This window comes from Methylobacterium sp. Leaf106, from assembly GCF_001422895.1.
Lineage (GTDB): Bacteria > Pseudomonadota > Alphaproteobacteria > Rhizobiales > Beijerinckiaceae > Methylobacterium > Methylobacterium bullatum.
Map to the genome: position 1 here is coordinate 778,651 of NZ_LMNB01000001.1, position 43,106 is coordinate 821,756.

General features: G+C 66.3%; 41 protein-coding genes and 1 tRNA gene (1 of these 42 running past the window's edge). 18 read left to right on the plus strand and 24 right to left on the minus strand.

Annotation, left to right across the window (positions count from 1 at the left end; all coding sequences use genetic code 11):
- The 8 genes from ilvA to ASF34_RS03870 all read left to right on the plus strand — a co-directional run.
- A protein-coding gene (gene ilvA / locus ASF34_RS03835) for a threonine ammonia-lyase, biosynthetic (protein WP_056158735.1) crosses the window boundary here: on the plus strand, positions 1-513 show its 3' portion. 1,053 nt of this gene lie to the left of the window's left edge; the window shows 513 of its 1,566 coding nt (coding positions 1,054-1,566); its start codon lies beyond the left edge, outside the window; it ends in the stop codon at positions 511-513.
- 163 nt (positions 514-676) lie between these two features.
- On the plus strand, positions 677-2,827 hold the full coding sequence (locus ASF34_RS03840) for a methyl-accepting chemotaxis protein (protein ID WP_026175677.1): 2,151 nt from the start codon (positions 677-679) through the stop codon (positions 2,825-2,827).
- Positions 2,828-2,913: 86 nt separating this feature from the next.
- Complete coding sequence (lgt, locus tag ASF34_RS03845) at positions 2,914-3,798, plus strand: prolipoprotein diacylglyceryl transferase (RefSeq protein ID WP_056158737.1); 885 nt, start codon at positions 2,914-2,916, stop codon at positions 3,796-3,798.
- The gene (locus ASF34_RS03850; RefSeq protein WP_056158739.1) at positions 3,795-4,871 is read left to right on the plus strand and encodes a class I SAM-dependent methyltransferase; all 1,077 of its coding nucleotides are present in this window, start codon (positions 3,795-3,797) and stop codon (positions 4,869-4,871) included. The genes lgt and ASF34_RS03850 overlap by 4 nt, the downstream gene beginning before the upstream one ends.
- A 304-nt stretch (positions 4,872-5,175) precedes the next feature.
- The gene (locus ASF34_RS03855; protein WP_056158741.1) at positions 5,176-5,499 is read left to right on the plus strand and encodes a rhodanese-like domain-containing protein; all 324 of its coding nucleotides are present in this window, start codon (positions 5,176-5,178) and stop codon (positions 5,497-5,499) included.
- A gap of 101 nt (positions 5,500-5,600) precedes the next feature.
- Entirely contained in the window at positions 5,601-6,749 is a 1,149-nt protein-coding gene (locus ASF34_RS03860) for an efflux RND transporter periplasmic adaptor subunit (protein WP_056158744.1), read from the plus strand.
- Between the two features lie 141 nt (positions 6,750-6,890).
- On the plus strand, positions 6,891-10,100 hold the full coding sequence (locus ASF34_RS03865; protein ID WP_056158747.1) for an efflux RND transporter permease subunit: 3,210 nt from the start codon (positions 6,891-6,893) through the stop codon (positions 10,098-10,100).
- Positions 10,101-10,295: 195 nt separating this feature from the next.
- Positions 10,296-10,372 (plus strand) — tRNA-Pro (locus tag ASF34_RS03870).
- 139 nt (positions 10,373-10,511) lie between these two features.
- Here ASF34_RS03870 and ASF34_RS03875 read toward each other — a convergent pair.
- From ASF34_RS03875 to ASF34_RS03925, 11 genes are all read right to left on the minus strand, one after another.
- Entirely contained in the window at positions 10,512-10,766 is a 255-nt protein-coding gene (locus tag ASF34_RS03875) for a PilZ domain-containing protein (RefSeq protein WP_018042332.1), read from the minus strand.
- Between the two features lie 112 nt (positions 10,767-10,878).
- Positions 10,879-12,453, minus strand: coding sequence for a SpoVR family protein (locus tag ASF34_RS03880; RefSeq protein ID WP_056158751.1), 1,575 nt, complete (start codon positions 12,451-12,453; stop codon positions 10,879-10,881).
- A 126-nt stretch (positions 12,454-12,579) separates the two neighbouring features.
- Entirely contained in the window at positions 12,580-13,881 is a 1,302-nt protein-coding gene (locus tag ASF34_RS03885) for a YeaH/YhbH family protein (protein ID WP_056158756.1), read from the minus strand.
- A 224-nt stretch (positions 13,882-14,105) separates the two neighbouring features.
- Positions 14,106-16,058: a PrkA family serine protein kinase gene (locus tag ASF34_RS03890; RefSeq protein ID WP_026175676.1), complete on the minus strand. Its 1,953-nt coding sequence runs from the start codon at positions 16,056-16,058 to the stop codon at positions 14,106-14,108.
- Positions 16,059-16,240: 182 nt separating this feature from the next.
- The gene (locus ASF34_RS03895) at positions 16,241-16,690 is read right to left on the minus strand and encodes a hypothetical protein (RefSeq protein WP_018042328.1); all 450 of its coding nucleotides are present in this window, start codon (positions 16,688-16,690) and stop codon (positions 16,241-16,243) included.
- Between the two features lie 143 nt (positions 16,691-16,833).
- Entirely contained in the window at positions 16,834-17,310 is a 477-nt protein-coding gene (locus ASF34_RS03900; RefSeq protein WP_056158992.1) for a MerR family transcriptional regulator, read from the minus strand.
- A gap of 104 nt (positions 17,311-17,414) precedes the next feature.
- Positions 17,415-17,735 (minus strand): integration host factor subunit alpha, encoded by a 321-nt coding sequence (locus tag ASF34_RS03905; protein WP_018042326.1) that lies wholly within the window; start codon positions 17,733-17,735, stop codon positions 17,415-17,417.
- 130 nt (positions 17,736-17,865) lie between these two features.
- Positions 17,866-18,843 carry a beta-ketoacyl-ACP synthase III gene (locus ASF34_RS03910; RefSeq protein ID WP_056158758.1) on the minus strand — a complete coding sequence of 326 codons (978 nt, stop codon included), beginning with the start codon at positions 18,841-18,843 and terminating at the stop codon, positions 17,866-17,868.
- 27 nt (positions 18,844-18,870) lie between these two features.
- Positions 18,871-19,905, minus strand: a complete 1,035-nt coding sequence (plsX, locus tag ASF34_RS03915) for a phosphate acyltransferase PlsX (RefSeq protein WP_056158761.1) — start codon at positions 19,903-19,905, stop codon at positions 18,871-18,873.
- 239 nt (positions 19,906-20,144) lie between these two features.
- Positions 20,145-20,651 carry a YceD family protein gene (locus ASF34_RS03920; RefSeq protein ID WP_056158764.1) on the minus strand — a complete coding sequence of 169 codons (507 nt, stop codon included), beginning with the start codon at positions 20,649-20,651 and terminating at the stop codon, positions 20,145-20,147.
- 1 nt (position 20,652) lies between these two features.
- A complete protein-coding gene (locus ASF34_RS03925) occupies positions 20,653-21,207 on the minus strand; it encodes a ubiquinol-cytochrome C chaperone family protein (protein WP_056158996.1) in 555 nt (184 codons plus the stop codon).
- A gap of 173 nt (positions 21,208-21,380) precedes the next feature.
- Here ASF34_RS03925 and ASF34_RS03930 point away from each other — a divergent pair, with 173 nt between their 5' ends.
- Positions 21,381-21,878: an outer membrane protein assembly factor BamE gene (locus tag ASF34_RS03930; protein ID WP_018042321.1), complete on the plus strand. Its 498-nt coding sequence runs from the start codon at positions 21,381-21,383 to the stop codon at positions 21,876-21,878.
- Between the two features lie 105 nt (positions 21,879-21,983).
- On the opposite strand, the gene hisA is transcribed toward ASF34_RS03930, so the two are convergent.
- From hisA to ASF34_RS03980, 10 genes are all read right to left on the minus strand, one after another.
- Entirely contained in the window at positions 21,984-22,721 is a 738-nt protein-coding gene (gene hisA / locus ASF34_RS03935) for a 1-(5-phosphoribosyl)-5-[(5-phosphoribosylamino)methylideneamino]imidazole-4-carboxamide isomerase (protein WP_018042320.1), read from the minus strand.
- A 41-nt stretch (positions 22,722-22,762) separates the two neighbouring features.
- Positions 22,763-23,425, minus strand: a complete 663-nt coding sequence (gene hisH, locus ASF34_RS03940; protein WP_056158769.1) for an imidazole glycerol phosphate synthase subunit HisH — start codon at positions 23,423-23,425, stop codon at positions 22,763-22,765.
- Positions 23,422-23,910 carry a DUF2628 domain-containing protein gene (locus ASF34_RS03945; protein ID WP_056158771.1) on the minus strand — a complete coding sequence of 163 codons (489 nt, stop codon included), beginning with the start codon at positions 23,908-23,910 and terminating at the stop codon, positions 23,422-23,424. Before ASF34_RS03945 ends, hisH begins: the two co-directional genes overlap by 4 nt.
- Before the next feature lie 33 nt (positions 23,911-23,943).
- Entirely contained in the window at positions 23,944-24,531 is a 588-nt protein-coding gene (hisB, locus tag ASF34_RS03950; RefSeq protein ID WP_056158778.1) for an imidazoleglycerol-phosphate dehydratase HisB, read from the minus strand.
- A gap of 197 nt (positions 24,532-24,728) precedes the next feature.
- A complete protein-coding gene (locus tag ASF34_RS03955) occupies positions 24,729-25,604 on the minus strand; it encodes an S-methyl-5'-thioadenosine phosphorylase (protein ID WP_056158780.1) in 876 nt (291 codons plus the stop codon).
- A gap of 110 nt (positions 25,605-25,714) precedes the next feature.
- A complete protein-coding gene (locus tag ASF34_RS03960; protein ID WP_056158999.1) occupies positions 25,715-26,614 on the minus strand; it encodes a cytochrome c1 in 900 nt (299 codons plus the stop codon).
- A 19-nt stretch (positions 26,615-26,633) separates the two neighbouring features.
- Positions 26,634-27,917 carry a cytochrome b gene (locus ASF34_RS03965; protein WP_018042314.1) on the minus strand — a complete coding sequence of 428 codons (1,284 nt, stop codon included), beginning with the start codon at positions 27,915-27,917 and terminating at the stop codon, positions 26,634-26,636.
- 97 nt (positions 27,918-28,014) lie between these two features.
- On the minus strand, positions 28,015-28,575 hold the full coding sequence (gene petA / locus ASF34_RS03970) for a ubiquinol-cytochrome c reductase iron-sulfur subunit (protein WP_056159001.1): 561 nt from the start codon (positions 28,573-28,575) through the stop codon (positions 28,015-28,017).
- Between the two features lie 241 nt (positions 28,576-28,816).
- The gene (locus ASF34_RS03975; RefSeq protein WP_056158783.1) at positions 28,817-30,229 is read right to left on the minus strand and encodes an MATE family efflux transporter; all 1,413 of its coding nucleotides are present in this window, start codon (positions 30,227-30,229) and stop codon (positions 28,817-28,819) included.
- Positions 30,226-32,094, minus strand: coding sequence for an ABC transporter ATP-binding protein (locus ASF34_RS03980; RefSeq protein ID WP_018042311.1), 1,869 nt, complete (start codon positions 32,092-32,094; stop codon positions 30,226-30,228). Before ASF34_RS03980 ends, ASF34_RS03975 begins: the two co-directional genes overlap by 4 nt.
- A gap of 98 nt (positions 32,095-32,192) precedes the next feature.
- Here ASF34_RS03980 and ASF34_RS03985 point away from each other — a divergent pair, with 98 nt between their 5' ends.
- The 8 genes from ASF34_RS03985 to hslU all read left to right on the plus strand — a co-directional run bounded on the left by ASF34_RS03985 (position 32,193) and on the right by hslU (position 40,027).
- On the plus strand, positions 32,193-32,651 hold the full coding sequence (locus ASF34_RS03985) for a tRNA (cytidine(34)-2'-O)-methyltransferase (protein ID WP_056159004.1): 459 nt from the start codon (positions 32,193-32,195) through the stop codon (positions 32,649-32,651).
- Between the two features lie 96 nt (positions 32,652-32,747).
- Positions 32,748-33,428, plus strand: coding sequence for a PspA/IM30 family protein (locus ASF34_RS03990; RefSeq protein ID WP_056158786.1), 681 nt, complete (start codon positions 32,748-32,750; stop codon positions 33,426-33,428).
- Between the two features lie 312 nt (positions 33,429-33,740).
- Positions 33,741-34,013, plus strand: coding sequence for a YiaA/YiaB family inner membrane protein (locus ASF34_RS03995; protein ID WP_018042308.1), 273 nt, complete (start codon positions 33,741-33,743; stop codon positions 34,011-34,013).
- Positions 34,014-34,067: 54 nt separating this feature from the next.
- On the plus strand, positions 34,068-34,988 hold the full coding sequence (hemF, locus tag ASF34_RS04000; protein ID WP_156465621.1) for an oxygen-dependent coproporphyrinogen oxidase: 921 nt from the start codon (positions 34,068-34,070) through the stop codon (positions 34,986-34,988).
- Positions 34,985-36,103, plus strand: a complete 1,119-nt coding sequence (locus ASF34_RS04005; RefSeq protein WP_018042306.1) for an ATP-dependent DNA helicase — start codon at positions 34,985-34,987, stop codon at positions 36,101-36,103. The genes hemF and ASF34_RS04005 overlap by 4 nt, the downstream gene beginning before the upstream one ends.
- A 111-nt stretch (positions 36,104-36,214) precedes the next feature.
- Positions 36,215-36,751, plus strand: coding sequence for an ATP-dependent protease subunit HslV (gene hslV / locus ASF34_RS04010; protein ID WP_056158791.1), 537 nt, complete (start codon positions 36,215-36,217; stop codon positions 36,749-36,751).
- Positions 36,752-36,882: 131 nt separating this feature from the next.
- Complete coding sequence (locus ASF34_RS04015; RefSeq protein WP_244478875.1) at positions 36,883-38,508, plus strand: methyl-accepting chemotaxis protein; 1,626 nt, start codon at positions 36,883-36,885, stop codon at positions 38,506-38,508.
- A 205-nt stretch (positions 38,509-38,713) separates the two neighbouring features.
- Positions 38,714-40,027 carry an ATP-dependent protease ATPase subunit HslU gene (hslU, locus tag ASF34_RS04020; RefSeq protein ID WP_056158796.1) on the plus strand — a complete coding sequence of 438 codons (1,314 nt, stop codon included), beginning with the start codon at positions 38,714-38,716 and terminating at the stop codon, positions 40,025-40,027.
- A 20-nt stretch (positions 40,028-40,047) separates the two neighbouring features.
- Here the strand turns inward: hslU and ASF34_RS04025 are convergent, their stop codons facing one another.
- The 3 genes from ASF34_RS04025 to ASF34_RS04030 form a co-directional block, all read right to left on the minus strand.
- Positions 40,048-41,112 (minus strand): MBL fold metallo-hydrolase, encoded by a 1,065-nt coding sequence (locus ASF34_RS04025; RefSeq protein ID WP_056159007.1) that lies wholly within the window; start codon positions 41,110-41,112, stop codon positions 40,048-40,050.
- 45 nt (positions 41,113-41,157) lie between these two features.
- On the minus strand, positions 41,158-41,358 hold the full coding sequence (locus ASF34_RS22650) for a hypothetical protein (protein ID WP_147833033.1): 201 nt from the start codon (positions 41,356-41,358) through the stop codon (positions 41,158-41,160).
- A 67-nt stretch (positions 41,359-41,425) separates the two neighbouring features.
- Positions 41,426-42,535 (minus strand): aromatic ring-hydroxylating oxygenase subunit alpha, encoded by a 1,110-nt coding sequence (locus ASF34_RS04030; RefSeq protein WP_056145804.1) that lies wholly within the window; start codon positions 42,533-42,535, stop codon positions 41,426-41,428.
- 307 nt (positions 42,536-42,842) lie between these two features.
- Between ASF34_RS04030 and ASF34_RS22020 the strand changes: the two genes are divergently transcribed.
- A partial coding sequence (locus ASF34_RS22020) for a transposase (RefSeq protein WP_443136517.1) occupies positions 42,843-43,106 on the plus strand: 264 nt, incomplete at its 3' end.

Below are 43,106 nucleotides of genomic sequence, written 5' to 3' on the forward strand. Positions count from 1 at the left end.
GCGATCACCGAGTTCAACTACCGCTACGCGCCCTCCGCCGAGGCGCAGATCTTCGTGGGCATCAACCTGCCCGGCGGGATCCCGGAAAAGCGCGACCTCATCGCCGGCCTTCGGGCCGACGGCTACAGCGTGGTCGATCTCAGCGACAACGAGATGGCCAAGGTTCACATCCGCTACATGGTCGGCGGCCGTTCGGCCGAACTCGCCGACGAGCGCATCTACCGGTTCCAGTTTCCGGAGCGGCCGGGCGCCCTCCTGCGATTCCTCGACGGCCTTGCGGACGGGTTCAACATCACCCTGTTCCACTACCGTAACCACGGCGCCGATTACGGCCGCGTGCTCGCCGGGATCAGCGTGCCCGCCGAAGAGCGCCAGCGTTTCGACGCCGCCCTGGACGCTTTGGGATACCCATGCGTCGATGAGACGGACAATCTCGCGTACCGCCTGTTTCTGGCGACAGGAGAGGTCGCCCGGCCGGAAATCGCTGCCTCCGAGGCCGCTTCCGCCCATTGAGCATTGTCGGTGATGCTCGTCCCGGCCTTCCCTCATGGAGGCCGGGCAATGCCGAAACAGCATTTTTCGAGCATGAAAAGTACGCAGCCCCGCCCCCGAGGAACGTTTTCTAAATTTGTCATAGGATAATTTGCACCCCAGTTTCTCGGGGGCTTCCGTTCGTATGTCTATCGTCAGCAGTCTCAATGTCCGCCTGCCCGTCATCATCGTAGGGTTGGCGATGGTCAGCACCGCCGTCATGGGCAGCCTGAGCTGGTACTCAGCCAAGTCCGGCTTGATCTCCGCCGTGCAGGAACGACTGGAATTCGCCGCCACGGCCCGCAAGACCGGCCTGGAACTGATCGCCGATCGGGCTCGCGGCGATCTGGCGGCCACCGCCGGCAACAATCAGGTTTCGAGCAATGTCGGCGATCTGGTCGAGTCCCTCGATCCGGCGAAGGCCGATTATGCCGGCCTCGTGCAGGCCTTCACCAGCCCGACGACCGCGCAGGAACGCATGGCGGTCGAGGGCACCGGCACCATGTATGGCCGTCGCCACGCCAAGGTGCAGGAAGTGGCCCGCAAGCTCGTGGAGCGTCCCGGCTATGCCGACCTTCTCTTCGTCGATGAGGAAGGGCGCATCGTCTACACCACCACGAAGGGCGCGGATTTCACCCACAACCTGTCGGAGCCGGAGCTTCAGAAGACCGGTCTCGCCACACTCATCGAGCGCCTGAAGGCCGCCGAGCCCGATACGGTCCTGACCCAGGATTTCGCCGCCTATCCCGCCGATTCCGGTCCCTCCGCCTTCCTGGGCCGTGGCATCTACCGTCGCGCCAACGTCGCCATGGGAACCGGCCAGGCCGCCTCGCGGATCGGATTCCTCGTGCTGCGCGTGACGCCCGCCCTCTTCGACGCCTCGCTGTCCGAACGGAACGGCCTGGGCGATACGGGACAGGTCATGGCAGTCGGTTCCGATGGGCTACTGCGCGGTAATCCGCCCCTGAACTCCGCCGTGAAAGCGGGCATGCCCGTCTCGACGACGGGCCTTGATGCCGAGAACCTGAAATCCGGCAAGCCCTTCGTCTACGGCAGCGGCGACAAAGCTCGCCTGGCCGCCACCGCCTCGATCTCGATGCTGGGTTCGCCCTGGACGATCGTCGCCGAGCAGGCCCAGAGCGAGGCGCTGCATTCCGTGAGCAGCCTGACGAAATCGCTGCTCATGTCGGCTATCGCGGTTCTCGCAGCCACCGCCCTTATCGGCCTGCTCTTCGCCCGCAGCATCGTCCGGCCCCTCGGTGCCCTGGCTCGTGCCCTCCAGGCCTTGGCCCGCCGCGAGATCCTCGAAGAGGTTCCCGGCAGCCGTCGTGCCGACGAGATCGGCGACATCGCCCGCGCCGTCGTCACCATCCGCGACATTTCGCTGGAAGATGCGGCTCAGCAGCTTCGCACCACCGAGGCCTCCCGCATGCGCGCGGAGATCGAGCGCCGCGCCCTGCTCAACGAACTCGCCGACAATTTCGAGCGCTCCGTCGGCCGCATCGTCGATGGCGTGTCGTCCGCCTCGGCGAGCCTGCACGATGCGTCGAACAGCATGACCACAACGGTGGACGGCACGGTCAGCCGTTCGACGTCTGTCGCCGCCACCGCCCACCAGACCGCCGGCAACGTCAACGCGGTGGCCGCCGCCGCCGAGGAGCTCGGCGCGACGGTGCAGGAGATCGGACGTCAGGTCGAGCAGGCCGCCGACATGTCCCGCTCCGCCGTCGAGGAAGCGAGCCGTACCGCGGACACCATGCGCACGCTGTCGGTCGCCGCGACGCGCATCGGTGACGTGGTCGGCATGGTCCAGCAGATCGCATCGCAGACCAACCTGCTGGCCCTCAACGCGACCATCGAAGCCGCGCGTGCGGGCGAAGCCGGACGCGGGTTCGCCGTCGTAGCGGCCGAGGTGAAGAGCCTCGCCGAGCAGACCTCCCGCGCCACGGCCGAAATCCACCAGCAGGTGGAGGCGATCCAGGGCGCGACCAACGGCGCGTCGGGCGCGATCCAGGGCATCGTTTCGCGGATCGAGAGCATGAGCATGGTCACCAGCAGCATCGCCGCGGCCGTGGAGGAGCAGAGCCTGACGACGCAGGAGATCGTCCGCAACATGGGGCAGGCTTCGGCCGGTACCGGCGCCATGACCACGGATATCGAGGAGGTCGCCCGCTCGGCGGCCGAGGCCGGCACCTCCGCCGGCCGGGTCCTGACGGCCTCGGAAGATCTGTCGACCCAGTCCGACAGCCTGCGTTCGGAAGTCGGTCAATTCCTCGCGACGGTGCGGGCCGCCTGACCCGTCATGGGCCTCCCGCGTCGCCCGAGGGTTGACGCGGGAGGCCCGGCACGTCCAAAGCCGGCGCCATTCCTGGAGGCCAGCCGATGCCGCCGTTGCTCGCCCTGCCCTTTCCCGCCATCGATCCGGTGGCGGTGGCGATCGGCCCGATCACGATCAAGTGGTACGCCCTGTCCTACATCGCCGGCCTCGTCGGCGGTTGGTTCTATGCCCGCCGGCTGGTGGCGGCGGACCGGTTCTGGGGTGTCGTGCGGCGGCCGAGCCTCAACGACGTCGACGACCTCATCGTCTGGGTCGCCCTCGGCGTCGTCCTCGGCGGCCGCATCGGCTACGTCCTGTTCTACAATTTGCCGCTCTATCTCGACGATCCCCTCGAGATCCTGGCGATCCGCAACGGCGGCATGTCCTTCCACGGCGGCTTTCTCGGTGCCGTCCTGGCCATGGTGCTGTTCGCCCGCTCGCGAAAACTGTCTCCCTATACCCTTCTCGATCTCGCCGCCGTCGTCGTTCCCATCGGCCTGTTCTTCGGTCGCATCGCCAATTTCGTGAACGGCGAGCTGTGGGGGCGGATCGCCCCGGATTTCGCCTACGCGGTGGTGTTTCCCTCGGGTGGCCCGCTGGCGCGGCACCCGAGCCAGCTCTACGAGGCGGCCACGGAGGGGGCTCTCCTGTTCGTGGTGATGGCCATCGCCGTCCGCGCCTTCGGCTTCCGCAAGCCGGGCCTCCTCGGCGGACTCTTCGTCCTCGGCTACGCGCTCGCTCGCACGTTCTGCGAGTTTTTTCGTGAACCCGACCGGCAGCTTGGATACCTCTTCGGTACCGGGGACTGGCGCTATGGCGGCATCACCATGGGGATGCTGCTCTGCGTGCCGATGGCCCTGATCGGCATCGCCTATATCGTCCTCGCCGCCCGCGGCGTGACGCAGCCGCGCCCTGAACAGGCGGAGACCGTACGGGCCGACGCAGCGTGACCACGCCGCTCTTCGCCGAGATCCGCGACGAGATCGTCGAGACCGGCCCCATCGGCATCGCCCGTTACATGGCGCTCTGCCTCGGACATCCGGTCCACGGCTATTACCGCAGCCGCGATCCCCTCGGCGCCCGTGGCGATTTCGTCACCGCGCCCGAGATCAGCCAGATGTTCGGCGAGCTGATCGGTATCTGGATCGCCCTGACATGGGCTGCCATGGGCGGACCGAGCCACCTCGTCCTGGCGGAACTCGGCCCCGGTCGCGGCACGCTGATGGCCGACGCCCTGCGGGCCCTGAACCGCGCGGCGCCTGATTGGAAGCCCGCCATCCACCTCGTCGAGACCAGCCCCGTTCTTCGGGCGGCGCAGGCGTCCCGCCTCGGAGCCGTTTCACCCACGTGGCACGATGGCATCGAGACCCTGCCCGATGGGCCGATGATCGTCATCGCCAACGAGTTCTTCGACGCCCTCCCCGTTCGCCAGTTCCTGAGGACGGAGCGCGGCTGGTGCGAACGCCTCGTCGGCCTCTCTCCGGATGGCGGCCGTCTCGCCTTCGGTCTCGCAGCGGAGCCCGACCGGGAAATCGCGGTCCAGGCGCCGGTCGGGGCGCTGATGACCGTTCCGGGAGCGGCCCTCGACATCGTGCGGAGCTTGAGCCGCCGGATCGTCGCTCAGGGCGGCGCGCTCCTGGCCATCGATTACGGCCATGTGCGGCCTGGATTCGGCGATACCCTCCAGGCGGTATCGGCCCATCGCTTCACCGATCCCCTGCTGGCTCCCGGCGAGGCGGATCTGACGACCCATGTCGATTTCGCCGCCCTCGGGAGGGCTGCGATCGGCGAGGGAGCCCGAGTCGATGGACCCCTGGACCAGCGGGGGTTCCTTCTGAACCTCGGCCTGCGTGAGCGCGCGGATCGCCTGAAGGGCATGGCGAGCCAAGCGCAGGCCGAAGCGGTCGACGCCGCCTTCCATCGCCTGACCGCGTCTGAGAAAAGAGGAATGGGCAGCCTGTTCCAGGCCATCGGGATCGCCGATCCAAGACTGGCCGCTCTCAGCGGTTTCGCCTCGGCCTAAGACCGCGGTCATCATGGCGTAGCCGCCGGGATCGAGGCGCCGAACAGGGCGCCCGGGTAGATCGCGCGCCCTGTCCCACAAGGCTGTTCAAGGTACGCAGTCGATCGGCGGGAGGTCGAGGTGGTCATCGTGCCTAACCGTCCCGCTCGAACGGCTTCGCTCTATCGCGCCGAACCTCCTCCGGCCCGTATTGCCGAACGCTCGCGATGGCATTTGTCCGACAGGGAATTTGCCGTGATGACGCCTGACGCATAAGAACATTCGCCACGAGTCTCCGTGTGGCGACGAAGCGAGGGCCAAGCGCATGAAGGTTGTCGATCTCGACCGGGAGACGATCAAGCGGGGACTCGACGATCGCTCGATCCTGCTCATCGACGTGCGGGAGCCTCACGAATACGCGGCCGGGCACATTCCGGGTTCCGTCACCCACCCTCTGTCCACCTTCGACACGCGCGCCCTGTCGGCGCTGATCGCCGAGGACGGTCGTCGCCCGGTCTTCTCCTGCGCGGCCGGTGTCCGTTCGGTCCACGCCCTGGCCGCCGCTCAATCCGCCGGGATCCCGGTGGAGGAGCATTATGTCGGTGGGTTCAAGGACTGGTATCTGGCCGGGGAAACGGTCGAATCCTGAACATTCCACGTCTCAATCCCATAGCTCCACGGGCTATGTGCGGCAGCGCACGACATCACGGGAACGGTGCCTTTAGCTCGCAGGGCGCAGGGAAAAGCAACATGATCAAGCGTCCGCTCTCCGGATGGTCGTCCGCGATCCTCCTGTCCGCCGTATTTCTGGCCTTCGCCTCTCCGGTTTCCGCCCAGGCCCCCGGTGGTCCGCCTCCGAAGGTGACCACGGCCAAGCCGGTTGTGCGCGAGATCGTCGAGACCGATATCTATACGGGCCGGTTCGATCCCGTTGAGATCGTCGATGTCCGGGCGCGGGTCACGGGCTATCTCGAGAAGGTTAATTTCGTGGACGGCGCCACGGTGAAGAAGGGCGACCTGCTCTTCGTGATCGACCGTCGCCCCTACAAGGCGGCCCTCGATCAGGCCAAGGCCGCCCTCACCTCCGCTCAGGCCGGACTGACCTTTTCCCAGACCGACCTCGAACGCGCTCAGACCCTGAGCCGTTCCGGCAACATCTCCGAGCAGGTGACGGACCAGCGCCGGCAGGCATCGCAGACGGCGCAGGCCAATGTCGACAGCGCTGATGCGCAGTTGCGCCAGGCACAGCTCAATTACGACTTCACCGAAGTCCGCGCGCCGATCTCGGGCCGTATCAGCCAGCGCCTCGTCACCGAGGGCAACATCGTCATCACCGATCAGACCCAGCTGACCACGATCGTCTCCCTCGACCCGATCTACTTCGGCTTCACCGTGGATGAGCGCTCCTTTCTGAAATATCAGGGCAGCCTCGGCATCGGCATGGGGCAGACCCAGAAGGGCAAGGGCGTTCCGATCCTGATCGCCCTGACCAACGAGACCAAGCCGACCCGCAAGGGCACCCTCGACTTCGTGGACAACCGCGTTGACAACGCCACCGGTACGGTGCTGCTGCGCGCCACCGTCGAGAACCCGGACGGCTTCATCAAGCCGGGCCTGTTCGGCATCGTCTCGCTGCCGGCGACGAAGCCCTTCCAGGGTATCCTCCTGCCCGACGAGGCCATCTCCGCGAACCAGGACAAGCGCATCGTCTACATCGTCGCCGACGATGGCTCGGTGAGCACCCGCGACGTGAAGCTCGGGCCGAAGGTCGATGGTTACCGCGTGATCCGCGAAGGACTGAAGGGTGACGAGAACGTCGTCGTCAACGGCCTGTCCCGCGTCCGCCCGGGCGCCAAGGTGACGGCAGAGGCGAGCACGCTGCCGCCGAGCCGCAGCTGACGCGCAACCCATTCTAGACCGGACCCGCCGGTTTCCGCCTTCCGTTTCAGGGGCGTGACATCCGGTGGGTTCGTGACGGCGAACGAAGAAACATTCCCGCAAAGGTGGCCCAGGGCGCCTTTGTGGCGAGAGGTTTGACCGATGCGCTTTGCCCACTTCTTCGTCGATCGGCCGATCTTCGCGTCGGTGACGTCGATCATCTTCCTGATCCTCGGCTACGTCTCCTACGAGTCGCTGCCCGTCGCGCAATATCCGGAGATCGTTCCGCCGACCGTCGTCGTGCGCGCCTCCTATCCGGGCGCCAATGCCGAGACGGTGGCGGCAACGATCGCGACGCCGATCGAGCAGGAGGTGAACGGCGTCGACAACATGCTCTACATGACGTCGTTGTCGACCAACGACGGCAACATGCAGCTGACCGTCACCTTCAAGGTCGGCACCAACCTCGATATCGCCAACGTGCTGGTGCAGAATCGTCTTTCGGTGGCGCAGCCGCGCCTGCCGCCCGACGTGCGCAACCTCGGCGTCACCGTCCGCAAGTCGTCGCCCGATCTGATGATGGTCGTGCACCTGCTGTCCCCGGACAACACCTACGACCAGAACTATCTCTCGAACTATATCTACCTGCGTATCCGCGACGAGCTGCTGCGCCTCGATGGCGTCGGCGACATCACGGTGTTCGGCGGCAGCGAATACGCGCTCCGCATCTGGCTCGATCCGAACAAGCTGTCCGCCTACGGACTCTCGACCACCGACGTGATCTCGGCCCTCCAGGAGCAGAACGTCCAGGTCGCCTCGGGCGCCCTCGGCGCCCCGCCTGCGCCGAAGGACAATGCCTTCCAGCTCGTCGTCCAGTCGCAGGGTCGCTTCCAGACCCCGGAAGAGTTCACCGAGGTCATCGTCAAGGCCAGCGACGGCCGCCTCGTGCGCGTGAAGGACATTGCCCGCACCGAAATGGGCCAGAAGGACTACACCACGCAGTCCTTCCTGAACGGGACCCCCGCCGTCGGCGTCGGCGTGTTCCAGCGTCCGGGCACCAACGCCCTCGAAGCCGCCACGCAGGTGCGGGCGACGATGGAGACGATCAAGAAAAGCTTCCCGCCGGGGGTCCAGTACAGGATCGCCTACAACCCCACCGAGTTCATCGAGGAATCGGTCCACGAGGTCTATAAGACCCTGTTCGAAGCCGTGGCCCTCGTGGTCATCGTGGTCATCGTCTTCCTGCAGAGCTGGCGCACGGCGCTGATCCCGGTGATCGCGATCCCGGTCTCGCTGATCGGCACCTTCGCGGCCATGCAGGCCTTCGGCTTCTCCATCAACAATCTCACCCTGTTCGGGCTCGTCCTCGCCATCGGCATCGTCGTCGACGACGCGATCGTGGTGGTGGAGAATGTCGAGCGGAACATGGCCGAGGGGCTGTCGCCCGGAGACGCGGCGCACAAGACCATGGACGAGGTGGGCGGCGCGGTGCTCGCCATCGCCCTCGTCCTGTCGGCGGTGTTCATCCCCACCGCCTTCATCCCCGGCATTTCGGGGCAGTTCTACAAGCAGTTCGCGCTCACCATCGCGGCCTCGACCATCATCTCGATGTTCAACTCGCTGACGCTGTCACCGGCGCTCTGCAAGCTGCTGCTCAAGCCCCACCACGAACACGCCAAGCCGAAGTTCTTCCTGACGCGGTTCGTCGCCTGGCTCGCCGACTTGTTCAATCGGGGCTTCGACAAGCTGTCGCATGGCTACGCCGCCACGATCCAATTCCTGACCGGCCGCACGATCGGCCTGCTCGGTATGATGGTGGTCTATGCCGCGATCATCGCCGGCACGCTGCATGTGGCCACGACGACGCCCACGGGCTTCATCCCGCAGCAGGACCAGGGTTACCTCATCGGCGTCGTCCAGCTGCCGGCGGGCTCGGCCCTGGAGCGCACCACCGCCGTGGTGAGGCGGGCCGCCGACATGGCCTTGAAGGTCGACGGCGTCAGCGATGCCGTCATCATCTCGGGCTTCGACGGGGCGACCTTCACCAACACCACCAACGGCGCCGTGATGTTCCTGGTCCTGAAGGGGGCAAAGGAGCGCGCGACGACGGGCAGAACGGCGGCTGCGATCACCGGCGACGTGTTCAAGGCCACCGCCTCGATCCAAGAGGCCCGCGTCCTGTTCATCCCACCACCACCGGTCCGCGGCCTCGGCACCGGCGGTGGCTTCAAGATGCAGATCGAGAACCGCCAGAGCTCCGCCATCGCTCCGCTGCTGGCCGCCACGAACGAGATCCTCGGTCAGGCGAACCAGAGCAGCGACGTCCAGCGGGTGTTCACGACCTTCGGCAACGACACGCCTCAGCTCTTCATCGACATCGATCGCACGATGGCGCGGATGCTGAACGTGCCGCTGGCTTCGGTCTTCGCCACCCTGCAGACCAATCTCGGCGGCGCCTACATCAACGACTTCAACACGTTCGGCCGCATCTACCAGGTGCGCGCGCAGGCCGATGCCGCCTTCCGCCTGGAGAAGCGCGATATCGAGCAGCTCAAGGTCCGTTCCTCCACCGGCGCTCTGGTGCCCATGGGGACACTGGCCTCGATCCGCGAGATCAGCGGGCCGCAGATCGTGCAGCGGTTCAACCTGTTCTATTCGGTGCCGATCCAGGGCGATGCCAAGCCCGGCGTGTCGACCGGCCAGGCGCTCGCGGCGATGGAGAAGATCGCCCAGTCCCTGCCGGAGGGCTACGCCTACGATTGGACCGAGATCGCCTTCCAGCAGAAGGCGACGGGCAACACTGCGATCTACGTCTTCGGTCTCGGCGTGCTCCTCGTCTTCCTGGTGCTGGCGGCGCAGTACGAATCCTGGGCGCTGCCGCTGGCGATCATCCTCGTCGTCCCGACGGGCGTGCTCTCGGCCCTGGGCGCGGTCCAGTTCAGGGGGCAGGACAACAACATCCTGACCCAGATCGGACTGATCGTGCTCATCGGTCTGGCGGCGAAGAACGCGATCCTGATCGTGGAGTTCGCTCACCAGCTGGAAGAGACGGAGAGGAAGGGTCCGGTCGCCGCCGCTGTGGAAGCCTGTCGCCTGCGCCTGCGCCCCATCCTGATGACGGCCTTCGCCTTCATCCTCGGTACGGTGCCCCTCGTCATCGCCACGGGCCCGGGCGCCGAGATGCGTCAGGCTCTGGGCACCGCGGTCTGTTTCGGCATGATCGGCGCGACCTTCTTCGGCCTGTTCCTGACCCCGGTCTTCTACGTGGCGATCCGAAACGTCCTGATCTGGTTCGCCAAGAAGCGCGGCAAGGATCCGCATGGCGGCACACCCGACAAGCACGATCCCCACGCGACGCCGACGCATGCGTGACGACGACAGGCTCCGGCGCGAGATGTCCGCGCCGGAGCCACGGAAAAGGGGTTGCACATGGGGGACCGTGAAGCTAAGACCCCTCAGCCCTTCATGGGGCGTCGAAGCGTAGCGCGGCCCGGTCAGCGCATCGGTCTCAGGACCGGTAACCGGAGCGGCATCCTACGTGATCGACGAGTTCAGAGCGGTTCTTGACGGAGTATAGCGCAGCCCGGTAGCGCACCTGTCTGGGGGACAGGGGGTCGCAGGTTCAAGTCCTGCTACTCCGACCATTAAAACGCGGTGACATCGGCATATCAGCAGATGTCCTCCGCTCTGACGTTCAAGGCCGGGGCGCGCTGTCCCCGGCCTTTTTCGTTTTTCCGGGCTGACCTCGGTGCAGTCGGCGACCGTCCCGCTCTGAGGCGTGCGTCAGGCCGCCGTCCTGCTGAAGGTCGCGCCGATGGTCTCGTCGCTCCGCCAGACGACGCGGCAGACCTCGATGCCTTCGATACACGCTGAATGCAGGATGAAGGTGTCGGGGACCAGGGCTGTTTCCGGAAGGATGAGCCGAACGCCGGAGGCGGAGATGTCGTAGACGATGCAGGGAAGCGTCGTGTGTTCGTCTATGGCGATGAGGCCGGCCTCGTCCTTACGCCGCCGCTCATCGATCCGACGTTCATTCATGACCACCTCGCATCTTCCGTTATCCCGAGAATGGTCAGGGGTCTGCGAAAGAACCGGGAGTGAGATCCGTCAAATGCAACGGATCGGGCTTCGAATCGGCATATCCGCGGTTTCAGAAGAAGATCGGCCGCGCTGCCGCGTGATGTTCCGCCAGGATCGAATCCGTGGCCGGATCGATCTCCATGAGCACCGCGTCGTAGCCCCAGAGATCGGCCAGATGCTGCAGGACGTGGCGGGCATCCTCCGCCTGAAGCGTGATCCGGTTCAGCGCCTTGTGGTGGACGATAAGGCGGCGATCGCCTTCCAGATCGACGTCGACCACCTCGATATCGGGATCGAGCCAGGCGACGTCGTACTGCCTCGCGAATGAGCGGCGCAGCTTCCGATAGCCGCGCTCGTCATGGATCGCCTCTACGCGCAATTCCGCCTCGTCGGGATTGTCCACCACGTGGAAGAGCCGCATGTCGCGCATGAGCTTGGGGCTGAGGAACTGGGCGATGAAGCTCTCGTCGCGGTAGTTCGCCCAGATGTCGCGCAGGGTCGCCATGGCGTCGCCCGTGCCGGCGATCTCCGGGAACCACGCGCGATCCTCCTGCGTCGGCTGCTCCACGATGCGGGCGATGTCCTGCATCATGGCGAAGCCGATGGCATAGGGATTGTGCCCGCCATAGCCGCGCTCGTTGTAGTTCGGCTGGCGAACGACATTGGTGTGCGACTGCAGGAATTCGAGATAGGCCGCCTCGCCGATCAGCCCCTTCTCCGAGAGCGAGTTCATGATCCGGTAGTGGCAATAGGTGGCGCAGCCCTCGTTCATCACCTTGGTCTGGCGCTGGGGATAGAAATACTGCGCCACGAGGCGGACGATCCGCAGGATCTCGCGCTGCCACGGACGCAGGCGCGGGGCTGCCTTTTCGAGGAAGTAGAGCAGGTTCTCCTGGGGCAGTTCGAGCAGGGCTTTGCGCCGCTCCAGGGCGGCGTCCGGCCGGAGACCCGCGCTCTTCTGCGGCAGGGTGCGCCACAGGTCGTTGTAGATCTGCTCGCCATGCTCGGCCCGCTCGCGTTCGCGCCGCTGCTCCGAGGCGAGGTCCGGCCGCTTCTTGCGCGGATAGCGGTGGACGCCCTGACTCATCAGGGCGTGGGCGGCGTCGAGCACCTGCTCCACCGCCTGATGACCGTAGCGTTCCTCGCAGCGGGTGATGAACCCCTTGGCGAAATCGAGGTAATCGAGGATGCCCTCGGCATCGGTCCATTGCTTGAACAGGTAGTTGTTCTTGAAGAAATGGTTGTGACCGAAGGCGGCGTGCGCGATCACCAGGGTCTGCATCGTCGCCGTGTTCTCCTCCATGATGTAGGAGATGCACGGGTCCGAGTTGATGACGATCTCGTAGGCGAGGCCCATCATGCCGCGGCGATAGCCGGCCTCGTGCTGCGCGAAGTGCTTGCCGAACGACCAGTGCTTGTAGAACAGCGGCATGCCGATGGAGGCATAGGCGTCGAGCATCTGCTCCGCCGTGATGATCTCGATCTGGTTCGGATACCAGGACAGGCCGAGTTCCTCGCCGGCGATCTTTTCGCAGGCATCGTGGATGCGGCGGATCGTGTCGAAATCCCAGTCGTTGCCGGAAAACAGAGGTGTCTGGCCGCCCGATATCGTCGGCGATGCGGGGAAATGGAGGTTCGTGACCATCGTCGTCCTTCTCTCCGAGCGTTGCGGCTCTCCTCCCCTCCCCCTCGCGCGTGGGAGGAAGGGTTCACCTCATCGTGCCAACTCGTCCCAAAACCGGCTCCCCGGCTTCGGGCCTATGCCCGAGCGTCACGCCCCCGCTTCGGCGCGCGCGTCCTTGCGCCCGAACAATTCGCGGAAGACCGGGTAGATGTCGCGCCGATGGTTGACCTTGCGCATGGCGATGGCGCCGCCGGATTTGGCCAGAGCCTCGTAGGTGCGCCACAGGGTGGTGCGGTGCTCGACGAAGCCGGCGCGGGGGCCGTTCTCGTCGCCGACTTCGAGATAGGCGAAGTGCTGGCAGGCGGGCAGGATATGGGCGCGCAGGAGCTCGGTGGAGGTCGGGCCGTCGCTCGATACGTTGTCCCCGTCCGAGGCCTGGGCCGCGTAGATGTTCCAGTCGTTGGGGTCGTAGCGCTCGGTGATGACGCGCTTCATCTCCACCAGCGCTGACGAGACCAGGGTGCCGCCGGTCTCGCGCGAGCCGAAGAACGTCTCCTCGTCCACCTCCGTCGCCTTGTCGGTGTGGCGGATGAAGACGATCTCTACGTGCCGGTAGCGCCGCGTCAGGAAGATGTGGAGCAGGATGTAGAAGCGCTTGGCGAGATCCTTCATGTGCTCGGTCATCGAGCCCGACACATCCATGAGGCAGAACATCACGGCCTGGGCGATGGGGCGCGGATAGGGCTCGAAGCGGCGATAGCGCAGGTCGATCGGATCGACATAGGGGATACGCTTGGTGCGTTCCCGCAAGGCCTCCAGGGCGAGCCTCATGTCGGGGAGCCGGGGGTCGCTGCCGTCGGCCTCGGCGATGCGGCCTTCGAGCTCCGCGATCTCCTCCGGCTTCGGGCGCTTGAGCGCGATGCGCCGCGACATGGAATTGCGCAGGGTGCGGGTGAGCGCGAGGTTGGCGGGCGAGCCGGACACTGTGTAGCCGGCGCGCCGCAGGCCTTCGGTCTCCACGATCGAGAGGCGGCGCTTGGCCAGATCCGGCAGTTCGAGGTCTTCGAGGAACAGTTCGAGGAACTCGTCCCGCGTCAGCACGAAGTGGAACGCATCCTCGCTGTTCTCGGAGCCCTCCCCGCCCTGGCCGGAGCCCTTGGCCCCGCCGCCGCCCTGCGGGCGCTCGATGCGGTCCCCTTCCACATAGGTCTTGTTGCCGGGCAGGATGTAGTCCTGCAGGCCGGTGCCAGATTGGCGGCTGAAGCGGGGCTCGCGCACGCCGTCTCCGGGAACCGTGACGCGCCCGTCCTTGCCGAGGTCCTTGATGTCCTTCTCGCGAGCGGATTCGCGCACGGCGCGCTGGGCCATGTCCTTGACCCGGCGCAGGAAGCGCTGGCGATTTGGAAGGCTCTTGCCTCCGGGATTCAACCGACGGTCAACGATGTGCATCCGGTGCTTTCGTCCTCGCCCTCAAGACCCTGGCCCCTGAGACCCTGGCAGGTTCGACGGTCGTGTCCGGCAGGCACCGCGATGCCCGCCGGCCCTAAGCAGGTTTCGCAGAAGTGGCCCCGGTTCTGCGATCAAAACCTGCGACACATCAAAGAGCTGAGCAGTGCGAAGCGTTGGCTTGCCAACGCGAACCTGCTTAGCCCGCGACAGGACGTGTCGCCGTCCTAACCCGCCTGCTTCACCCTCATGTACCATTCCACCAGACGGCGAACCTGCCGCTCGGTATAGCCTCGCGCGATCATGCGATCGACGAACTCACCGTGCTTCTTCTCCGTCTCGCCGTCCTTCTTGGAACCAAAGGAGATGACCGGAAGCAGTTCCTCCACTTGGCTGAACATCCGCCGCTCGATCACCTCGCGTAGCTTCTCGTAGGAGGTCCAGGACGGGTTGCGCCCGCCATGCTGAGCCCGCGAGCGAAGGGCGAACTTGACGACCTCGTTGCGGAAATCCTTCGGGTTGGCGATGCCGGCCGGCTTCTCGATCTTGGTGAGCTCTTGGTTCAGGAGTTCACGGTTGAGGAGCTGCCCGGTCTCGGAATCCTTGAAGTCCTGATCCTCGATCCAGGCATCGGCGTAGTCGATGTAACGGTCGAACAGGTTCTGGCCGTAATCGTGATAGGATTCGAGATAGGCTTTCTGGATTTCATGGCCGATGAACTCGGCATAGCGCGGCGCGAGTTCGGTCTTGATGAACTCGAGATAGCGCTTCTCGGTCTCCGGCGGCAGCTGCTCGCGGCGCAGGGACTGTTCCAACGTGTACATGAGATGGACGGGGTCGGCCGAGACTTCCGTCGTGTCGTGGTTGAACGTGGCCGCCATCACCTTGAAGGCAAAGCGGGTGGAGATGCCGTCCATCCCCTCGTCGACGCCGGCCGCATCCTTGTACTCCTGCATGGAACGAGCGCGGGGATCGACCTCGCGTAGGGATTCGCCGTCATAGACGCGCATCTTCGAGAACGCGTTGGAATTGGCGTGCTCGCGCAGGCGGGAGAGCACCGAGAACCGGGCCAGCATTTCCAGCGTGCCGGGGGCGCAGGCCGCGTCCGCAAGTTCGGAGCCCGAGACCAGCTTCTCGTAGATCCGCTGCTCTTCGGTCACCCGCAGACAGTAGGGCACCTTGATGACGTAGATACGGTCGATGAAGGCTTCGTTGTTCTTGTTGGTCTTGAAGGTCTGCCACTCGGACTCGTTCGAGTGCGCCAGAATGATGCCGGTGAACGGGATCGCACCGATATTCTCGGTCCCGACGTAATTGCCCTCCTGCGTCGCCGTGAGCAGCGGGTGCAGCATCTTGATCGGCGCCTTGAACATCTCGACGAATTCGAGGACGCCCTGGTTCGCCCGGTTGAGGCCACCGGAATAGGAGTAGGCGTCCGGGTCCGCCTGGGACAGGGTCTCGAGACGGCGGATGTCCACCTTGCCGACGAGGGACGAGATGTCCTGGTTGTTCTCGTCGCCGGGCTCGGTCTTGGCGATGCCGATCTGGCGCAGGCGCGAGGGCCGTACCTTGATCACCTTGAACTGCGAGATGTCACCATTGAACTCGTCGAGGCGCTTCAAGGCCCAGGGGCTCATCAGGCCGGTGAGGCGACGGCGCGGAATGCCGTAGCGCTCCTGGATCTCGGCGCCCATCACCTCGGGGTCGAACAGGCCCAGCGGGCTCTCGAAGACCGGCGAGACCTCGTTGCCGGCCTTCAGGACGTAGATGGGGTGGACCTCCATCAGGGCCTTGAGGCGTTCGGCGAGGGACGACTTGCCGCCGCCGACGGGGCCGAGGAGGTAGAGGATCTGCTTGCGCTCCTCCAAGCCCTGCGCCGCGTGGCGGAAGAACGAGACGATCCGTTCGATCGTCTCCTCCATGCCGTAGAACTCGGAGAAGGCGGGATAGACCCGGATCGTCCGGTTCATGAACACCCGGCCGAGACGGGCGTCCTTGGCTGTGTCCACGAATTCCGGCTTGCCGATCGCGTCGAGGATACGCTCGGCCGCGGTGGCGTACATGAGGGGCTCGTCCCGGCACGCCTCCATGAACTCGGAAAGGCTCATCTCCGTATCGCGGCGGGCCTCGTAACCGCGGGCAAAGCTCTGGAACAGGTCGTTCGTCGATGGCATTGGCATCCCGATCCCTTCACGACTGACGCAGCTTCATCCTGTCTCGGCTCGGATGCAACTGACAGGCCCAGTTTTGTCGCAGTGCGGTCGCGACGGCAATCGAGCGTGGGAAGCTTGCCACAGTACGGTGCCCGGCGGTGAGAATCGCAGCCGCCGGACCCGTGATGTCGAAGGGGCTCAGGGCCGGATCACAGGTCCGTGGCACTCTTCTTCGTGTCGTCCCCGCCCTTCACGGCCGAGCCGCCGACGGTGATGGTGATGGTCTGGGTGCTGGTTTTCCCGTCGGCTTTCTTGACCTCGACCACGACCTCGTCCGTGCCGGTGAAGCCGTCCTTGCTCTGATAGAAGACGCCCGTCGCGGCGGTCTTCTTGTTGGGGCATTTATGGCTCGACGGGGTGGTGACGCTGCCGGTCTTGGTGATGAGCGAGCCGTTCTTGGGCGAGGTGCTGATGCGGATCTCCGGCATCGAGCCCGGCTTGCAATCGTCCTTCAGGTTCGAGGCGATGAGGATGCGGACGCTCTTTCCGGGGGCCGCGGTCTCGGTGCGGGTCGCCGTATCCTGGGCCATGGCCGGGGCGCTGGCGAGCGCGAGAAAAAGGCCTGCTGCGAGAAAGGCATTCGATTTGGCGGCGTACATCGGGCGGTCTCCGGTGATGCCTGGCGACCTTATGGGCTGACGTGTGTGTGACCGCCGTGGCCCGCTGCATGTGGGATGGGGGGAGCCCGCCGTCGAGGGTATCGCGGCGTTTCCTTCGACACCCGAGCCGCGCGATCGTCCTATCAGGAGCGGATTGCGAGATCCGACGGGTCGCTCAGGGTCTGCAACGCATCGCGGCATGCATGGAGGTCGTCGAGGACGGCCTGCAGGGTCAGCCGGTCGTCACCGAGCCGGTCGTCTTCGCTTGCCGCGCCGGGAGCGACCTCTTCGTCGGCCTCGTATTCCCCGGTGTCCAGATCCCGCTGGGTTGGGGCCGCCACTTCGGCCTCGCCGCGCCCCACCGACTGGACGAAGCGGATGCCGTTTTCCTTCAGAACGCGCTGAGCACCGCGAATGGTGTAGCCCTGCTCATGGAGCAGGCGTCGGATGCCCCTGATCAGGTCTACGTCTTCCGGCCGGTAATAGCGCCGACCACCCGCGCGCTTCACCGGCCTGACCTGGGCAAACTTCGTCTCCCAGAACCGGAGAACGTGCTGCGGCACGTCGAGCTCGTCGGCCACTTCGCTGATCGTGCGAAATGCCCCGGGGCGTTTTTCCATCGTGTCGCGATTGTCCACGGAGCCGGGACCACTCCCCTCGAAGGAGCCGTCCCCGTTCCGCGCCCTATCGGCAGGAACCTTGACTGCCAGCGACATGGAAGACCTCAATCGTCGTCTTGTTCCGCGACGCCGTTGACGCCGTTGATCCGGGACTTGAGCACGTTGGACGGTTTGAACACCATGACCTGGCGCGGCTCGATGGCCACTTCGACGCCGGTCTTGGGGTTGCGGCCCACGCGCCGGCCCTTGCCGCGAACGACGAAGGACCCGAACGACGACAGCTTCACCGTTTCACCTGACGCGAGGCAAGTGCAGATCTCGGACAGCACGGTTTCGACGAGCGCTGCCGATTCCGTCCGCGACAGCCCGACCTGCTGATAGACGGCCTCGCTCAGATCGGCGCGTGTGACCGTCTTCCCTGCCATGCGTCATTCCCCAAAACGAATCGTATTTTCCGACGTATCTCTATGATCGGACACGCTAATCTGCGTTAAGCCGCAGGTCAACAGGACTTGATGGTCAAGCCTCGGCAGTGTGCTCGACCCCGGGCTCGCCTCACCAGCGGATCAGGGCGGCACCCCAGGTGAAACCGCCGCCGATGGCCTCGATCATGACGAGGTCGCGGCGCTTGATCCGACCGTCCTTGCGGGCCGCATCGAGGGCGAGCGGGATGGACGCCGCCGAGGTGTTGCCATGCCGGTCGACGGTGAGGACGACCTTGCTGCGGTCTATACCGAGCTTGTCGGCGGAGGCCTCGATGATGCGACGGTTCGCCTGATGCGGCACGAACCATGTCAGGTCGTCGGCGCTCGTCCCCGTGGCCGCGAAAGCGTCGGCGATCACATCCGTCACCGAGCCCACGGCGAAGCGGAAGACCTCCTTGCCCTCCATCCGCAGATGACCGGTCGTGCCGGTGGAGCCGGGTCCGCCATCGACGTAGAGCTTCTCGCGGTGCCGTCCGTCGGACCGCAGATGGCTGGTGAGCACGCCGCGATCCTCGTTCGTCCCTTCCCCGTCCTGGGCCTCGAGGACGATCGCCCCGGCGCCGTCGCCGAACAGCACGCAGGTCGTGCGGTCCTCCCAGTCGAGAATGCGCGAGAACGTCTCGGCGCCGACCACGAGGGCGCGCCGCACGCTTCCGCTCGCGATGAACTTGTCGGCGGTGGAGACGCCGTAGACGAAGCCCGCGCAGACCGCCTGAATATCGAAGGCGAAGCCGGAGCGGATGCCCAGCCCCGCCTGGATCTGGGTCGCCACCGACGGGAAGGTATGATCCGGCGTCGAGGTGGCGCAGAGGACGAGGTCGATATCCTCCGGCCCGAGCCCCGCATCGTCCAGGGCGGCCTTGGCGGCCGCGATCCCCAAGGTCGACGTAGTCTCGCCGGCACCCGCGAGGTAGCGCTGGCGGATGCCCGTGCGCTGTACGATCCATTCGTCGGACGTGTCGACGGTCTTCGTCAACTCGTCGTTCGTCACGAGACGTGCGGGCAGGGCCGAGCCCGTTCCCACCACTACGGAGCGTGTAACCGCCATGTCAGATCCGATCCGGCATCGACCACCTCATGCGGAGGTGGCCATGGGCGTGAGTTCGAGCATGTCGCGAATGGTCCGCATCAGGTCGTGCCGCGCCATATCGTGTGCGAGATCGACGGCGGACGCGAAGCCATGGGCGTCTTCCGAGCCATGGCTCTTGATGACGATGCCCTCGAGGCCGAGGAACACGCCGCCATTGGCCCGGCTCGGGTTCATTTTGTCGCGCAACGCCTTGAAGGCCTGCCGGGCGAAGAAGTAGCCGATCTTGGCCGAGAGGGTCCGGCTCATGGCCGCGCGCAGGTAGCTGCCGATCTGCTTGGCCGTGCCTTCCGCGGTCTTCAGCGCGATATTGCCGGTGAAGCCTTCGGTGACCACCACGTCCACGGTGCCCTTGCCGAGGTCGTTGCCTTCCACGAAGCCGTGATAGGTCAGGTTCGGTAGATCGCTTTCGCGCAGGCGCCGGGCGGCTTCCTTCACCGCCTCGTTGCCCTTCATCTCCTCGGTCCCGACATTGAGCAGGCCCACCGTCGGCTTATCCAGATCGAACACGATCCTGGCCATGGCGGCGCCCATCAGCGCCATCTCCACGAGATGCTCCGCGTCCGTGCCGATGGTGGCGCCCACATCCAGGACGACGCTCTCGCCGCGCACGGTGGGCCAGAGGCAGGCGATGGCAGGGCGCTCGATGCCGGCCAAGGTCTTCAGGCAGATCTTCGACATCGCCATGAGTGCGCCGGTATTGCCGGCGGAGACGGCCGCATCGGCTTCCCCGTCCTTGACCGCCTGGATCGCGCGCCACATCGAGGACTTGCCGCGCCCCGAGCGCACGGCCTGACTCGGCTTCTCGTCCATGGAGATCGCCACGGAGGTGTGCCTGATCTCCACCGCCCCCTTCAGGCGCGGCTCGGCCGCCACCAGCGGGGCGAGGATGGCCTCGTCCCCGAACATCAGGAACGTCATCTCGGGATGGCGCTCGCGCGCGATGGCGGCGCCCGGCACCACGGTCGTGGGACCGTGATCGCCGCCCATGGCGTCGAGCGAGATGCACACTCTTTGGGACATGAGGTTCGGCCGGAGGCCTCTTTCAGGATGGACAGACCCTTCTCGAGCGAAGGATCGACGGAACGCCCTTCGGCGAGACGGGATCGACGAGAGGCCTGAACCCGCATGGGCGGACCCTTCCTCGGCGCGGCGGAAAATAGCGGTTCGAGCCCGGCGGGCAAACGAAATCTCAGCTTTTGCGGAATCCGCGGTTCGCCCCCGGCTCCGTCACCCAGCAAATCCGTCGCCGGCGCCGGGATTCACGCGTCGTCCTGCTTCAGCGCCTTGAGGATGGCCAGCGGCGATTCCCGCTCCTCGGCCACCGGCTCGAAGGCGATGCCGGGCTTGCGCGGATAAGGGTCGAGGCCGAGCGCCAGGAATTCGGCGGTGACCTGTCCGAGGTCGATCGTACCGTTGACGATCGGATCCGGGATGTCGGTCTCCTCGTCGCCGGCCTCCTTCTCCGGCTCGCGATCGCTGAACACGATCTCGACGGGCTCGGAAATCTCCGCCTCGAACGGCTCCAGGCTGATCGTGCAGACCTGCGTGACGACGGCCGAGACCGTGCCGGTGATGACGAGATGCGCGGACGTCCCGCTCCATTGCAGTTGGCCGACGAGGTCGCGGACGGCCGGGATTCGGAAATCCGCCGCCAGGGCCGCCTCCTCCTCCGGTGTCGCCTTGATGACGATTCCGGCCCTGTCTCTGGGCAGGCGGTCGACCCGGAAGGGCCGCGACAAGGGCGCGGCCGCCGACTTTGCCGTCATGTCAGATATCTCCCGATTGGTTGAGGTTCAGCGGGGATGGGAAGCCCGGCCCGTGCGATATGAGGTGATCGAGGTCGCGTCCATCGAGCAGGTCGACGCTGCTCAGCACGTAGCGCGCGAGGCCGGCACCGGCCTCCGGCGTCTCGGTACCGATGACGTTGCGCGCCAGGGCGGCCTTCAGGCCGTCCTCGTCCCTCGCATCCAGGGCGCCATCGTAACCCGCCGCACGACCGTAGAAGGCCGCACCCAGTTTCTTCATGCGCTTGGGCACGCCGAAATCGCCGACACCGAGTTCGCGCAGCGAGGAATCCAGCTGCAGGAAGACCGCGTTGACCAGATCCTGGGCGATGTCCGCCGCGGGCTGCGGCAACTGGTTCATCCGCCGCAGGACCAGGATGACGTGGAGCGTCAGGCATTCGAAACGGCCCTCCACGGTGTCGGGGACGCCGAGATGGGTATAGAGGGCCGGCTCCCGCGAGGCTTCGTTGATCCGCAGATGCAACGCCTCGACGACGCTGGCGCGCGCGGAGCTTCGCTTGAAGAATCGCGAAATCATGCCGTCCACCGGAGGCGGGAGGGGTGTGGCCGAGCTTGCCTTGTCAAAACCATAACCTCGCGGTACGGCAACCGACAGCCAGGGCGCAAGCTCCACCGGAACGTCCAGGTGGAGATCGGCACCGAGCTATGACGTTCAAACGTCGTGTTGTCTCAACGGATCAAGGGTGGCTGATGTCGCGCCGTTTCGTCTCGTCGATCAGCCGTCTCGCCGTCATCGGCCTTGTCGGCGTGGGAATCTCCGGCTGCATCGGTGAGGATCTCCGGCACGGATACCAGATCGATCAAGCCGCCCTCGCCACGGTGAAGCCGGGCATGAGCGCGGAGCAGGTCCTCCAGATCCTCGGCTCTCCGTCCACGGTCTCCACCGTCGGCAACAAGACGTGGTATTACATCACCCAGAACTCGCGCCGCACGGTGCTGTTCCTCGGGGAGCAGGTGGAGGACCAGAAGGTCACCACCATCTATTTCAACGCCGGCTTCAAGGTGGAGCGTATCGCCCTCTACGGCCTGCAGGACGGCAAGGTGTTCGACTTCATCGAGCGCACCACGCCGACCAGCGGCGCGGATCGCGCCTTCCTCGGCCAGCTGTTCCGCGGCCTCACCAAGTACGAGCCGTTCGGCAGCGGCTCGGGCACGAGCATCGTGCCGGGTGCCAAGAATGGCCTCTGACAAGCGCGGCCTTTCGCGCCGCCATTCGCGGGAAACGAAAAAGCCGCGCGCCCCATGGGACGCGCGGCTTTTTCATATCTCTTGCGACGGTGGAACGACGAAGGCCTACGCGGCCGCCTTGCGGGCGATGGCGGCGAGCGCCTCTCGCGGGTCGATGCGACCGTCATAGAGCGCCCGCCCGGTGATCGCGCCGGCCAGCATCGCGCAATCCGGCTCCAGCAGACGATGGACGTCCTCGATGGAGGCCAAGCCGCCCGAGGCGATGACCGGGATCGTCACGGCCTCGGCGAGGGCGAGGGTCATCTCGATGTTGAGCCCCTTGAGGATGCCGTCGCGGGCGATGTCGGTGTAGATGATCGCGGCCACGCCCGCGTCCTCGAACCGGCGCCCCAATTCCTCGGCCGTGGTGCTGGAGGTCTTGGCCCAGCCTTCCACCGCCACGCGACCGTCCTTGGCATCGACGCCGACGGCGATCTTGCCCGGATACAGGCGGGCCGCCTCGCGTACGAAGGCCGGATCACGCACGGCGGCCGTGCCGATGATGACCCGGCTCACGCCCTTCTCGATCCAGGCCTCGACGGTGCGCATCTCGCGGATGCCGCCACCGAGTTGAACCGGAAGGTTGGTGCGGGCGAGGATGGCATCGACGGCGGACGCGTTCATCGGCGCGCCAGCGAAGGCGCCGTCGAGATCGACCACGTGTAGCCAGGAGAAGCCCTGCTCCTCGAACACGCTCGCCTGGGCGGCCGGATCGTCGCTGAAGACGATGGCCTGCGCCATGTCCCCCTGGACGAGGCGAACGCAACGCCCTTCCTTGAGATCGATCGCCGGAAACAGGATCACTGTGGATGTCGCTTTCTGAATGTCGATGAGCCGATGGGCCGTTACGGGCGCCAACGCAGGAAGTTCGCGAGCAGTGCCAGACCGAGATGCTGGCTCTTCTCAGGGTGGAACTGGGTGCCGGCGACGTTGTCCCGGGCCACGAGGGCGGTGACCGGTCCGCCATACTCGCTCTCCGCGACCACATCCGTCCGGTCCGTCGGGTCGAGGGCGTAGCTGTGCACGAAATAGGCGTGCAGCCCATCCTCCCCCGTGGGGATGCCGTCGAGGAGCGCGTGCGGGCGCTCGGGCCGCAGGGTGTTCCACCCCATATGCGGGATCTTGAGGGCGGGATCGGACGGGCGGATCGGGCGGACGTCGCCGGCGATCCAGCCGAGCCCCGGCGTGATCTCGTATTCGAGACCCCGGCTTGCGAGGAGCTGCATGCCGACGCAGATGCCCAGGAACGGGCGGCCCCGGTCATGCGCCGCATGCGTCATCGCCTCGACCATGCCGTCGACGGAATCGAGGCCCTTGCGGCAATCGGCATAGGCACCGACACCGGGGAGAACCACGCGGTCGGCGGACGACACCGTGTCGGGATCGCTGGTGACGACGATGCGGGTCGCGCCAAGTCCTGCCTCGCGGGCGGCGCGCTCGAACGCCTTGGCGGCCGAATGCAGGTTGCCCGACCCGTAATCGATGATCGCGACGGTCTCGGACATCATGACCGACGGGGCTCGGCGAAGGGGAACATACCGAGGGCGGTATCGACCGGACGCAGAGATCCCGCCGGATAGGCGCTCGGACCCGAGCGGACCACGGGGGGAGCCGTCAGCCAGCGGTTCACGGCCTTGATCTCGGCCTCTTCTACGGAATGAGCGACCACGGCATCGCGGGCGGGACGACCACGCCTGGCATAGGTCCAGCGGCGTAGGCTGGACGCCTCCATCCCCACGAGGAGGAGGAGCAGGACGGTGATCAGGAAGCCCGCGAAGGTGCCGAGCCCCAGGAAACGGCCGGCGAAACCGGCTGCCCCGAGCAGGGCCAGCACACCGAGACCGGCCAGCCAGAGCCGATGGAAGAAGAACCACAGCGGACCGAACACGAACGCCCGCAGCGAGAAGCCGTCCGGAACCAGGACGGCACTCTCGACGCCGTGGGATTCGCCGGCGATGGTGTCCGATGGCAGATGGAACGTGTAGGTGCGCATGCGTGTGTCCGCCTCTTCCCGCCCGTGAAAGCCCTACAGAGAACCCTTCGTCGAGGGGATGCGACCTTCCTCACGCGGATCGACCGCAACGGCTTTCCGCAAGGCGCGGGCCAAGCCCTTGAAGCAGCTCTCCGCGATATGGTGAGCGTTGTCACCGTACAAGGTCTCGACGTGCAGGGTGATCCCAGCATTCATGGCGAAGGCCTGGAACCACTCGCGCACCAGCTCGGTGTCGAACTGCCCGATCTTCTCCGCCTTGAAGGCGGTGCGGAAGACGAGAAACGGCCGCCCGGAAATGTCGATGGAGACCCGCGTCAGCGCTTCGTCCATGGGCAGGTGGATGTCCGCGTAGCGGGCGATGCCCCGCTTGTCGCCCAGTGCCTGGGCAAAGGCCTGACCGAGGGCGATTCCGGTATCCTCGACGGTGTGGTGGTGATCCACGTGGAGGTCGCCGGTGACCTTGGCCTCCACGTCGAACAGCCCGTGCCGGGCGAAGAGCTCCAGCATATGGTCGAAGAACCCGACCCCCGTCGAAATCGACGCCTTGCCGGTTCCATCGAGGCCGATGGACACGTGGACGTCGGTCTCCGCCGTGCGGCGGCTGATGCTCGCGGAACGCATCGTCGAAGGGTCGCTCATGGTTTGACCGTCACGTGAAGGGCCGTCTTCTGAAGCATCGGCGTGGATGATCGATGCAACGTCTCGGCTCGATGCCGAACGCATACACCGGATCATCGATCCGGATGGGATATCGGGATCAACGCTCTAGAGGCAAATGCCTTCTCGTGGGAAGGCCTTGCCATCGAATGCCTGCATGGTCAGGCGGCGAGGACCCGGCCCGCCACCGCGTCGAGCTTGGCCAGCAGCTCGGGATCGCGGTGGGACGGAGCCGTCATGATCGCGCCGTCGAGGGCGCGATGCGAGCCCGCGGGGCATTCCTCCCGCTCCGTGGGGAAATCGCGGGCGATCCGCGAGACGAGGCGGGCGGCCTTGTCCGCATTCGCGCGGGCGACGGCGACGACGGAGGCCACGTCCACATCGGCATGGCCCGGATGCCAGCAATCGAAATCCGTCACCATGGCGATGGTGGCGAAGGTGATCTCCGCCTCACGGGCGAGCTTGGCCTCCGGCATGTTGGTCATGCCGATCACGTCGTAGCCCAGACCCTTGTAGGTGCGGGACTCGGCGAAGGACGAGAATTGCGGGCCTTCCATGCAGACATAAGTGCCGCCGCTATGGATCGGCAGATCCTCGGCCGCTGCCGCTGCGGCGATGCGAGCCTGGAGGGCCGGCCCGACGGGGTGGGCGAAGGGCACGTGGGCGACGCAGCCATTTCCGAAGAACGAGGATTCCCGGCCATGGGTGCGGTCGACGAACTGGTCGACAAGGACGAACAGGCCCGGATGCAGCTCGCTCCTGAACGACCCACAGGCCGAGATCGACACGAGGTCGGTAACGCCGGCCCGTTTCATGACGTCGATATTGGCGCGGTAGTTGATGCCGGACGGAGAAAGACGGTGGCCGCGTCCGTGACGGGCGAGGAAGACCACCTTGGTCGCGCCGATCCGGCCGATCCGCAGCGAATCGGAGGGCTCCCCCCAGGGAGAACGGATCGCCTCCTCGCGAATGTCTTCGAGGCCCGGCAGATCGTAGACACCGGATCCGCCCATCACGCCGAGCACTGCTGCGGTCATGCCGAATCTCCTGTCGTCGTCGCGATGGCGCGTCGGGCGCGCCGCCATGGTGGAAACGAAAACGGGCCCGCGACAGCGAGCCCGTTCGTCGTGATCCGCCTTTAAGGGGCTCAGCTCGTCTTGTGAAGCTCCGGCTGCAGGCCGTGAGCTTCGCCGCCCACATCCGCCCAGACCTTCTTCTTCACGTAGTAGAGAAGGCCCGACAGGACGAGCAGGAACAGGATGACGCGGAAGCCCAGGGCCTTGCGGGCCTCCATGTGCGGCTCGGCCGCCCAGGACATGAACGCCGCCACGTCGTGCGAGTATTGCTCCACCGTCTCGGGAACGACGGGGTTGCCGTCGGCGCCCTTGGCATAGGTCACCTGGCCGTCGCTCAGGGGCTTGGCCATCGCGATGAGGTGGCCGGGATAGTACTTGTTGTAGTTCGTGCCCGCCGGGACATCCATTCCCTTCGGGGCGTCCTCGTAGCCGTTCAGGAGAGCATGGATGTAATCCACGCCCTGTTCCGAATAGCCGATGAAGGGCATCGCATCGAAGATGAAGTAGGGGAAGCCGCGCTCGTAGGTGCGGGCCTTGGCCAGCACCGAGAAGTCGGGCGGGGCCTTGCCGCCATTGGCGGCGGCGGCGGCTTTCTCGTTCGGGAAGGGCGACGGGAAGGCGTCGGCCGGGCGGCCGGGCCGCTCGAACATGTCGCCGGAATCGTTCGGCCCGTCCTTGATCTTGTACTCGGCCGAAAGAGCCTTGACCTGACCCGCCGTGAAGCCCGGCCCGCCCTTCTCGGCGAGGTTGCGGAACTTCACGAGGTTCATGCTGTGGCAGTTGGAGCAGACCTCCCGATAGATCTGAAAGCCGCGCTGCAGCTGGGCCTCGTCGAACTTGCCGAACACGCCGGCGAAGCTCCACTTCTCGCGGGGCGGGTTCGGGGTCGAGTGACTGTCCTCGGCGCCGGCCGAAGCCGAGCCGAGAAGGATCGCGATGAGCGTGGCGGCGAGGACGCGCGATGTGTTCATGCTGTTCACGATCCGCACCTCAACCCTTCGACGATGGCGCGGCGGCCGCACCGGCTGGCATACCCGAACCGCCATATTGCGGATGAGGTCCGGTCACGCTCTCCAGGATCGATCCCGGCATGGCCTTCGGCGTCTCGAACAGCCCCACCAGCGGCATCACGATGAGGAAATGCGCGAAGTAGTAGGCAGTGCAGATCCGCGAGGCGAGGACGTAGCCGCCTTCCGGTGGCTTGGCGCCGAGCCATCCGAGAATCACGCAGACGGCCACGAACAGCCAGAAGAACTGGCGGTAGATCGGGCGGTAGTTGGCCGAGCGGACCCGCGACGTGTCGAGCCAGGGCGCGAAGGCCAGGATGATCACGGCGCTGAACATCAGGATGACGCCGCCGAGCTTGTCCGGCACCGCGCGGAGGATCGCGTAGAACGGCAGGAAGTACCATTCCGGCACGATGTGGGCGGGTGTCACCGAGGCGTTGGCGGGGACGTAATTGTCCGCGTGACCCAGGTAGTTCGGCTGGTAGAAGATCCAGTAGGCGAAGAACACGAAGAACACGACGACGGCGAAGACGTCCTTGATCGTCGCGTAGGGCGTGAACGGCACCGCGTCCTTGCCGCTCTTGATCGGGATGCCGGTCGGGTTGTTCTGACCGGTGACGTGCAGTGCCCAGACGTGGAGGACCACGACGCCGAGGATCATGAAGGGCAGCAGGTAGTGAAGCGAGAAGAAGCGGTTGATCGTCGGGTTGCCGACGGAATAGCCGCCCCAGAGCAGGCTCTGGATCGTGTCGCCGACGATCGGGATCGCGGCCAGGATGTTGGTGATGACGGTGGCGCCCCAGAAGCTCATCTGGCCCCACGGCAGGGTGTAGCCGAGGAAGGCGGTGGCCATCATCAGAAGGTAGATGATGACGCCCAGGATGTAGAGCACCTCGCGCGGGGCCTTGTACGACCCGTAATAGAGCGCGCGGAAGATGTGGACGTAGACCGCCACGAAGAACATCGAGGCGCCGTTGGCGTGCATGTAGCGCAGCAACCAGCCGTAATTCACGTCGCGCATGATGTGCTCGACGGAGTTGAAGGCGTTGCCGGCGGAGGGATCGTAATGCATCGCCAGCCAGATGCCGGTGACGATCTGCGACATCAGCATCGCCATCAGGATGGCGCCGAAGGTCCAGAAATAGTTGAGGTTCCGAGGGACCGGGAAGGCGATGAACGACGAATGGACCAGCCCGACGATGGGCAGCCGCGATTCGAACCACTTGGCGATCCGACTCTTGGGGACGTAGGTGGCGTGACCGCTCATGTGGTTACCCGCTTCGAAGTCTGTTTCGCTCTGATCCGTCGCGTGCCCTCGCGCGTCGGACCCCCTCCCTCACCGCCCATGGGCGATGGTCCCGAGATCAGGCGACGGCCTTACCGCCGTCTTCACCGATCCGGATCTTGGTGTCGTTCAGGAACGCGTAGGGGGGAACCGGCAGGTTGGTCGGCGCCGGTCCACGGCGCACGCGGCCGGACGTGTCGTAGAGCGAGCCGTGGCAGGGGCAGGACCAGCCTTCGTACTGGCCCTGATGCCCGATCGGGACGCAGCCGAGATGGGTGCAGTTGCCGTAGACCACGAGCCATTTGGCGTGGCCTTCCTTGACGCGAGCGGAATCGGGCTGAGGGTCGATGAGCTCGCTGAGTTTCACGGCCTCGGATTCCTTGATCTCCTTCTCGGAACGGTTCCGCACGAAGATCAGCTTGCCGCGCCAGAACACGTTGACGATCTGGCCCTCCTGGATCGGCGTGAGATCCACTTCGAGGGGGGCGCCGGCCGCGATCACTTCCGCGTCGGGCGCCATCGACGCCACGAAGGGCCAGGCCAACGCACCGGCGCCCACGGCGAGGCCCGCACCAGTCGCCAGGAACAGGAAGTCGCGGCGGGAGCCGTCGGGACCTGATATGGGAGGGGTGTTCGCCAAGATGGACACTCCGGTCAGGATGGCGCCGGCTCGGGCCGCCCGCAGATCGAGGACGCGCCGCTTCCGTTCGCCGACAATTAGAGGCGCTCGAAAGAAGCACGCAGCGCAGACGCAGACACGATTGTACCGGGCGGTGCAATGCGACCGGGCGTCACCCGAGACGAGCCTTCTGAGGCACGTTTGTCTGGCACGCCAGATGCGAATTTGTCCAGAGTAGGTCCGTGACGGGACGCGGCATTCGTCACGGGCGCACAATGACGCTGCCACTGAGGGAGAGCCAGCGCCGCACCAGCATCACGGCGACCACGGCCAGACCGGCGCAGAAGCCCATCCAGATCCCCGAGCCGCCGTATCCGAGCCCCCAGGCGGCGAGAATGCCGGCCGGAATGCCGACGATCCAGTAGCCGAACAGGGCGATGGCCATGGGAATGCGCGTGTCCTGCATCCCCCGCAGGGCGCCGAGCGCCACCGACTGGATACCGTCCGCCATGGCGAAGAGTGCGGCAAAGCCAATGAAGGTGATCGCATAGGGGATCACTTCGGCATTGCCGGGAGCCTCCAGATCGAGGAACAGCCCGATCAGCGGGCGCGGCAGGGTCACCTGCGCGAGGGCGCATGCGCTCATGAAGCCGAAGCCCAGGAGGATCGCGATGGTGCCGGCCCGGCGCATGGCCATGCGATCCCCCGCCCCGCAGGCGCGGCCGACCCTCACCGTGGCCGCCTGACCGATGCCGTTGGGCACCATGAAGCAGATCGCGGCGATCTGGATCGTCACCGCATGGGCCGCAAGCGGCGCCGTACCGAACAGGCCCATGCCGAGGACGGCGGCCTCGAACAGGCTCGCCTCGGCCAGACCCGTCGCCGCCATGGGCAGGCCGAGTCGGAACATGGTGGCGAGGCGCGCGGCATTGGGGCGCCAGACACCGAGGAAGAGCCGTCGCCGGCGAAGGGACGGCGCCAGCATCATCACGCCGACGAGGGCGGCTAGGGACAGAAACGCGGCCAGCGTCGTGGCGAGGCCGACACCGACCATGCCGAGGCCGAGCAGCCCCGGCCCCTCGAAGGCGAGCCAGATCGCGAGCCCGACATTCACCGGCAGCGCCGCGATGCTGATGGCGAGGGGCCAGCCTGGCCGCTCCAGGGCGGAGAGGCTGGCGCGCAGGGCCATGAACGCCAAAGCGGGCCACATCGACCATTGCAGGGCGCGCATGTAGAGGCCGGCATCCTCGGCGAGCTTCGGCTGCTGTCCCATTGCGAGAAGCAGGGGCTCGGTGTGCCAGAGCGCCAGCATCACCGGGACGATCGCGATGGTGACGGCCCATAGCCCGGCCCCCACGATGCGGCGCACGTCGTCATCAGCGGAATCGCCACGGCCTACCGCGCCCGCGATCAGGGGGGAGACCGCCGAGGCGAGGCCGATCCCGCAGATGAACAGGATGAAGTAGAGGCTCGTCGCCAGGGCCCCGGCCGCCAGCGGCTCCGCCCCGAGACGCCCGAGCAGAACCACATCGGCCGTGACGAGGCCGTGCTGCGCGAGATTGGTCAGGATCAGCGGGGCGGCCAGAACCAGCGTCGCCCGCAGCTCCGTGAGCCACGGACCGCGCGAGGGCCGCCGCCGCTCAGCTGCCCCAGCCGAAACGTCGAGGGCGATCATTCCGCTGCGTCCTCGTAGACGGTCGGCGTGACGTCACCGAGAAAGCCGCCGGACTGGCGCTCCCACAGGCGCGCATAGAGCCCACCGGTGCGGATCAGTTCCGCATGGGTCCCCTCCTCCACGATACGCCCGGCATCGATCACGATCAGCCGGTCGAGGGCTGCGATGGTGGAGAGCCGGTGCGCGATGGCGAGCACGGTCTTGCCCTGCATGAGGGTGTCGAGACTGTCCTGGATCGCCGCCTCGACCTGGCTGTCGAGGGCCGAGGTGGCCTCGTCGAGGATCAGGATCGGCGCGTTCTTCAGGATGACGCGCGCGATGGCGATGCGCTGGCGCTGGCCGCCGGAGAGCTTCACGCCCCGCTCGCCGACCTGGGCGTCGTAGCCTGTTCGTCCCTTGTTATCGACGAGGCCGGCAATGAACCCGTCAGCCTCCGCCAGACGCGCCGCCCGCTGGATCTCCTCCAGAGTCGCGTCCGGTCTGCCATAGGCGATGTTGTCGCGGATCGACCGGTGCAAGAGGGAGGTGTCCTGCGTCACCATGGCGATCGCTCCGCGCAGCGATTCCTGCGTGACGCCGGCGATGTCCTGGCCGTCGATGAGGATCCGGCCGTTCTGGATGTCGTGCAGCCGAAGCAGAAGCGCGGTCAGCGTGGTCTTGCCCGCGCCGCTGATTCCGACGAGGCCGACCTTCTCACCCGGGTGGATATGCAGGCTGAAATCCTGGATGACGGACGGTGTGCCGTCGCCGTAGCGGAAGCCGACCCGATCGAAACGGATGTCGCCGCCGCTCACTGCGAGGGTCCGGGCGTCGGGCCGGTCGACGATCCCGTGAGGCCGCGAGATCGTCTGCATGCTCTCTTGGATCACGCCGACATTCTCGAAAATGCCGCGCACCGTCTGCATGACCCAGCCGGACATCGCCATCAGGCGCAGGACGAGGGCCAGACCCGCCGCCGCCTCGCCGGTGGTCATGCCGCCCCGCCGCCACAGGACGAAGCAGGCCGTGGCGGTGGCGACGATGAGCGTGCTGTTGAGCAGGCCCAGCAGCGTCGTGGTGGTGGTGACGAGCCGGAACTGGTGGAGATGGGCGACCGTATGCACGTCGATGGCGTCGCGCACGGCCGCGCGCTCCTCGCGGTCGCGGGCGAAGAGCTTCACCGTGAGGATGTTGGTATAGCTGTCGACGATCCGACCGATGAGGAGGGAGCGCGTATCGGCCGTCACGAGGGAGCGCGCACGGGCACGGGGCACGAACCACCAAGTCAGCACCGAATAGGCCGCGACCCAGACGACCACCGGCAGGGCCATCCAGAGGGAGATGGAGCCGAACAGGCCCACCGCCGTGACGGCGTAGATCGCCACGTAGAGCAGCGTATCGATGAAGACCACGGCCAGCTCGCGCACGGCCGGGCCGACCTGGACGACCCGGTTGGCGAGCCGGCCGGCGAAATCCGCCTGGAAATACGAGAGCGAGTGACCGAGGGTGTAGAGATGCGTGCGCCAGCGGACTTGGTTGGTCGCCTGCGGCACGAGGAGCTGGTTCGACATCACCTCGTGCAGCCAGACCGTGAAGGGTCGCACCACGAGAAGCAGCATCGCCGCGAGGCCGATCTTGAAGCCGTGCTCCTCCAGTACCGTCGCGCGGTCGGCTGTGTTCAGGAGATCGATGAACCAGCCCATGAGCAGGTAGAGCGACGCTTCCACCGTTCCGGCCGCGATGGCCACGAGGAAGAGCAGCACCAGGGCGACCCGCATCGGCTTCAGGTAGAAGGCAGCGAAGCCCGTCACCGTCTTGGGAGGCATCCGGCCGTCTTCGAAGGACGCGAACGGGTCGATGCGGCGCTCGAGCCAATCGAGAAACATAATCTGGTCCGGTGTTGGAGACTTGCCTGAGGTAGTGGGCCTTGACGACGTGCCAACCGCGAGGCGATGCCGCAGACGCAATGCAGCCGCCCGGTCCGATGCTCCGTCTCGCCCTCTACCAGCCCGACATTCCCCAGAATACGGGGACGATCCTGCGGATGGCAGCGTGCCTCGACGTGGCCGTCGACATCATCGAGCCGGCAGGGTTCGATGTGTCCGACCGGCATCTGCGCCGTTCGGGCCTCGATTATCTCGACCATGTGGCGATCACGAGGCATCGCTCCTGGGCAACCTTCTCGCAGTGGCGGGAAAAGACCGGCACGAGGCTCGTCCTCGCCACGACCGCCGGCGCCCTCCCCTACACCGCCTTCGCCTTCCTCCCCGGCGACTGCATCCTGCTGGGTCGGGAATCGGCGGGCGTCCCCGCATCCGTCCACGAGGCGGCCGATGCCCGGATCGTCATTCGCATCCGCGAGGGCATGCGCTCGCTCAACATCGCCGTGGCGGCGGCGATGATCCTCGGCGAGGGGCTGAGACAGATCGGGTCGAGCGCGTGACAAGATTTTGAACGGTGTGCAGTTCAGCACTTGAACGGCGTGCAAATATCGGCGAGACCATGAGTGTGAACAGCGTTCAAACGCCGGAGGCACACCATGCTCAAGTTGTTTCGGCTCCTCGCCCGCGGCGCCGCCGCCCGGGCCGAGGAAGAGGTGATCGATCGCCACGCCCTGCTCATCCTCGATCAGCAGATCCGGGAGACGCGGGTCTCCCTGGAGCGCAGCCGCCAGGCCCTCGCCGCCGCAATGGCGGGTGACAAGGCGGAAGGCCGGCGTTTCGCCGAGGTGGAAGCCCGCGCGGCAGATCTCGAAGAGCGCGCCCTGGCGGCCTTGGCGGCGGGACGCGAGGAGCTGGCGGCCGAGGCGGCTGAGGCCATCGCGGAGCTCGAAGCCGAACGCGACGCCATCGGTGAGGCACGCCTGAGATTCGCCCGCGAGGTCGCCCGCATCCGCTCCGTCGTCGCCGACGCCACCCGCCGGCAGAGCGAGCTCGAACGCGGACGCCGCATCGCCGCCGCAGCGGAGGCGGCACGGCGCCTCGGCGTTCAGGCCAACCCGGGCGAGCGGGCGACACTCAAGGAAGCCGAGGCGACCTTGAGCCGACTGCGCGCCCTCCAGACCGAGGCCGCCGACACGGAAGCGGCGCTCGCCGAGACCGAGCCGGGCCTTTCCATCGCCGAACGGCTCGAGCGCGAGGGTTTCGGCGCCAGCACCCGCCCGAGCGGCGGCGCCGTCCTCGACCGCCTCCGGCGCAAGGTCGAGGCGCGCGCTGCATGAAGGTTGGTGTGACGCGGACTCGATGAGTCTGGGCCGGTCATGGGAGCATCAAGACATGGGGAACACCATTCTCCCACCCGCCACCTCATCCTGAGGCGCCGGAGCGCAGCGGAGGCCTCGAAGGAGCCCTCCAGCAAGCTCGCTCTAACTGGAGGCCTCCTTCGAGGCTGCTTCGCAGCACCTCAGGATGAGGTCGAGGTGAGGAATAACCTTCAGAACCACCAAATCCGGGGCGATCGACCTTCAAAAATATCGCCGATGACTTGAACAGAACTCACGCAACTCAACTCTCTCACATCGAGGATTACGACCATGAACAACGAGACCACTCAGCATTCCGGCGCCTGGGTCACCTTCACCTACGCGTCCTTCATCGGCTCGGCGGCGATGGTCGGGCTCGGCATCCTGTTCATGCCCATGGATATCTGGATCAAGGGCTACCTCGCCATGGGCACGATCATGCTGGTCCAGTCCTGCATCACCGCCACCAAGACCATCCGCGACGTCCATGAGGGCCGCCGCATGGTCAACCGGATCGAGGACGCCAAGACCGAGCGGCTGCTGATGTCGGTGGGCAAAGATTGAGCGTACCTCGATTGACGATGGACGGGAGGGATGGGACATCCCTCCCCCATGACGATGTCCGACACGACCCCGCCACCGCCCCCGGCCGCCGAACTCGCCCTCCTGAAGGATGAGGTCACCACCTGGTTCGCGAGCCTGCGCGACCGGATCGTGGCGGAACTGGAGGCGATCGAGGCGGAGGCCCAAGGGCCGTTCCATCCCGATGCCCCGGCCGAGGCTGGACGCTTCGTGAAGACCCCCTGGCAGCGCACCGACCATAGCGGCACGCCCGGCGGCGGCGGCACCATGGCGATGCTGCATGGCCGCGTGTTCGAGAAAGCCGGTGTCCACGTCTCGCAGGTCTTCGGCGAGTTCGCCCCGGAGTTCCGTGCGCAGATGCCGGGCGCGGCGGAGGATCCGCGATTCTACGCCACTGGCATCTCGCTCATCGTCCATCCCTGGAATCCGAACGTGCCGACCGTGCACATGAACACCCGCTTCGTCTCCACGACGAAGACTTGGTTCGGCGGCGGTGCCGACCTGACCCCCGTCCTCGACCGGCGCCGGAGCCAGGACGATCCCGACACGCTGCGATTTCACGCGGCGATGAAGGCGGCCTGCGACGCCCATGCGCCGGCGGCGGATTACGAGCGCTACAAGGCTTGGTGCGAGGAATACTTCTTCCTCAAGCACCGCAACGAGCCCCGCGGCATCGGCGGCATCTTCTACGATTATCACTGGACCGGCGATCCGAAGGCCGATCTCGCCTTCACCAAGGATGTCGGCCTCGCCTTCCTCGACGCCTATCCGGCCATCGTGCGCGCGAATCTCGCGAGCGCCTGGACCGAAGCCGACCGGCTCGAGCAGCAGGTGCGGCGCGGGCGCTACGTCGAGTTCAACCTGCTCTACGACCGGGGCACCATCTTCGGCCTGAAGACCGGCGGCAACGTCGCCTCGATCCTGTCCTCGCTGCCGCCCACCGTGCGCTGGCCGTGAGCGACGACCTACCGACCCGCTACGCGCCGCAGCAGGATGCGGCGCTGAAAGCCATCGCCGAATGGCGCAAGGCCGGTGGCCCGCAGGTGTTCCGCCTGTTCGGCTATGCCGGCACCGGCAAGACCACCCTGGCGCGCCGCATCGCCGACGATGTGGAGGGCACGGTCGTCTTCGGCGCCTTCACGGGCAAGGCCGCCTCGGTGATGCGGTCGAAGGGCTGCCACGATGCCGCGACGATCCACAGCCTGATCTATCGCAGCAAGGAGACGGAGGAGGGAGGACCGGCCTTCACCCTCAACCGCACCGGGCCGGTCTCGAAGGCGGAGCTCGTCGTCATCGACGAGTGCTCCATGGTCGATTCGGATCTCGGCAACGACCTGCTCTCCTTCGACAAGCCGGTCCTCGTTCTCGGCGACCCCGCCCAATTGCCGCCGGTGCGCGGCGGCGGCTTCTTCACCGAGGCCGAGCCCGACGTGATGTTGACCGATGTCCACCGGCAGGCCGCCGACGACCCGATCGTGCGTATGGCCATGACGATCCGTGAGGGCGGCCGGCTCAGCATCGGCGAGTATGGCGAGAGCCGCGTCGTCTCACGCCGCTCCCTCGATCCGTCGAGCGTGCTGGAATGTGACCAGGTCCTCGTCGGCATGAACAAGACGCGGCGCCTCTACAACAACCGCCTGCGGGAACTCGCGGGCCATACCGACCCGATGCCTGCGGTGGGCGAGAAGCTGGTCTGTCTGCGCAACGACCGGACGAAGGGGCTGCTCAACGGCTCGACCTGGACGGTCCATGCCCTGCGAGCGGCGCCCCGCGCCGATACGGTCCGCCTCGATGTCGTACCCGACGACGACCCGGCCCTGAGGCGGCGGCCCATCGACATTAAGGTCCTGCGGGCGGTGATGTCGGGCTCCGAGGAGGAGATCCCGGCCTTCCTCAAGCGCGAGACCGACGAGTTCACCTATGGCTACGCGCTGACTGTCCATAAGGCGCAGGGCTCGCAATGGGACAACGTCGTCCTGTTCGACGAATCTTTCGCCTTCCGCGAGCACCGGGCCCGCTGGCTCTATACCGGGCTGACCCGCGCCGCCCGCGCCATCACCGTGGTGGTGTAGCCCCGCGTCTGCTTGCGAAAGGAGTGGCATCCGGGCGACCCGCCACCCACCTGAGCGCCAGACAATCTTTGGAGAGACGCCTTGTCCCACGACCGATCCGGCCCGCCGCAAATGCACGCCACTACGATCCTGATGGTCCGCAAGGGCGGCAAGGTGGTCATCGGCGGCGACGGGCAGGTCAGCCTCGGCCAGACCATCGTGAAGGGCAACGCCCGCAAGGTGCGCCGCCTCGCCAAGGGCGCCGTCATCGGCGGATTCGCCGGGGCGACGGCCGATGCCTTCACCCTGTTCGAGCGGCTTGAAGCCAAGCTCGATCAGTATCCGGGGCAGCTGACCCGCGCCTGCGTCGAGCTCACCAAGGATTGGCGCACCGACCGCTACCTGCGCCGCCTCGAAGCGATGATGCTGGTGGCGGACAAGGATGTCAGCCTGCTTCTTTCCGGCGCCGGTGACGTGCTCGAGCCGGAAGGCGGCGTCATGGCGATCGGATCGGGGGGGAATTACGCCTTGGCCGCGGCCCGCGCACTCGAGGATGGTGAGCACGACGCGGAGGCGATCGTCCGTAAGGCACTGGGCATCGCGGCGGAAATCTGCGTCTACACGAACGGCAATCTCGTCATCGAGCAGCTCGAAATTTCTGCATCTTAATGCCGGATTGATGGCCGGATTAACTCAACCTTGTCGATATTCCCCTAGCGCTGAGACCTGACTTCCTTCAGATCTGGTCGACGGCAATGCGCATCAGGGCAAAACTTCTCGCTTTCGTAGGGATCTGCTCAATGGTGACGCTCGTCGTTGCCACGATCAGCATCCTGTCGCTGCAAACGTTCAACACCGCCCTGACGGATGCGAAACTCGCGTCCCAGCGGGCGCTCGACGCGGCCAACCTCAACCAGATCGTGACCAGTGTCGTCGTCGAGTCTCGCGGCATCTATGCTGCCAAGGACACTCAGGACGCCAAGAAATACGAAGTTCGCCTCAAGAAGAACCTCGACGCCATGAATGCCTTGCTCAAAAGCTGGGCCCCGCGCGTGCCGGCGAGCGAACGTGCGGCCTTCGACAAGATTCTGGCCGATGCTGCGAGCTTCACGATCCTGCGCAACGAGTTGGGGCGGCTCGGCACCGAAGTTTCGCCGAAGGCCGCGGCCGATCAGGGCTTCAACGAGGCCAATCGGGCCAACCGCCAGGCCTTCCAGGACAGCATCGACAGACTCGTTGGCACTGCTGCCGCGGAGGTCGAGGCGATCGATCGATCGACCGACTCCCTCTATGCGGAGCGTTTCCAGCTCCTGCTGTTCCTGGCCGTGGGCGGTACCCTCGGCGGCCTGCTGATCGGCGGCTTCGTGGGCAATCGCGAGATCGCCCGTCCCCTGGCCGGCGTCTCCCAGGCGATCCGCCGACTGTCCGAAGGGGACCTGGCCTTGCCGGCGATGAAACCCCGGCGCGACGAGATCGGCGAGATCTGGACCAGCATGCAGGTCTTCTCGGCGACGATGAAAGAGGCGGCGGACCTGCGCGCCAGCCAGGACCAAGCCGCCGGTATCGCGTCCCAGCGTCGCCGTGGCGAGAGAAACGAACTCGCGGATCGCTTCCAGGGCAGCGTCGGAAACTTGGTCGAGACCCTGGCCGGTTCGGCCGCCGAAATGGAGCTCACCGCCCGCTCGATGGCGGCCAATGCCGACCAGACCAACCGTCAATCCACCGCCGTGATGAACGCCGCCAACGAGACCGCCATGAATGTTCAGGCCGTCGCAGCGGCCACCGAGGAACTCGCCGCCACCGCCAACGAGATCGGCGCCCAGGTGTCCCAGACATCCGCCGCCGCCGCCGGCGCGGTGGACAGCGCGCGCCGGACTACGGAGCGTGTCCGGGTCCTCGCCGACAGCGCATCCCGCATCGGCGACGTGGTCGCCCTGATCTCGACCATCGCCAGCCAGACCAACCTGCTCGCCCTCAACGCCACCATCGAGGCGGCCCGCGCGGGCGAGGCCGGTCGCGGCTTCGCGGTGGTCGCGGCCGAGGTGAAGGGGCTCGCCGCCCAGACCGCGAAGGCGACGGACGAGATCACCGCGCAGATCGCGACGATCCAGGAGGCCACCCGCGATACGGTGAGCGCCATCGAAGAGATCGGCTCCACCATCGGCAGCGTCCATACCATCGCGATGGGCGTCGCGGCGGCGGTGGAACAGCAACAGGTGGCGACGCAGGAGATCGCCCGCAGCGTCAACGATGCCGCGCGCGGGACCCAGGCCGTCACCGAAACCATCGCGGATGTTCAGGTCGCGGCGGTTCAGACCGGAGCCGGCGCATCACAGGTGCTGGCCGCCGCCGAGCATCTGACGCGCCAGTCCCTCAGCCTCGGACACGAGGTCGATGGCTTCGTCCGCGGCATTCGGGCCGCCTGAGCGCCGTCCCGATGCATCTGGAAAGGAAGGCCGCCGACGCTTAAATCGAGACTGTGCACGATCTCGATCCCATGCCGACCCGCCCACATGGTTCCGCCTTCGGCTCGCCCCATTCGCGTTCCGGCGGGTGGCGCATCCGTACGGATCGAAAGCGCGCCCTCCCCTCTTCTCGGGCAGCGCAGCTGCCGCATCCGACCGGAGCGTGATGACAACCTTCTCCCCCCGCGAAATCGTCTCCGAGCTCGATCGGTTCATCGTCGGCCAGCACGAGGCCAAGCGCGCTGTCGCCATCGCCCTGCGCAACCGCTGGCGCCGGCAGCAGCTCGTCGGTCCCCTGCGGGAGGAGGTGGCGCCCAAGAACATTCTCATGATCGGCCCCACGGGCTGCGGGAAGACCGAGATCGCCCGCCGGCTGGCCAAGCTCGCCGGCGCGCCGTTCCTCAAGATCGAGGCGACGAAGTTCACGGAGGTCGGCTATGTCGGCCGCGACGTCGAGCAGATCGTGCGCGACCTCGTGGAGGTGGGCATCGGCCTCAAGCGCGAGGAGAAGCGACGCTCGGTCCAGGCGAAGGCCGAGGCGGCGGCGGAGTCGCGTATCCTCGATGCCCTGGTCGGGCCGACATCCGGCCAGGCCACCCGCGACAGTTTCCGCAAGAAGCTGAGGGCCAGCGAACTCGACGACAAGGAGGTCGAGATCGAGCTGTCGGGCGGATCGCCCTCCGGCCTGCCGATGTTCGAGATCCCGGGGATGCCTGGCGCGTCCATGGGGGCGGTCAATCTCGGCGACATGCTCGGCAAGGCGCTCGGCGGCCAGAAGGGCAAGCCGAAGCGGATGACGGTGCGCGAGGCCTACGCCCCCCTCCTCGCCGAGGAATCCGACAAGCTGGTGGATACGGAATCCCTCACACAGGAGGCGATCCGCGAGGTCGAGAACAACGGCATCGTCTTCCTCGACGAGATCGACAAGATCTGCGCCAAGGAAGGCCGCTCATCGGCCGACGTGTCCCGCGAGGGCGTGCAACGCGATCTGCTGCCCCTGATCGAGGGAACCACGGTGGCGACGAAGCACGGTCCGGTGAAGACCGACCATATCCTGTTCATCGCCAGCGGCGCCTTCCACGTCTCTAAACCGTCCGATCTCCTGCCGGAACTGCAGGGCCGCCTGCCGATCCGGGTCGAGTTGCAACCCCTCACCGTGGAGGATTTCAAGCAGATCCTCACCACCACCGAGGCGAGCCTGCTGAAACAGACCGTGGCGCTGATGGCGACGGAAGGCGTGACCCTCGATTTCACCGACGATGCCGTGGACGCGCTCGCGCGGGTCGCCGTCGAGGTGAACAATTCGGTGGAGAATATCGGCGCGCGCCGGCTCCAGACCGTGCTGGAGCGGGTGATCGACGACATCTCCTTCACCGCCACCGACCGGTCGGGAGAGACCGTCGCGATCGACGCCGCCTATGTCCGCGAACGGGTGGAGAGCCTCGCCGCGAACGCGGATCTCAGCCGGTTCATCCTGTAGTCTGAGGCTGCGTCCGTCCGTCAGACCGACCAGACTTGGCCGGGTCGCAGCGGAATGAAGCGGGCCGGGTCGATCCCTTCCGCTTCGCAGGCCGCCAGCAGCGCCTCCACCGGCTCCTCGATTCCCTCGTCGGTGAGGCGGAACGTGCCCCAATGGTGGCCGAGCATCTGGTCCGCCCCGAGCAGTCCGGCCGCCACGACGGCGTCGGCCGGGTTCATGTGCTGGCCCTTCATGAACCAGCGCGGCTCGTAGGCCCCGATCGGCAGGGTAGCGAGGCGCGGGGGACCGAAGCGGTCGCGGGCATCGCGGAAGATCGCGCCATCGGCGAGACCGGTATCCCCGGAATGGTAGATGACGCCGGACGGGCTGGTCAGGACGTAGGAGCACCATAGCGCCATGCGCTTGTCGTTCAGGCCCCTGGCCGACCAGTGATTGGCGGGGGTCATGTGTAACGTGAGCCCGCCGCCGAGATCGACGGACTGGCCCCAGTCGCATGTCTCCACATGCATCGTATCGTCGAAGGACCGCAGGATGCTGTCGTTGCCCAGCGGCGCCACGATCAGGGGCTGATGCCGTTGCCAGAGCCGGGCCACCGTCGGTCCGTCGAGATGGTCGTAATGGTTGTGGGTGATCAGCACGACGTCGATGGGCGGAAGCGCATCGAAGGCGATGCCCGGCGGATTGACCCGTTTCGGACCCGCCACGGAGAGGGGGCTGGCGCGCTGGGCGTAGACTGGGTCGACGAGGATGTTGCGGCGGCCGACCTGGAACAGGTAGCTCGCATGGCCGATGAACGACACGCGTAAGCCCTCCACCCGTTCCGGCGGCGTATCGTCGAAGGGGCTCGGAAACGAAGCCGGCCAAGCGACCCCGGCCCGCTCCCGCTTCCAGCGCAGGATGTCTCCCAGCACCTTGTCCGCCGGCTGATCGACGCCGTGGAACTGCAGCCCGTCGAAATGATCGGTCACCAGGCCGCTGTAATACGGGTTACGGCCCTTGCTGCGCCGGTGCGCCGCGTAGCCGACGCCGCCGAGCGTCATGACGGTGAGCGCGGAGAGGGTCGCGAGAAGGCTTTGCCGTTTCATCGTTCCGAGATGGCGGTGGCCGCCGCGCAATCAAGACGCCCTCCGTCAGGCTTCGCAGTCCTTGGGCATCACGGCCACCAGCTCTCCGGCGAGGGCGCGGATCTTCCGATGGGCTTCGACCTCGACTTCCTCGCGGGTCTTGTTCTCGGTCGGAATGGCGACGACGCCGGTGATCCGCCCATGCGCACCGATGAGCGTGAAGTTGAATCGCCCCATGCGACTGCGGCGAACGACGAAATGCGGCAACGGTCTCGCTCCTTCCCGAAAGCATCGGTCTGAAGGGACGAGCTACGGGGCGGAGAGCCGAAAAGTTTCAGGACCGCCAGCGCAATTCCTGCTGCACCAGCGGATTGCGGAAGGACCGCGCCTCGCGGGCCGCCTGGAGGGCTTCGCGCTTGAGGCGGAAATACCATTGCGACGGCAGATCGCTCTGGCCGAACAGCACCATCGTCGGCTTGCGGTCGAGACCGGCCTGGGCGTGCTGGAGCACCTGCTGGTCCTGGGTCAGGAACTGCCGCATCAGCGGGCGCGCCAGGGGCTTCAGCAGGTTGAGGACCGGCATGTTCCAGTAGAGAGCGTTCGTCAGCATGGTACGGTTGTGGGTGAGCGGTGTCGCGAACGTGTAGTTCGCCACGCGCTTCGGCCCGGCCTCGATCCGCTCTAGCCGCACGCCGGGCAGGCGGAACTCGATCTCCACCTCCGGTACGCCGCCGAGCAGCTTGTAGACCGGCGAACTGGTCGTGGTGGCATGGCTCGACATGGTGAAGCCGTGCGGCGTCGGCGTGAAGGTCTTCACCTTCTCCCGAAGCTCTTTCGACGGGCGGAACCACCAGGAATCGTGGACGAAGGCCACGTGGCCGGGGTCGACGAGGCTCAATGTGGTGAGGTCGAACGAGGCCTCCACCACGAGTTCGACCACCAGGGAGCCCGCCGCCTCGAACCCGAGTTCCGGCAGGGGCGGCAGGTCGCCGCCCGGCGGCCCGAGATAGGGGTTCACCCAGACGAAGCCGGCGCTCTCGCGAATGGGAAAGCGCTGGACCGTGATCCGGGTGAAATCCGCCGCATCCGCCGAGGACAGGGTGGGCACGTCGCGGCAGCGCCCGTCGGTGCCGAAGCGCCAACCATGGAAGGGACAGGTCACGGCGTCGCCATCGAAGCGTCCCTTCGACAGGGCCATGCCCCGGTGAGGGCAGCGGTCGCGCATGGCGAAGGCGGCTCCGGCCTTGTCGCGGCCGAGGACGATCTGCTCGCCATTGAGTTCGACCGCACGCAGGCTGCCGGGTTTCAGCGTGTCGGCGCGGCCGACGCAGTAGAACGCGTCAGGCAGGGGCTGGCGCATGGCGTCCGGGTCGAGGGCCGCTTCGTCGGTCGCCGGGTTCTTTGCCGTATCGGCCTTCGCCTGGGGCGGCGGGGATGAGAGCATGATGGGCCGCGATTGTCCTGAGGCGAACGCGTCTCCGGCGATGCCCCGGCCGGTCGGGCGCAGGACGATACGTGGCGGAGGGCGCCTCGTCTTACGCCTCGGCGACGGCGGTGGCCACAAGTGTAAGGGACCAGTCGAATTATACCAATCGGCACGGGTGAGGACTGACGGGTTTGCGCGGTCGGGAGCGATGTGATTCGCTTTGGCAAGCCGGAGGTTTGCCTGATCCTCCCCCGGTTTCGCGAACACCTCTGATACGCTCCTTGCGGGCGGGGAAGGTGTTTGATGKCCAAGACGAGACGCGAGTTTGCTTCGCTGCACCTTTGGTGTCACGCCAGAGTTCAAACGCGAGGCGGTGGCCCTGCTGGAAAGCAGCGGCCGGCCGCAGATGCAGATCGCGGCCGAACTCGGGATCCAACCCTCGATGCTGAGGCAGTGGCGCTCGGCACTGATGGGAGGCTCCCCACCACCGCGGACAGCGGGATTGCCAGGAACCGCGCCGATGAGCCCGGTGTCATCGCGGTCCGATCAGGCGGCCGAGATTGCCCGTCTGCGGCGTGAACTCGACCGG

Coding starts and splice junctions, on each gene's coding strand:
- ASF34_RS03865 (WP_056158747.1), top strand. CDS start 6,891: ATGCGCTTTGCCCACTTCTTCGTCGATCGGCCGATCTTCGCGTCGGTG.
- ASF34_RS03960 (WP_056158999.1), bottom strand. CDS start 26,614: ATGAACACATCGCGCGTCCTCGCCGCCACGCTCATCGCGATCCTTCTC.
- ASF34_RS03910 (WP_056158758.1), bottom strand. CDS start 18,843: ATGGCGGTTACACGCTCCGTAGTGGTGGGAACGGGCTCGGCCCTGCCC.
- hisH (WP_056158769.1), bottom strand. CDS start 23,425: ATGATGTCCGAGACCGTCGCGATCATCGATTACGGGTCGGGCAACCTG.
- ASF34_RS03890 (WP_026175676.1), bottom strand. CDS start 16,058: ATGCCAATGCCATCGACGAACGACCTGTTCCAGAGCTTTGCCCGCGGT.
- ASF34_RS03920 (WP_056158764.1), bottom strand. CDS start 20,651: ATGACGGCAAAGTCGGCGGCCGCGCCCTTGTCGCGGCCCTTCCGGGTC.
- lgt (WP_056158737.1), top strand. CDS start 2,914: ATGCCGCCGTTGCTCGCCCTGCCCTTTCCCGCCATCGATCCGGTGGCG.
- ASF34_RS04030 (WP_056145804.1), bottom strand. CDS start 42,535: ATGCTCTCATCCCCGCCGCCCCAGGCGAAGGCCGATACGGCAAAGAAC.
- ASF34_RS03855 (WP_056158741.1), top strand. CDS start 5,176: ATGAAGGTTGTCGATCTCGACCGGGAGACGATCAAGCGGGGACTCGAC.
- ASF34_RS03995 (WP_018042308.1), top strand. CDS start 33,741: ATGAACAACGAGACCACTCAGCATTCCGGCGCCTGGGTCACCTTCACC.
- ASF34_RS03905 (WP_018042326.1), bottom strand. CDS start 17,735: ATGGCAGGGAAGACGGTCACACGCGCCGATCTGAGCGAGGCCGTCTAT.
- ASF34_RS04015 (WP_244478875.1), top strand. CDS start 36,883: ATGGTGACGCTCGTCGTTGCCACGATCAGCATCCTGTCGCTGCAAACG.
- ASF34_RS03885 (WP_056158756.1), bottom strand. CDS start 13,881: ATGCACATCGTTGACCGTCGGTTGAATCCCGGAGGCAAGAGCCTTCCA.
- ASF34_RS03945 (WP_056158771.1), bottom strand. CDS start 23,910: ATGCGCACCTACACGTTCCATCTGCCATCGGACACCATCGCCGGCGAA.
- ASF34_RS03990 (WP_056158786.1), top strand. CDS start 32,748: ATGCTCAAGTTGTTTCGGCTCCTCGCCCGCGGCGCCGCCGCCCGGGCC.
- ASF34_RS03875 (WP_018042332.1), bottom strand. CDS start 10,766: ATGAATGAACGTCGGATCGATGAGCGGCGGCGTAAGGACGAGGCCGGC.
- ASF34_RS03860 (WP_056158744.1), top strand. CDS start 5,601: ATGATCAAGCGTCCGCTCTCCGGATGGTCGTCCGCGATCCTCCTGTCC.
- ASF34_RS03980 (WP_018042311.1), bottom strand. CDS start 32,094: ATGTTTCTCGATTGGCTCGAGCGCCGCATCGACCCGTTCGCGTCCTTC.
- hslV (WP_056158791.1), top strand. CDS start 36,215: ATGCACGCCACTACGATCCTGATGGTCCGCAAGGGCGGCAAGGTGGTC.
- hisB (WP_056158778.1), bottom strand. CDS start 24,531: ATGCGTTCCGCGAGCATCAGCCGCCGCACGGCGGAGACCGACGTCCAC.
- ASF34_RS04025 (WP_056159007.1), bottom strand. CDS start 41,112: ATGAAACGGCAAAGCCTTCTCGCGACCCTCTCCGCGCTCACCGTCATG.
- ASF34_RS03965 (WP_018042314.1), bottom strand. CDS start 27,917: ATGAGCGGTCACGCCACCTACGTCCCCAAGAGTCGGATCGCCAAGTGG.
- hemF (WP_156465621.1), top strand. CDS start 34,068: ATGTCCGACACGACCCCGCCACCGCCCCCGGCCGCCGAACTCGCCCTC.
- ASF34_RS03880 (WP_056158751.1), bottom strand. CDS start 12,453: ATGGTCACGAACCTCCATTTCCCCGCATCGCCGACGATATCGGGCGGC.
- ASF34_RS03840 (WP_026175677.1), top strand. CDS start 677: ATGTCTATCGTCAGCAGTCTCAATGTCCGCCTGCCCGTCATCATCGTA.
- ASF34_RS03985 (WP_056159004.1), top strand. CDS start 32,193: ATGCTCCGTCTCGCCCTCTACCAGCCCGACATTCCCCAGAATACGGGG.
- ASF34_RS03895 (WP_018042328.1), bottom strand. CDS start 16,690: ATGTACGCCGCCAAATCGAATGCCTTTCTCGCAGCAGGCCTTTTTCTC.
- ASF34_RS03955 (WP_056158780.1), bottom strand. CDS start 25,604: ATGACCGCAGCAGTGCTCGGCGTGATGGGCGGATCCGGTGTCTACGAT.
- ASF34_RS03930 (WP_018042321.1), top strand. CDS start 21,381: ATGTCGCGCCGTTTCGTCTCGTCGATCAGCCGTCTCGCCGTCATCGGC.
- hslU (WP_056158796.1), top strand. CDS start 38,714: ATGACAACCTTCTCCCCCCGCGAAATCGTCTCCGAGCTCGATCGGTTC.
- ASF34_RS03900 (WP_056158992.1), bottom strand. CDS start 17,310: ATGGAAAAACGCCCCGGGGCATTTCGCACGATCAGCGAAGTGGCCGAC.
- ASF34_RS03925 (WP_056158996.1), bottom strand. CDS start 21,207: ATGATTTCGCGATTCTTCAAGCGAAGCTCCGCGCGCGCCAGCGTCGTC.
- ASF34_RS03975 (WP_056158783.1), bottom strand. CDS start 30,229: ATGATCGCCCTCGACGTTTCGGCTGGGGCAGCTGAGCGGCGGCGGCCC.
- plsX (WP_056158761.1), bottom strand. CDS start 19,905: ATGTCCCAAAGAGTGTGCATCTCGCTCGACGCCATGGGCGGCGATCAC.